This window comes from Commensalibacter communis (assembly GCF_947179015.1).
Classification (GTDB): Bacteria; Pseudomonadota; Alphaproteobacteria; order Acetobacterales; family Acetobacteraceae; genus Commensalibacter; species Commensalibacter communis.
On the sequence record NZ_CAMXCM010000007.1, the window covers coordinates 1 to 56307 of the forward strand.

General features: G+C 39.1%; 68 protein-coding genes and 1 tRNA gene (1 of these 69 only partly in view). 14 read left to right on the top strand and 55 right to left on the bottom strand.

All coding sequences use genetic code 11. The features are described 5' to 3' along the window. Positions 1-141: 141 nt before the first annotated feature. The 7 genes from PQG54_RS09895 to PQG54_RS09925 are packed head-to-tail and all read right to left on the bottom strand — an operon-like array spanning position 142 to position 5057. Positions 142-561: a hypothetical protein gene (locus PQG54_RS09895; RefSeq protein ID WP_271790474.1), complete on the bottom strand. Its 420-nt coding sequence runs from the start codon at positions 559-561 to the stop codon at positions 142-144. Between the two features lie 4 nt (positions 562-565). Continuing rightward, entirely contained in the window at positions 566-1024 is a 459-nt protein-coding gene (locus PQG54_RS09900) for a hypothetical protein (RefSeq protein WP_271790473.1), read from the bottom strand. 12 nt (positions 1025-1036) lie between these two features. Further along, entirely contained in the window at positions 1037-2374 is a 1338-nt protein-coding gene (locus PQG54_RS09905; protein WP_271790472.1) for a hypothetical protein, read from the bottom strand. A 13-nt stretch (positions 2375-2387) separates the two neighbouring features. Then, a complete protein-coding gene (locus PQG54_RS09910; RefSeq protein ID WP_271790471.1) occupies positions 2388-2933 on the bottom strand; it encodes a putative phage tail protein in 546 nt (181 codons plus the stop codon). Then, a complete protein-coding gene (locus PQG54_RS09915; protein ID WP_271790470.1) occupies positions 2930-4039 on the bottom strand; it encodes a baseplate J/gp47 family protein in 1110 nt (369 codons plus the stop codon). The genes PQG54_RS09910 and PQG54_RS09915 overlap by 4 nt, the downstream gene beginning before the upstream one ends. After that, positions 4039-4521 (bottom strand): phage GP46 family protein, encoded by a 483-nt coding sequence (locus PQG54_RS09920; protein WP_271790469.1) that lies wholly within the window; start codon positions 4519-4521, stop codon positions 4039-4041. The genes PQG54_RS09915 and PQG54_RS09920 overlap by 1 nt, the downstream gene beginning before the upstream one ends. After that, positions 4518-5057 (bottom strand): phage baseplate assembly protein V, encoded by a 540-nt coding sequence (locus tag PQG54_RS09925; protein ID WP_271790468.1) that lies wholly within the window; start codon positions 5055-5057, stop codon positions 4518-4520. The genes PQG54_RS09920 and PQG54_RS09925 overlap by 4 nt, the downstream gene beginning before the upstream one ends. 143 nt (positions 5058-5200) lie before the next feature. Between PQG54_RS09925 and PQG54_RS09930 the strand changes: the two genes are divergently transcribed. Together PQG54_RS09930 and PQG54_RS09935 are read left to right on the top strand one after the other, a co-directional pair. Further along, positions 5201-5464 (top strand): hypothetical protein, encoded by a 264-nt coding sequence (locus PQG54_RS09930; protein WP_271790467.1) that lies wholly within the window; start codon positions 5201-5203, stop codon positions 5462-5464. Positions 5465-5572: 108 nt separating this feature from the next. Then, positions 5573-5881 carry a hypothetical protein gene (locus tag PQG54_RS09935; RefSeq protein WP_271790466.1) on the top strand — a complete coding sequence of 103 codons (309 nt, stop codon included), beginning with the start codon at positions 5573-5575 and terminating at the stop codon, positions 5879-5881. Here PQG54_RS09935 and PQG54_RS09940 read toward each other — a convergent pair whose 3' ends face one another. The 18 genes from PQG54_RS09940 to PQG54_RS10025 form a co-directional block, all read right to left on the bottom strand. Continuing rightward, positions 5882-7024 carry a phage baseplate assembly protein gene (locus PQG54_RS09940; RefSeq protein WP_271790465.1) on the bottom strand — a complete coding sequence of 381 codons (1143 nt, stop codon included), beginning with the start codon at positions 7022-7024 and terminating at the stop codon, positions 5882-5884. Beyond that, positions 7021-7584 carry a hypothetical protein gene (locus PQG54_RS09945; protein ID WP_271790464.1) on the bottom strand — a complete coding sequence of 188 codons (564 nt, stop codon included), beginning with the start codon at positions 7582-7584 and terminating at the stop codon, positions 7021-7023. The genes PQG54_RS09940 and PQG54_RS09945 overlap by 4 nt, the downstream gene beginning before the upstream one ends. Next, positions 7584-8261 carry a DNA circularization N-terminal domain-containing protein gene (locus PQG54_RS09950; RefSeq protein ID WP_271790463.1) on the bottom strand — a complete coding sequence of 226 codons (678 nt, stop codon included), beginning with the start codon at positions 8259-8261 and terminating at the stop codon, positions 7584-7586. Before PQG54_RS09950 ends, PQG54_RS09945 begins: the two co-directional genes overlap by 1 nt. Continuing rightward, positions 8261-10930 carry a transglycosylase SLT domain-containing protein gene (locus PQG54_RS09955; RefSeq protein ID WP_271790462.1) on the bottom strand — a complete coding sequence of 890 codons (2670 nt, stop codon included), beginning with the start codon at positions 10928-10930 and terminating at the stop codon, positions 8261-8263. Before PQG54_RS09955 ends, PQG54_RS09950 begins: the two co-directional genes overlap by 1 nt. A 239-nt stretch (positions 10931-11169) precedes the next feature. Further along, positions 11170-11757, bottom strand: a complete 588-nt coding sequence (locus PQG54_RS09960) for a phage tail assembly protein (protein WP_271790461.1) — start codon at positions 11755-11757, stop codon at positions 11170-11172. Continuing rightward, positions 11757-12128 carry a phage tail tube protein gene (locus tag PQG54_RS09965; protein ID WP_271790460.1) on the bottom strand — a complete coding sequence of 124 codons (372 nt, stop codon included), beginning with the start codon at positions 12126-12128 and terminating at the stop codon, positions 11757-11759. The genes PQG54_RS09960 and PQG54_RS09965 overlap by 1 nt, the downstream gene beginning before the upstream one ends. Positions 12129-12134: 6 nt before the next feature. Then, the gene (locus PQG54_RS09970) at positions 12135-13613 is read right to left on the bottom strand and encodes a phage tail sheath subtilisin-like domain-containing protein (RefSeq protein WP_271790459.1); all 1479 of its coding nucleotides are present in this window, start codon (positions 13611-13613) and stop codon (positions 12135-12137) included. Beyond that, positions 13606-13809 (bottom strand): DUF2635 domain-containing protein, encoded by a 204-nt coding sequence (locus tag PQG54_RS09975; RefSeq protein WP_271790458.1) that lies wholly within the window; start codon positions 13807-13809, stop codon positions 13606-13608. Before PQG54_RS09975 ends, PQG54_RS09970 begins: the two co-directional genes overlap by 8 nt. 27 nt (positions 13810-13836) lie before the next feature. After that, complete coding sequence (locus PQG54_RS09980; protein ID WP_271790457.1) at positions 13837-14322, bottom strand: hypothetical protein; 486 nt, start codon at positions 14320-14322, stop codon at positions 13837-13839. Beyond that, positions 14323-14655, bottom strand: coding sequence for a head-tail joining protein (locus PQG54_RS09985; protein ID WP_271790456.1), 333 nt, complete (start codon positions 14653-14655; stop codon positions 14323-14325). Then, on the bottom strand, positions 14645-15046 hold the full coding sequence (locus PQG54_RS09990) for a hypothetical protein (protein WP_271790455.1): 402 nt from the start codon (positions 15044-15046) through the stop codon (positions 14645-14647). The genes PQG54_RS09985 and PQG54_RS09990 overlap by 11 nt, the downstream gene beginning before the upstream one ends. Beyond that, a complete protein-coding gene (locus PQG54_RS09995; RefSeq protein WP_271790454.1) occupies positions 15039-16112 on the bottom strand; it encodes a major capsid protein in 1074 nt (357 codons plus the stop codon). Before PQG54_RS09995 ends, PQG54_RS09990 begins: the two co-directional genes overlap by 8 nt. Positions 16113-16133: 21 nt before the next feature. Next, positions 16134-16547, bottom strand: coding sequence for a head decoration protein (locus PQG54_RS10000; RefSeq protein WP_271790453.1), 414 nt, complete (start codon positions 16545-16547; stop codon positions 16134-16136). Further along, a complete protein-coding gene (locus PQG54_RS10005) occupies positions 16547-17185 on the bottom strand; it encodes a hypothetical protein (protein ID WP_271790452.1) in 639 nt (212 codons plus the stop codon). Before PQG54_RS10005 ends, PQG54_RS10000 begins: the two co-directional genes overlap by 1 nt. Positions 17186-17188: 3 nt before the next feature. After that, complete coding sequence (locus PQG54_RS10010; protein ID WP_271790451.1) at positions 17189-17986, bottom strand: S49 family peptidase; 798 nt, start codon at positions 17984-17986, stop codon at positions 17189-17191. A gap of 9 nt (positions 17987-17995) precedes the next feature. Further along, positions 17996-19672, bottom strand: coding sequence for a phage portal protein (locus PQG54_RS10015; protein WP_271790450.1), 1677 nt, complete (start codon positions 19670-19672; stop codon positions 17996-17998). Further along, the gene (gene gpW, locus PQG54_RS10020) at positions 19669-19929 is read right to left on the bottom strand and encodes a gpW family head-tail joining protein (protein ID WP_271790449.1); all 261 of its coding nucleotides are present in this window, start codon (positions 19927-19929) and stop codon (positions 19669-19671) included. Before gpW ends, PQG54_RS10015 begins: the two co-directional genes overlap by 4 nt. A 4-nt stretch (positions 19930-19933) precedes the next feature. Further along, positions 19934-20608 carry a hypothetical protein gene (locus tag PQG54_RS10025; RefSeq protein WP_271790448.1) on the bottom strand — a complete coding sequence of 225 codons (675 nt, stop codon included), beginning with the start codon at positions 20606-20608 and terminating at the stop codon, positions 19934-19936. Between the two features lie 45 nt (positions 20609-20653). Between PQG54_RS10025 and PQG54_RS10030 the strand changes: the two genes are divergently transcribed. Further along, the gene (locus PQG54_RS10030; protein WP_271807722.1) at positions 20654-21091 is read left to right on the top strand and encodes a hypothetical protein; all 438 of its coding nucleotides are present in this window, start codon (positions 20654-20656) and stop codon (positions 21089-21091) included. A gap of 5 nt (positions 21092-21096) precedes the next feature. On the opposite strand, the gene PQG54_RS10035 is transcribed toward PQG54_RS10030, so the two are convergent. Next, positions 21097-23070: a phage terminase large subunit family protein gene (locus PQG54_RS10035; protein WP_271790447.1), complete on the bottom strand. Its 1974-nt coding sequence runs from the start codon at positions 23068-23070 to the stop codon at positions 21097-21099. After that, on the bottom strand, positions 22994-23554 hold the full coding sequence (locus tag PQG54_RS10040; RefSeq protein ID WP_271790446.1) for a hypothetical protein: 561 nt from the start codon (positions 23552-23554) through the stop codon (positions 22994-22996). Before PQG54_RS10040 ends, PQG54_RS10035 begins: the two co-directional genes overlap by 77 nt. Before the next feature lie 433 nt (positions 23555-23987). On the opposite strand from PQG54_RS10040, the gene PQG54_RS10045 reads away from it, so the two are divergent. Next, positions 23988-24161: a hypothetical protein gene (locus PQG54_RS10045; RefSeq protein WP_271790445.1), complete on the top strand. Its 174-nt coding sequence runs from the start codon at positions 23988-23990 to the stop codon at positions 24159-24161. A 66-nt stretch (positions 24162-24227) separates the two neighbouring features. Here the strand turns inward: PQG54_RS10045 and PQG54_RS10050 are convergent, their stop codons facing one another. From PQG54_RS10050 to PQG54_RS10080, 7 genes are all read right to left on the bottom strand, one after another. Then, complete coding sequence (locus tag PQG54_RS10050; RefSeq protein ID WP_271790444.1) at positions 24228-24758, bottom strand: hypothetical protein; 531 nt, start codon at positions 24756-24758, stop codon at positions 24228-24230. A 56-nt stretch (positions 24759-24814) separates the two neighbouring features. After that, positions 24815-25156, bottom strand: coding sequence for a single-stranded DNA-binding protein (ssb, locus tag PQG54_RS10055; RefSeq protein ID WP_271790443.1), 342 nt, complete (start codon positions 25154-25156; stop codon positions 24815-24817). Next, complete coding sequence (locus PQG54_RS10060; protein ID WP_271790442.1) at positions 25156-26112, bottom strand: hypothetical protein; 957 nt, start codon at positions 26110-26112, stop codon at positions 25156-25158. The genes ssb and PQG54_RS10060 overlap by 1 nt, the downstream gene beginning before the upstream one ends. After that, positions 26105-26488 (bottom strand): hypothetical protein, encoded by a 384-nt coding sequence (locus PQG54_RS10065; protein ID WP_271790441.1) that lies wholly within the window; start codon positions 26486-26488, stop codon positions 26105-26107. The genes PQG54_RS10060 and PQG54_RS10065 overlap by 8 nt, the downstream gene beginning before the upstream one ends. A gap of 150 nt (positions 26489-26638) precedes the next feature. Beyond that, complete coding sequence (locus tag PQG54_RS10070; protein WP_271790440.1) at positions 26639-26863, bottom strand: DUF2312 domain-containing protein; 225 nt, start codon at positions 26861-26863, stop codon at positions 26639-26641. A 6-nt stretch (positions 26864-26869) separates the two neighbouring features. Next, positions 26870-27088 carry a hypothetical protein gene (locus tag PQG54_RS10075; protein WP_271790439.1) on the bottom strand — a complete coding sequence of 73 codons (219 nt, stop codon included), beginning with the start codon at positions 27086-27088 and terminating at the stop codon, positions 26870-26872. Next, the gene (locus PQG54_RS10080) at positions 27070-27360 is read right to left on the bottom strand and encodes a hypothetical protein (RefSeq protein ID WP_271790438.1); all 291 of its coding nucleotides are present in this window, start codon (positions 27358-27360) and stop codon (positions 27070-27072) included. Before PQG54_RS10080 ends, PQG54_RS10075 begins: the two co-directional genes overlap by 19 nt. A 238-nt stretch (positions 27361-27598) precedes the next feature. On the opposite strand from PQG54_RS10080, the gene PQG54_RS10085 reads away from it, so the two are divergent. Continuing rightward, positions 27599-27901 (top strand): hypothetical protein, encoded by a 303-nt coding sequence (locus PQG54_RS10085; protein ID WP_271790437.1) that lies wholly within the window; start codon positions 27599-27601, stop codon positions 27899-27901. Here PQG54_RS10085 and PQG54_RS10090 read toward each other — a convergent pair. From PQG54_RS10090 to PQG54_RS10100, 3 genes are all read right to left on the bottom strand, one after another. Beyond that, complete coding sequence (locus tag PQG54_RS10090; RefSeq protein WP_271790436.1) at positions 27898-28218, bottom strand: hypothetical protein; 321 nt, start codon at positions 28216-28218, stop codon at positions 27898-27900. The two genes, PQG54_RS10085 and PQG54_RS10090, sit on opposite strands and share 4 nt — an antisense overlap. 71 nt (positions 28219-28289) lie before the next feature. Then, entirely contained in the window at positions 28290-28487 is a 198-nt protein-coding gene (locus PQG54_RS10095) for a hypothetical protein (protein WP_271790435.1), read from the bottom strand. Next, positions 28484-28768, bottom strand: a complete 285-nt coding sequence (locus PQG54_RS10100) for a hypothetical protein (protein ID WP_271790434.1) — start codon at positions 28766-28768, stop codon at positions 28484-28486. The genes PQG54_RS10095 and PQG54_RS10100 overlap by 4 nt, the downstream gene beginning before the upstream one ends. A 54-nt stretch (positions 28769-28822) precedes the next feature. Between PQG54_RS10100 and PQG54_RS10105 the strand changes: the two genes are divergently transcribed. From PQG54_RS10105 to PQG54_RS10130, 6 genes are all read left to right on the top strand, one after another. Further along, positions 28823-29566: a LexA family protein gene (locus PQG54_RS10105; protein WP_271790433.1), complete on the top strand. Its 744-nt coding sequence runs from the start codon at positions 28823-28825 to the stop codon at positions 29564-29566. 68 nt (positions 29567-29634) lie between these two features. Next, entirely contained in the window at positions 29635-30492 is an 858-nt protein-coding gene (locus PQG54_RS10110; RefSeq protein ID WP_271790432.1) for a hypothetical protein, read from the top strand. Between the two features lie 307 nt (positions 30493-30799). Further along, complete coding sequence (locus tag PQG54_RS10115) at positions 30800-31006, top strand: hypothetical protein (protein WP_271790431.1); 207 nt, start codon at positions 30800-30802, stop codon at positions 31004-31006. A 386-nt stretch (positions 31007-31392) separates the two neighbouring features. Continuing rightward, on the top strand, positions 31393-31725 hold the full coding sequence (locus PQG54_RS10120) for a hypothetical protein (RefSeq protein ID WP_271790430.1): 333 nt from the start codon (positions 31393-31395) through the stop codon (positions 31723-31725). A gap of 67 nt (positions 31726-31792) precedes the next feature. Beyond that, complete coding sequence (locus PQG54_RS10125) at positions 31793-32071, top strand: hypothetical protein (protein WP_271790429.1); 279 nt, start codon at positions 31793-31795, stop codon at positions 32069-32071. Positions 32072-32171: 100 nt separating this feature from the next. Continuing rightward, the gene (locus PQG54_RS10130) at positions 32172-32402 is read left to right on the top strand and encodes a hypothetical protein (RefSeq protein WP_271790428.1); all 231 of its coding nucleotides are present in this window, start codon (positions 32172-32174) and stop codon (positions 32400-32402) included. On the opposite strand, the gene PQG54_RS10135 is transcribed toward PQG54_RS10130, so the two are convergent. From PQG54_RS10135 to pstS, 8 genes are all read right to left on the bottom strand, one after another. Further along, positions 32399-33406, bottom strand: a complete 1008-nt coding sequence (locus PQG54_RS10135) for a site-specific integrase (protein ID WP_271790427.1) — start codon at positions 33404-33406, stop codon at positions 32399-32401. The two genes, PQG54_RS10130 and PQG54_RS10135, sit on opposite strands and share 4 nt — an antisense overlap. 199 nt (positions 33407-33605) lie before the next feature. Beyond that, a complete protein-coding gene (locus tag PQG54_RS10140; RefSeq protein WP_271790426.1) occupies positions 33606-34859 on the bottom strand; it encodes an ATP-binding protein in 1254 nt (417 codons plus the stop codon). Beyond that, positions 34849-35547 (bottom strand): response regulator, encoded by a 699-nt coding sequence (locus tag PQG54_RS10145; protein WP_271790478.1) that lies wholly within the window; start codon positions 35545-35547, stop codon positions 34849-34851. The genes PQG54_RS10140 and PQG54_RS10145 overlap by 11 nt, the downstream gene beginning before the upstream one ends. Then, the gene (phoU, locus tag PQG54_RS10150; protein WP_271790425.1) at positions 35547-36263 is read right to left on the bottom strand and encodes a phosphate signaling complex protein PhoU; all 717 of its coding nucleotides are present in this window, start codon (positions 36261-36263) and stop codon (positions 35547-35549) included. Before phoU ends, PQG54_RS10145 begins: the two co-directional genes overlap by 1 nt. A gap of 17 nt (positions 36264-36280) precedes the next feature. Next, positions 36281-37045 (bottom strand): phosphate ABC transporter ATP-binding protein PstB, encoded by a 765-nt coding sequence (gene pstB / locus PQG54_RS10155; RefSeq protein ID WP_271790424.1) that lies wholly within the window; start codon positions 37043-37045, stop codon positions 36281-36283. A 6-nt stretch (positions 37046-37051) separates the two neighbouring features. Beyond that, a complete protein-coding gene (gene pstA / locus PQG54_RS10160) occupies positions 37052-37924 on the bottom strand; it encodes a phosphate ABC transporter permease PstA (protein WP_271790423.1) in 873 nt (290 codons plus the stop codon). 12 nt (positions 37925-37936) lie between these two features. Continuing rightward, entirely contained in the window at positions 37937-38887 is a 951-nt protein-coding gene (gene pstC, locus PQG54_RS10165; RefSeq protein WP_271790422.1) for a phosphate ABC transporter permease subunit PstC, read from the bottom strand. After that, entirely contained in the window at positions 38887-39948 is a 1062-nt protein-coding gene (gene pstS, locus PQG54_RS10170) for a phosphate ABC transporter substrate-binding protein PstS (protein WP_271790421.1), read from the bottom strand. The genes pstC and pstS overlap by 1 nt, the downstream gene beginning before the upstream one ends. 208 nt (positions 39949-40156) lie before the next feature. On the opposite strand from pstS, the gene PQG54_RS10175 reads away from it, so the two are divergent. Further along, complete coding sequence (locus tag PQG54_RS10175; protein WP_271790420.1) at positions 40157-41866, top strand: porin; 1710 nt, start codon at positions 40157-40159, stop codon at positions 41864-41866. A 944-nt stretch (positions 41867-42810) separates the two neighbouring features. Here the strand turns inward: PQG54_RS10175 and PQG54_RS10180 are convergent. The 3 genes from PQG54_RS10180 to prmC all read right to left on the bottom strand — a co-directional run bounded on the left by PQG54_RS10180 (position 42811) and on the right by prmC (position 44598). Next, positions 42811-42885, bottom strand: a tRNA-Met gene (locus PQG54_RS10180). 83 nt (positions 42886-42968) lie between these two features. Next, on the bottom strand, positions 42969-43517 hold the full coding sequence (locus tag PQG54_RS10185; RefSeq protein ID WP_271790419.1) for a DUF4167 domain-containing protein: 549 nt from the start codon (positions 43515-43517) through the stop codon (positions 42969-42971). A gap of 229 nt (positions 43518-43746) precedes the next feature. After that, positions 43747-44598, bottom strand: coding sequence for a peptide chain release factor N(5)-glutamine methyltransferase (gene prmC / locus PQG54_RS10190; RefSeq protein WP_271790477.1), 852 nt, complete (start codon positions 44596-44598; stop codon positions 43747-43749). 109 nt (positions 44599-44707) lie between these two features. Here prmC and PQG54_RS10195 point away from each other — a divergent pair, with 109 nt between their 5' ends. Then, positions 44708-47113 carry a P-loop NTPase fold protein gene (locus PQG54_RS10195; protein WP_271790418.1) on the top strand — a complete coding sequence of 802 codons (2406 nt, stop codon included), beginning with the start codon at positions 44708-44710 and terminating at the stop codon, positions 47111-47113. A 52-nt stretch (positions 47114-47165) separates the two neighbouring features. Here the strand turns inward: PQG54_RS10195 and prfA are convergent, their stop codons facing one another. From prfA to PQG54_RS10225, 6 genes are all read right to left on the bottom strand, one after another. Then, positions 47166-48248: a peptide chain release factor 1 gene (gene prfA, locus PQG54_RS10200; protein ID WP_271790417.1), complete on the bottom strand. Its 1083-nt coding sequence runs from the start codon at positions 48246-48248 to the stop codon at positions 47166-47168. Between the two features lie 3 nt (positions 48249-48251). Continuing rightward, on the bottom strand, positions 48252-49502 hold the full coding sequence (gene hisS, locus PQG54_RS10205; RefSeq protein WP_271790416.1) for a histidine--tRNA ligase: 1251 nt from the start codon (positions 49500-49502) through the stop codon (positions 48252-48254). Positions 49503-49532: 30 nt separating this feature from the next. Further along, the gene (gene ispG, locus PQG54_RS10210; RefSeq protein WP_271790415.1) at positions 49533-50663 is read right to left on the bottom strand and encodes a flavodoxin-dependent (E)-4-hydroxy-3-methylbut-2-enyl-diphosphate synthase; all 1131 of its coding nucleotides are present in this window, start codon (positions 50661-50663) and stop codon (positions 49533-49535) included. A gap of 130 nt (positions 50664-50793) precedes the next feature. Further along, positions 50794-51888 carry a helix-turn-helix domain-containing protein gene (locus tag PQG54_RS10215; protein WP_271790414.1) on the bottom strand — a complete coding sequence of 365 codons (1095 nt, stop codon included), beginning with the start codon at positions 51886-51888 and terminating at the stop codon, positions 50794-50796. Between the two features lie 22 nt (positions 51889-51910). After that, a complete protein-coding gene (locus PQG54_RS10220; RefSeq protein WP_271790413.1) occupies positions 51911-52975 on the bottom strand; it encodes an NAD(P)H-dependent flavin oxidoreductase in 1065 nt (354 codons plus the stop codon). Next, positions 52975-54228 carry an aspartate kinase gene (locus PQG54_RS10225; protein WP_271790412.1) on the bottom strand — a complete coding sequence of 418 codons (1254 nt, stop codon included), beginning with the start codon at positions 54226-54228 and terminating at the stop codon, positions 52975-52977. Before PQG54_RS10225 ends, PQG54_RS10220 begins: the two co-directional genes overlap by 1 nt. A gap of 187 nt (positions 54229-54415) precedes the next feature. Between PQG54_RS10225 and ubiG the strand changes: the two genes are divergently transcribed. Next, a complete protein-coding gene (gene ubiG, locus PQG54_RS10230) occupies positions 54416-55165 on the top strand; it encodes a bifunctional 2-polyprenyl-6-hydroxyphenol methylase/3-demethylubiquinol 3-O-methyltransferase UbiG (RefSeq protein WP_271790411.1) in 750 nt (249 codons plus the stop codon). A 59-nt stretch (positions 55166-55224) separates the two neighbouring features. On the opposite strand, the gene PQG54_RS10235 is transcribed toward ubiG, so the two are convergent. Further along, positions 55225-56307 carry the 3' portion of an autotransporter strand-loop-strand O-heptosyltransferase gene (locus tag PQG54_RS10235; RefSeq protein WP_271790410.1) on the bottom strand. The gene runs 387 nt beyond the window's last position, so 1083 of the gene's 1470 nt are visible here — the last part of the coding sequence; its start codon lies beyond the right edge, outside the window; its stop codon occupies positions 55225-55227.

A 56307-nucleotide genomic window follows, 5' to 3' on the forward strand; every position in this document is an offset into this window, starting at 1 on the left:
CATCGAAAATTGATAAAATACAGACTCAGTCGGCGATTTACATTGTAAATCAATCTCCGTCGTTCCTAAACAACCAGACGGTAAAATAATAATCTTACCACCTTCAATCTTATTTACACTATTACAGGTCATTATTTTTCCTTAATTACAACTATTGTTATTAGAACCTTGCATCAATACACCCCCATTTAACCAAGGGCTGCCATCACCAGGATCAGACGTCGGTAATATCTTAAATGCCTCCGCCAATGATTTCTGCATCGCTGTGGGCGATAAAGAACCCAAAGACGACGGATCACCAGAGGCAAAAGTTAAACATCCATCTTTTATCCATAAACTTAGACCGTCTGCGGGATCGGTTCTGGGCAATATCTGCCCCAAAGCTTGCAAGGTTTGTGCCATGATTGATATACAAAAATCTTTTGCATGAATTGTTCGACTTTCATAAAATGTAACTTGTCCAAGCTCATTTTTGTTGGGACGCATAAGAATAAGTAAATCGTCACACATAACATTTTTGACCCTTAATGCAGGATCACTTATTGATTTGATCGTTTTCATATTATTATCCAAAGAAAAAAAAAGCCTCATCAGAAGAACTGAGAGGCTGGGTATTAGGAAATTGCACTAAATTAGGAACAATATCTGGCGGAACATCAGTGCGTTGGAATTGCCCTGCTTGTATAGATTGATTCAGATTAACTTGAAATGAACGTCTACCAACTGTTTGAACGTAACAATAGAGATTTCCAGCTTGTTCAGAACTGCCACCATGTAATTTGAATAATATACATTCACGGGCATAACTGATCCAAAGAAGTTCCATATTTTTTGCCACTGCGGAAATGGATTGAACCCGATCCGAACTATCTTGTAAAAAACTCGATATGTCTAAACTGTAATCCAGATATTCCATATCATAACGTGTTGGCAAAGTCAGATTATGTGTAAATTTAGAGTTGTTATTATAATAACTCCCTTTACTTTGTAGTTGAATACATCGTTTTTTTGATATGCTCCACATGGTTCTGCCCTTTTATAAAACAACTTTAACAAAGCATTCAACCAATCGAGTTTCCTCATTTAAATCGTCATAAAGAGGTCTTCCAATGATTATATCTGTATCTTCTTTTGAAACGATTGCTGTTCCTCGATGGGTTGGGGTAAGTTTATCTTTACGCATAATTGGGCCTTCTACTAAAACAGGAACCCGTCCAACCATTACAATTGGGACATACCATTGAGAATGTTTGTCCGAATTTTCTTTACCATTCATTAAATATGCAGGCTTTGTTGAAATCACTCCAAAAACTTGTTTTGGATTACTGCATAATTCAACTTCACTATCACCCCGTACAGAATACATCATGACTTGACCTGGACTATAATCCACACGATCTGCTTTATAATTTTCAGCTAAATCCTTACTCGTCCCTTCTGTTCCATTTCTAAAAATAGCTTTTCCTGTAAAGGTTGAAGCTCTAGCAACAAACAAATTCCTTGATAAAGATACATCTCCATAAATATAACCATCCATATATAAAGAGATAGCCCGTGTATGAATTGTAGCATCATTTTCGGAAAGATTAGGATCTGTTGTAATATATTTGGATCGATGCGCCCTTATTTGTATTAAATTTCTAGCACCACTATTCTGCTCAACAGCACCATCAGCTCCCGCATATATTAGATTAAATAAGGCTATACGAGAAAAATTGCCCGCCTCATCATTAAGTAACTGCGGGGAAAAACTCCATAAAGATTTGTCAGTACCAACACCATTCGTCCCGCCCAACCTCAAACTACCTGTTAAAACACTTCCAGCATTGAGTTCTTTAACTTTGAAATCTTGACTACTATTCCCGTTTAAATCCGCTTTTGCAGGTAATTCTTTATTAAAAACACGATTTATTGCATCGCCATAATTATCTAGACGGCTTGTATGGTTAATAATCGTGCCTTCAGCAGCGCTAAGGCGCTTGTTGATATCATCAAGATCACTTGGGCTTAAAATATAGGTTTTTTGATCTGTTCCATTTTCAGAAACAATGACATAGACCCCTTTTTCGTCCATACCAACTTCTTTAATATTTCCAAAACGTCCATTAAGTCCGTCAATTTGAAGAATGAACTCAGTGATAATTGATGCCAATTGCGCCCAATTATCTTTATCGGGTTTTAATCCTCCTGCTTTAATCGCATTCACGATTTCATCCATTAATGAATTATAATGGGCTGCCGTTAAAATTGTTGCTGGAATCCCTTGGGCAGGATCGCCATCGGTTGCATATTGTGGGGTGGGATCAATGACTTTCTTTGGGGCTCTATCAGCTTTCTCCAAAGGCACTGAATGATCTGAAATAATTAAATCCATTTTTTTCTTTCAATTATACTTCGTCCGCGAATGGGCCAAATAATATCCATGTATGTGCGGGGGCAATACGGCTAAAAATACAATGTAAAAACCCCAAATCTTGATTCGATCGAATACGCCATGTGTGTGACCATTCTTCATATCCAAAAGGTCTGCCAAACCTCGTGCCAAATCGAAAGGGCGCATATTGGTCAATGACGACATCAATGTTGAAATACTTTTTGGCGTATTCAATATAAAACTCCGTCGAACTTTCGATAGAAGAAACCAACCGATCCACAACCAATAATTGTCGAATAGCAATGTCTTCAACTGGCCCAACACATGGATCAGGAAGACCAACCGTATTTTCCCATTCTGTAATAAGCTCGGTTGCGGTCGCAGGAAAAGCAACTTTCAAAAGTTCGATGGCACGTTCACTATTTCTGGCATAGCTTTCACCAATAATCCCTGCCCAGATCCAAATCATCCCCCCTTTTTCTCTTGACCATATAGGTCCCATAGGCAATAAATTAAGCAAAGCATTGCGAAAATCTTGACTGGTATAATGAGGGATCATGATTGGAAAATCACCGTTCCTAAAATAGGCAAATGCCCTGGACTGGATGGAATGATTGTTTCCGTTGGACTGACAATATTATACTGATTAATGGCTGTAATCGAACCAACAGCGCGCTCCCAAGCACTTGAATGCAAGGATACGCCAGGTGCAGCCTCTCTTTGAAACATATCTTTTAAAGCTGCTATGATGGTTTCTTGATTAGCAAGTGTATTATTAATTCCTAAGTCAGAAATGACGAAATCAATAGGCATTGCAATCGGCGAACAAATAATAACTAATGCTGTCACAGGCTCTTTTTGCCATATATAATTCGCAACTTCTAATTGATCCCCAGTAGCAGGATTATAACGATATTCTGGGGTTGCAGAACCATCATCACCCACAGGAAACCCATGTGTTGCAAGATTGGCTTCATCACACATAATCCAAACGACGACTGTGCCAATCCCAAATCCATTGCGTCCCACCCATGCACGCGATACTTGAGGAACGGATTTAGCCCATAAAATATATTCTTGTTCCCTACCCACCGATCCAGAAATACGATATGCCTCGATCACGCGTGTGCGATAAGCTTCTTCGTCTTCTAAATCAGATCCTCCTGTAATTGGGGTTAACGCAGTCACTTTGGTATTTACCCCAGCCAAGGGATTGCCCAACGATAAACTGATCCCTTGACTGGCATTTCCATTTAAACCCACATCCACAGATTCAATTTGTGCTTTATTATCGATACTGTCGGCAAGGGTGACATAGCTCCATCCATCGGGACGCTTGATAATGGATCCTTTAGGCACAATCACTTTTTGATCAATAGTAGTGAATTGAACCGTTGCTGTGGCTTTGGTTGGGGCTTTTTGATAGACATTTTTTAACACCCCCCAACCCGCTAAATATTCTTCAGTCGCTGTCCAAGGTACTGCTTGGCGTGCAATATAATCCAAATAAGCAAAATGCTGCCATCCCAAGCCAGCTTGCACGGTTCCAATGGTGCCAATAACAGAATTTTGTAATGCCGTGTCAATTCCAGGAATGCCCGCATTAATAATATCTTGTTGCGTTTGTTCGTTCAGTTCTCTTAAAGTTGGTGTTGTAAAAACCATTATATGCCTTCCCATGCCCAAGAAAATAGAAAATTTTTTGGGCTATATTGTTTTGGTTCTTTAAGTTGAATGGAAAATTGTAATAAACCAGGACTTACCCAATTCACATCTGCACTCATACTATCCACTAAGCCACTTTCGACCATCCACGACAGTGCCTCGTAGATCATATCTTGTGCAGAGGCTGGAACTGAACTTCGATCAGCTTTTATCGCACGTTTTAATTGCCAAAGGCGCGAGCCAATCGGTTCATCACGCAACATATCACCCCACCAGCCCCGTCGATCCCCATCAACTTTGCCAATTGCTGCGTTTTTTTCATGTTGTGAAGGTTCCAATGGGGCAACACGATCAGAAAAAAGAGACACCATCACTGCACTGTAGATCGCATAATCTGTGGCAATATCTCCGTTTTCAACATGCCACTCGCCTTTGCCAGTTTCATTATACCAAACGATGCCAATATCTTTGATTTCTGTCATGAGGTTGGTGCACCTGTTGGACTGCCGTTATTCCCATTAGGATGTTGATGCGTTTTCAGGCTGATTGACCCTGCCTTAACATCGCCAGATGCCTTGATATTCTGAACATCAATATCCTCTGTAACCTTAATATTGCCATTCACTTGAATATCACTATTGATAGTCATCTTTTTGTTTTTAGGACTAATCTCTATAGATCCGTCTTGTTTTAAAGTGATAAATGAACCTGATTTATCATAAATTGCCACTTCGCCTGAATTGAGAGACTTAATGCGATATCGTTGATCGTTAGTCGCAATCACAACCCCTTTATTGCGATCTCCTGACTGAAAAATCGCAATCCCATCCGCTCCAGGCAGCGGAGAACTGGCAAAACCGTAATGTTGCATCAAAGTAAGATTATCCCGAGCCTCATCCCCCGCGAAAACAGCCTGAATAGTCGGTGTGTTTTTGTCTTGTGTCATACCATTTGTCACACGACATATTCCCATCGACATATGAATACGTGTAGATGTTTTACGTGCATTATCTGCCATAATTTTTCCCAATAAAAAAGCCACCGCAGTGGGTGACTTGTGTGTGTTATAATATCATTATATTGCTGTAATTTTGATTTAAAGTTGCCGTAATTTATTTACTAAATAATTTCAATAAAAAATACAAATAGACTGGTTAAAACATGAAATTAATTTGTTTCTTATCAATCTTATTATCTTTAGGCTTAACAAGCTGTACCGATATAGATTGGGCTAGTGTAGGCAAAACATCACTAGAAAGACTATCTGATGAGCAAAAATGGTACAGTAGCACTCCTCCAGAACGACAATATAAACTGGGAACAGGTGAATATCCAGATCCCCACTTATCAGATGTTATGAGGCAGGATTATGAAACACAAAAAAAACAAGAACAATGGTTTAAAGATGTAAACGCAAAAAAATAAATAGCAATTAATTAATCATCTCCCGCCACTGCCCGCACGACACCACAACAAATAACCCCTTGTCAACACCTCGCAACTCTCCTATCGTTACGAAAAAGGAGTGTTATTATGAAGAAATTATTACTCGCTAGTGTTCTAGCTTTGGCGTTGCCAAGTGTTGCTTTGGCTGCACCGCAGCAATCAAATACAACGATGACTGTGGATTACGAAAATGTGCAACAGCTGATTAAAAACCAATATGCTGCACGTGAAGGATGCCGTTCCATCAAAGAAACACCTGAAACAAGCATCATGTGCCAATATGCTGATGCAGCCAGTGCACAATTGACTAAGCTCGGTTATTGCTATGGAGATGAAAATCAATCTATGGCAGACAGTCTATGGAAAAAATGTTCAAAATCATCGAAAAAACAATAACTATTCCCCCGCCATCGCTTGCACAACACCGCTATTGGCTGCGTTAAGGACGATTGGTTGTGGCATAAAGGCCTCGGCGGGCATCAGGGTGATTTCAGCGTGTGTTCCATCATTACCCAACCTAAATACCGTTTCGCAAATCAGCAGCTTGTTATTAGTATTGACTTTCAATGTTGGAAAAGAAACTGGCGCTAAAGTATTTGGTGTCCATAGTTTTCTGCTTTGATCTCGCCAACTATCAGTAACGACTTGCACCGTCTGTGAACGCCCAAAACGCCGATTGACCTCCCATTGTGCGCGTTGTTGAGCAACTTGATAGCCCGCATCCCCCATCTCCGCAGAGATCAACAAGGGACGATATCGCTTAACCATTGGATCCACTGCTGGAGGAGCCACACTTAAATTTTTCATTTGCTGTGCTAAATTATGATCTTCACTGGGAAAAACTTGCAACGGTGCCATTGTTTGTAAAATCATATCAACCGAGCTAAAGCGCCCCGCCATCGACCGCCTTACTGAAACTTCTTCAACATTTTTTCCTTCAACAAAACCAGAGGCAGCCATCGTTGACCCAACTTTGCTAACAATAATATTCCCATCAGTATCGTCGTAAAATAATAATGCTGCAGTACGGGTCATACGTTCAATAATTTCATACCCTGTCTCTGTTAAAATGACTGCAAATTGTGGAATAACAATATTTTCAACATTCCCAACCGTTTTAACCCCAATACCATAAGGCTTACATATCTGTGTAATCAAATCAATCACAGGCACATTATTAAACTGATAGGTCGAGAACTTTGCCGAACATTCGCATAAATCCGTGGTTTTAGACGTTCCCTGCACAGATAAAATATGCTCATTTGCAGTCAACCTGCGTGTTACGGTTAAAATATATCCTGTAATCACAGGTTCCAAGCCAATACGAATAATACAGGATGCTCCTTCGGGTAACGCACTTGCTTGGTCTATTGATTCAGTGCATTCCAATTCAAAGGTTGAAGGCATGATCTCTATTCCTCTTCGAATAGATACCCTCGTCCAGCCTGACAAACGCTTACCATTCACATCAATCGTTACGTTGTTTATGTTGGCATTGCTGGCACCAAGCACATTGGATAATGTTGTTCCAATATTCATGAACTTAATACTTCTAAGGTCGTAGGCATAAAGGCTGGATGAATGGGGTTTGCACGTTTGATAAGCTCTGTAGCTCTATTCCCGTCTGCATAAAGTTGCTGTGATAATTGTAAAGCGGGCAATGAATTATTACGTGTAATGGTTCTTAAGTGAGGAAGATCGCCTGCAGCATCCAGCAGACCTTCTAATACTTTGACACGCAAAGCACGCAACGCATTGACCGTTGACATATTTTTATCTTCTGTTGCGAGCAAAATCTCATTATTTAACAAATTAGACACTTTGCGCCTTACCTCAACCACTTCATCCCAACTATCTGCTTGCCAGTTTGAAATTGCTTTACACAAAGATTTCATAGCTGCCCGGCGACATAATGCTGCCGTTGCTTTAATCAACCTATTTTCCGCTTGTCCCAAAGGAGCTATTGTCTCAACTACCTTGACTTGATATTCACATAAAGGGAATAACAACGCCATTTGTGTTTTAGGATCATTTGAAAATTGCAGTAATATTTCGGGAAGATCCGTAATTGCGTTGGCTAATTCTGCAGCTGTTGCCATTATTGATAAACCTTACTTGTCTCAAAATTTGGATCAATCACTTGAATAGCTTTGGAAAGATTTTCTCTGTTTGTTGCCAGATTAAGAAGCGCATCCCCCATTTGAGTGGTCAAAACATTCCCTAAAGCTGCAATCGGAATGGCTCCTGTCCCTTGTAAAAGAGCCTGTGCACCCCAATCACTAGCAATAGAAACAGCTTTATCCATCATGCCAAGCTTCAAAGGCTGTGCTGTATCTTTTAAAAAATCCCCAATGGCTGTGTCTGACAATGTATCAGAAAGCTCACCAATCACTGACCCTGTTAATTCCGTAATAAAACCAGCCACAGGGTTGCTATATTCAACGCAGTCAAAATTAAATTCGACTTTATTTTGAATATTATCAGGCTCGTTCCATGTAAGATTACCAGTAACAGAAACCTTTAACATTCCCAAAGTCGGATGAATTAAATTACCTGGACCTTCTTGTTCAACGGCATTCAGCATTAATTGTCGCTGTGTAACCACGTCACTGCCCAAAACAAATCCACGAATATGATAGCGTCTTTGAGCACGCCCCAAATCTTCTATCCACACTTGATCTTTATTAGGATATTCATGAATAGCAGTTTTTCGACCATTTTCCCCGCTATTACTATTGACCCAAAAAGAAACACCTCTAAATGATGCTTTACGCATTAAAACCCACTCGCTGATGCTATTGGATCCATTGCCCGTTCATAGTTCAATGATTCCACTGTTAAACTAGGACTACGACTTTTAGCTTTAATATCCATACCTGCTGGTTTTCCTTTGATGTCAATTTCCAACAAGAGTTTTTGGGGCGTTGAACCATCATTTGCAGCCTGAGGCAACGTAATTGGCGCAGAAGGAATACTGACCCCATTCCCACCATCCATTTGACCTAGACCAGAATTCGCCGTAATAGGTGCTACAGATGCAACATTAGACATATTCGGAACCCTCGGCATAGTTGCTTGAACAGTATTACTATTAGCAGCAATTCCTTGTGGAATGACCGAATTTGGTAATTGAAGCTGTCCGCCTTGTGCTTGACCAAGATGCTTTTGGAAATTCATCATGGCTTTTCTTCCTTCTGCAGAAAAGCCTGATAAGTCCTGCCCACCAGAAGCTAAAAATTGCTTAACCCCTTTACTATTACCACCATCATGATAGGCACCATAGGCAGCAACAGAGTTTCCTTGAACCTTTTTCAGCATTTGTTCGTAATATTTACGCCCACCCAATACATTTTGGTAAGGATCAAATTTATTAACGCCCATATCTTTTGCAGCAGCATTGGTTAATTGAGTATATCCATAAGCCGAAGTCGTTTTATTCCCAACCATGCGCCCACTACTTTCCGTCATAATCAAAGCCTTCATTTGAGCTTCAGATACAGAACTGCCCTGTGTTGCTTGTTGAATATAACCGTTCAGAGTATTATTAAAAGCAGGATTTGCTGCGACTTTGTTTGATACAGATTGAGCCTGTTGAACAACTGGCATTTGAATAACATTTGAAGCCACTTGCCCGTGATTGATTGCTTTCTGAGTAGACGCCGGAGCCGCAGGCGCAACTTGGGCTTCTGGTGCAACCTTATTCGTCCATGACGACATCCAAACACCAAATTGTCCCGTCATTCGATCAATTTTCTTTTCAGTATCAGATTTTGACTTTGACTTCCCTGTATCATCCCCAGAAAACCAACCATTAATGCCCCAAGACGTTCTTTGGCTAGATGGGTTATTGTCATTGGCAATATTTTGCGTGTATAACGCCGCAGATGGCGGTTGTATCTTCATAGTATTCGATACTTCTTCAGCTTGCTGCTTTGTCAGCCCTAAAGCATTTCCAACTTTATCAATCGCAGACGTGATCTTATTGATAATACCCCCGATATAATGAAAAGCACTATAAAAAGCCTTTTGAATCCCGTCCAACATTCCCCCAAAGAAATTTGTCAACGGTTCCCAATCCTTCTGAATAACGCCAACTAATCCCGTAAAAGGCGTTAATATGGTTTGAATACCCTTTACATATATATCAAATACGCTTTTGACCCCTGTCCATAATTTATCCCAATATGGTTTGAAACTATCCCAATGTTTATAAATATACGCAGCAGCCCCACCGATCACCACACCAGCAGCAGCAATCCCCAAGCCAACAGGGGTCATGACTGCTAATAACGATCCCAATATTGGCACGACCATTCTGCCAACTGTCATCCCAAGCGAGGCAAAAGGTGCAATCGTTGACATCACACCGCCAACCACTTTAACCGCCAATACCCCAGCCACAACTTCCATGACCGTTTTAAACCCACCAATTTTATCGATGTTTTCTTGGATGGTCTGGGTAAATTGTTTAATAGAATTCCATACTTGTTGCGCCCCTGTTGAGACTTGCTGCCAATTAATCGACTTTAGATAATTGGAAAATTGTTGCACATAGCCCGCAATATTTTGCGTGATCCAACCCCGATTAACGGCTATCCAATTGGCTGTCTGTTCGATAATTGGTGTTAATACAGGCTCGACAGACTGCGCCAATGAATAACCAAATCCTTCGACAGATAAAGTCATGCGGGCTTGTGCCAACCTTAATTGATTGGCAGCCTTTGCCCCCGCCTCGTTCATTACTCCATATTTAAGAGCTTCTTGACGATAGCGTGCCATTCCAGCCGAACCCTCTCGCAAGAAAGGCAACATTTCATTCCCTGCAGATCCAAAAGATGCCGTTGCAAGAGCTGCTTGAGCTGCTGGATCTTTGACTTTTGCAATGACATTGGAAACATCATTCATAATCGCTTCGGTAGAACGTGCAGATCCGTCAACATTATTCATTGCCACATGCATTGCATTCAAAGTTGCAATAAACTGTGGGTTACGCCCACCCCTGGCATTCCAAATATTCTCTTGCAAATTACCCATGGCAGCAGTCATGCTTTCTGCAGAAACACCCGCCAGACGTGCGCCATTTTGCCAACTATGCAACCCAGAAACCGACATACCTAATCGTTGCGAGGTCGTCTGCAAATTACTGCCAAAATTAGCCCAAGAGGTCGCAAGGCGCGTCATGCCCGCAATTGTTACTGCACTGGTAATGGTTCCCAATACAGGCGCAATTTGCCCCATAACATGAAACGCAGAGGTTGCTGATCCCCGCACTCGAGAAAACCCCTCGTTCAATCGGGTCATGCCTGAAAGCTGGGAAAAACGATCAAATGAACGTTGCAAGTTTTTAACGGGGGCTTGCATGCGTTCTATATTGGCATTCATGCGTTGAAAAATTTTCGTCGCACTATCAACGGCAGTAATCGATACTGAAATAGGGGTTACCATATTTTATCTCTGTGCTTTATTTTATCTCTGTGCTTTTTGCTCAGCCTCTATCCCCTCAATGGTTGCTATTTGAGCTTCTAGCAATTGTGACCATGTCATTTCATCAATCACTTGAGGTGACCATTTATATAAATAAATAAGTTGTCGGAATAGTTTTAGCCATTTTGGCCAGTCTTCAACATGATAATCAAACGAAGAATTTAAGCGATACTCTTTAAAAAACCGTTGTGCAAGATATTCTAGTTGGTGAATAAGCCGTTCCCAGTTTTGTTGATCTCGGGAAAAAAACGCATTAAATAAACAGTCGCTTTTGTAAACTGGCTGATTGGTAATTTTAAAATCGTTGGTAGTTTTTCACCCGTGACCTGAGTTAATAAAGAGACTTGAAATTCAAGACCACCGACGATGCCTTGCCCATATTGGTCGAACGCTTTCATGGCTTGTTTTCGTTGTTTAACTGTCGGTTCTTTTAAAGACAATGTCGTAATAACATCCCCATCAGCACCCGATAGTTGTAAAGGTGAATCAAGTTCCATATCCCATTGATCTGTTTTTACGCCATCATCAACATTTTGAAAAGCAGAAACATATTCAATAGCCTCATCTAAAATGCGGGTCGGCATCTCCTCTAAAACATCTATGGGTATTTCACAAGCAATAGATACCAACTTAATTTGTGCATCATAAGAAGAAGCAATCGATCCATTCATATCTTTAAATGAGGTAATCACTTCATTCACAATCGGCTCACGAAGATGGATTTCAGAATAAGTTGCGCTGCCCACTGTAACGGGTTGTTTTAAAGTAATTATTTTTGTGGGTTCCATTATGCGATATCCTTTACAATTGAAACACCTTCGAATTTAACATCAAAATTCCCTTCTTTAGTCTTTAATGCAGATAATTCAGTTAGCCACATTTCACTTGCTGTATAGACTTCTCCAGTATTCAAACGCAAAATAATAGTAGCACTCCTTTTATCCATCAATTCCTCCAATCGTTTATCAGTACGATTCATAACTTTTGCTGTAAAAGATGCTTGAAGAGGCATTTCCGTAAAACCAACAACTCCTGTTTGTGCTATAACAGTTTCACGTTTCACACCACCTGGGAACGGTTCAATATCGTCGGCATTCCAAACCTCCCCATCAATGGTCAATGTTCCAGCACCACCAATTAAACCTTGTGTTGAAGCCATTTGTTATCATCCTTTTATAAATTGGCAGTTGCCAGCAATAATAAAAAGCTGATCAGAGAAACGATAAGGCATTAGCAATTTAACCGTGCCATTCCCTGCATATTCAGCCTTGAGTTCTTTGGAAAATCCGTCTGTATCTTGCACCCATAGCCAACCTGCTTGGGTTCGGTACCGAGCAATACAAGTTTTCCCAATCAGTTCTGCCGTAGTCGCTTGCTGACCTGCTGATATTTTCGAGCCATCCCTTAACAATACACAGCGTGGGAATTGCGAGGCTAAATATTGTTTCATATCTTGGATAGACAACGCAGCCGTTAAAACCGTTTCAATATTACGATAGCTATTATCATCGTTCCCATAAGCATTGCGTTTATATGTTGTCACCAACCGTTCAATCGCTACATCATTATTATCGTTGACAATAAAGGTTGAAACACCATCATAAAGCAAAGAATTACGTTGCACTAAAGTAAAGCACCCCAAATCCGATGGTGGCATCACATTCAGAATCAGTCCCGTAATCGGCACAGCTGGGTTATTTCTCATACTGACCGCAACATGCGCACCAACTTGAGCCGCCCAAATCATCGGGTGGGTTGGACTGTCAGAGCTTGCCATCAAAGTCATGTGTTGATCGTTTAACCGATCCGCAAGTGCCGTGACTTGACCATAGGTTCCTGCCATAGCCGTAATCGAATGACCATACAGCATGTCCATTGTCTGCCAACGCCCTGATTGGTCATTCAATAAATCGGAAAAAATAGATAATGATTGTAGATCCGCATAAGGATGAATAAATAAATCAAATTGACGTTGTCCCAACCCTGCCAAGCTAGAGGATAACGTGGGTGGAACGCCAACCCCATTTTGCATCGGATTAATTGTAGCCGTTATTCCTGTGGGCAAAATTTGTCCAGCAATATCACCCAAAAGATTCAATTTCAACGCAATATCATTGCCACATTGTCCCGCATTTTTTGCTGTGATATTCACAAGGCTATCTTTGACAGAAGCCTGCACAGGAACGGTTGCAACCGCATTGATACGGTCTGAAATTGCTTTGGCAATAATCGCTGCACTATCCCCAGAACTAACAAATTGCTCAATTAACTGATCCCCAATATAAAAGGAAATCTTACCTGATTGCGTTGCCGTTCCACCAAGTTGTAATGAGCCTGTGGCCTTACTGGTTTTCGGATCAGATAACGGTAAAATCCAAAGTTCACCATTAGGGTCAATTTTACGATAAGCCTCAACCATAATTGCAATTTGGGATCCCATGCCGTAAATGCCTTGAGCAGACGTTACTCCCGCACATTCAACGGCTATATCTGGCTTGCCCAAAGCTGTATCAAGCATCTGGCCAATCACTAATACTCTGCGCCTGACTGTCGCGGTATTGGCTTTTGACGCATCGAGCGCAAAATAAAAGCCTGGCACCAGATTATCACTGGAATATCCAGGCACTGAAATTGTATCAGCCATCTTGATCCCCCTTTTTTACCACTGCTGTTGATGGTTTTTTGCCCTCAACAATGTCTTGTGCCATCAAAATGACATCGCCTGTTTGGATCGCCTGTTGCCAATAGAAATTATCAGGCACGTCCTCGCCCTGATCGGACAAAGCACGCATGGTGACTGGCCAGCGCACTTTTCGTCCAAGTGCTGGTTTTACAAACATGATTAAGTTTCTTTCTTAGATTTTAAATTAAATAATCTGACCTGAAATTTGAGTCAGTTCAGAACCTGTTGGATTAAATTCTTCGCGGTATTTACAAAGCATTACAAAACGAATCTCAGCAATTTGTTTTCCTGTATCCGCATTAAAAACGACATCTGTATCAAATGAAGGGATCAGTTCAATCATTGCCTGAAACTCATAATCGCACATAATAGCGTCTTCAAGTTGATAGCAAACATCGTCAAGTTGTTGCGCTGCATCTTCAACGTTCACAAAACTGCAAAAATATTGCACCACCAATGTGGCTGTACGCATAAAAACGGGTGTGCCATGGGTAATTGCCTCTGCGCGATCGGCTGGTGCTGAAACATAAATACACGGCAATCGATTTTCGGGAACACGAATGGGGAAATTAGGACAAACCTTTTCTTCCTCCACCAACTCGGTTTTTTGAAGCAACTCAACCAGCTTATCTCGTAATATTGATCTGTATAATTTGGTACTTTGCTGCATTTAAACCTCTGCATCATTGAGAATTAAATGCGCCCCACCTTGCCCATCTTTTTGAACTTCTTGCACATAATAGTCCAAATCATTTATCGTAACACGATCGCCCGTATCGGGTTCAAACGGCAAATCATTAAGACGAATACCGATCACCACACGAGACCCAACAATTCCACTATTTCCCGCATCCATTCCTAATATTGGATCATGAAAACGAGTCACATCATCAAATACAGCATTCAAATGGACAGATTGACCATTTTTATTGTGATATAAAATATTTCTGCCAAGCGCATCAATGCAGGGTTTTAACACAAGATCATCAAAATCAATCGACATCACTGCCTGCCTTGGGGGTATGTGTTTTTGGAACAATAATCCCCCCTTTTGGCAAAAGGCTTCCCGCCACAGCATAATGATGTTTAATTAAAAACTCTGCATCTTTGATCGGCAAGTCAAGCGTGGTGCCACCAGGATATTCGATCCCATTATGAATCAACGTCCGATTGCTCATCAACGTCACTGTTGTGGTTCCTGTGGATACAAAAAAAGCAGAAGGTGGATTACCGTTCTGCTCTTTTACATCGTCTTGTGATGCTTTATCTGATGGCGGTTTGCCGTTTTCTGGTGGTGGGTTGGAAAGCGTTTTATCTGATTCTGATTTATTATCTTCACCAGACGGATCTTGTTCTTTTTCAAGATCTTTAGAGTCTTTCATATCTTTAGCCATTGTCATATCCTTTTGCTACGTGGGCAACAAAACTTGCATTAATTCGGGTGGGAATAGTTAAAGGTGAGGATTGCATCATCAACACTAATTGTGCAGGATCCTCCTGAAACCACATTTTTGGTGCAAATGGTGTAGGAATATATCCTAATTGTGGATCCATAATTGCTCCATAAGCACGCGTTCCTTGCAATTGATCTGAAACACCCAAAATAATTCCATCAGGAATCATCGGGCGTTCTATATTATCGGCATCTACGTACCACTCATTATACAACCAAACACGAAAACTTCCCCAATATCCTTGCAGTCTTGCTCCAGCATTCATTGTTGGTCCAAGGGTCATCTTCACATCATCATTTGCTCTGATAGCTGAATTCAACATATTTTGTTGAATTTCTTTATTCTTGACTAACGCATAATAAGCAGAATTCGTAAAAATCAAATCTGTAAGTTGTGCTCCAGATGATTTCATCACCAAAGACATCCATTTATTTACATCATCAGTTGGATTTGCAGTGCTGTTTTCTGCATCCCACATATCTGTTCCAGAAAGAACAATATTTAAATTGGGATCACGACCAAAATCAATGATCGCAGTTTCATAGCCATCCCCTTGAATAACCAGACTTCCATTGGTCAAACTTTGCGTTGCCATCCATTCCATACGACGCTTTAACATATCTTGCTGATCAGCAAGCTCCATCGCAAGATTAGCATCCATACGTTGTTGAGCTGTCAGTTGGTTGCCACCAATACGTTCACCAATCATACGACGCACCGCACGCAGCAAGTCTGGTGCACGTTTATCTTTAACATAAGGAGGTTTAAATAGTTTGGTTTGAATACGACGACTTTCAACCAATTTCCCTTCAACTAAAGGGGAAACAAAAGGTGACATACGGCGTTTTCCGACATCAATATCAATGGCAACATTTCCATCATTTGAAACGACTTCTTGTGAAAAAAAACTATCCAAGAAAAACGTACTCGCAGTCTTTAAATTTTCAACAACACCAATCAATGTAGCCGTATCATATAGTGTCATTCCAGTTTGTGTATTCGACATTCTTATTATACTCTGTTTAAATTAAGTTGGATTATCAGCATTAACAACATCTTTGAAAAAGATCGTTAAAGGACGTGCAGCGTCTCTTAATTGATCTAATGTCCATGATTCATCCATGATGATCCGACTGGCATTGAATTCGCCTGTGAAATATGCACCTGCGCCAGAAACATCACCTAAGCTGGTATCATGTGTGTCTGCTAATACAACCAAAGATGTTGGGGAACTATCTTTTGCTGTAGCTTTGGCAATCACATACAACCCTGTTGCATCTTTTCCAAGGATAGTGCCCCGCTGTAAAACACCTTGATTACCTTTAAGAATAATTGATTGTGTTACAAGCTGCATATCCCCAGCAATTAAGTTGTCCTGACGATAACTGACATCAATATTTCCAACAATTTGGGCTGTTCCACCCATAATGACTGTACTCATTATTGAGGTTCCTTCTTCACCACGCCTGTTCCTTGGGCTGATTGTAATATTTTATTCGAAAGCATCGCTGATTGGCTAAGATTTTGATTTCGTTGTGGCGCACCTACGCTGACTGATTGTCGGTTAAGAGCCATTTGTCGGTCGTAAAGAGCGGTGCGTGAAGGTTTGTTGGATGAAGATGGTTTCGCAATACCTCCTGCCTTTAATAACCGTATTGCCTGACTGCGTGAGATATTTGTCCCAAAAGCCAATTCTGCTGCCAAGGCTAGGTTATTTGCAGCAGCTTTACACCCGAAAATAGCTGCACATCGTCCACGTTCCCTTGCCCTTGCTTGGGCTGTGGTATCATACTTTTCATCCTCGGCATCGGTTTCATCGTCGCCTTCATCTTCTGCATTATTACTAGGATCATCACCCTGTGCATCTGGATCATTGGGATCATCTTCTGCTTTCTTAGCTCTTTTTCCTTTGGCTCTGCCATTTTGATCTTTGGGATCTTCAGGGTCTGGATCACTATCTCCAGCATTATTATCTGGATCATTTTGATCTGTTGTCTGATTATCTGGATCCTGATCGGGTTCCTCGGCTCTTGCTCGTAAACCCATCAAATGCGCAAAACGACTCATAGTCTTACTCATTCTCTACTTTCCTTTATATTGTTGTATGTATAAAATTGCTTCATCAGCTGACATGACAAAATCAGCCAATCCTGCCTGAACACCATAAGGGCCAAGGAATGTTCCTGCCTCCATATCGCGTATTTTTTGGGCGGGTAGATCACGATTACGGGCAACTTGCTCGACGAATAGTTCACCCAAATAATCGACCTCAGCTTGAATACGACCCAATGCACCTTCGGTTAATGTGGTCGTGGGCGCGGTTTCTCCCTTAAAAGCACCAAAGGTAATCGTTGTAATTTTAATTCCTGCTTGATCTAGGGCCTTGGTCATATCAGTGTGCATTGTGATTACGCCAATACTGCCAACACCCCCATATCTTGGGACGATAACTATATTTGCAGCACTGGCAATCGCATATGCTGCCGAATAGGCACTGTCATCACAAATGGCAATAACGGGTTTAACTTTACGGATTTTGTAAATCACATCAGAAAGATCAAAACAACCTGATGCAACCCCACCTGGGCTGTCGATCAACAACACAATCTTGGTGATTTCTGAATCATTGACCGCTTTGGCTAATTCCTGACGAATATAATCATATCCACAAGCAAACCCCTCATAACAAAAGTTACCAGGAACTAGGATGCCTTTGATTGGAATGACCGCTATGTCGTCATAGATTTCACCGTCAGGGGAAGCACGCGCCCCCATATCAGACAACATGCGTCGATTACCCGCTCTTATTTCTTCGGCTAATAAGGACGCACGTCCGCATTCCAACGCCAAAGGTCGGTTCAAAAATTCTGTAATATTCATGATTTATCTTTATGGAGTTGGTTTTTGTGGAGGTTGGGCTGCTGAAGTAGTTTGACCATCTTGTTGTGGTCCTGTCCATGCGGGCAATGGGATACCTAATTCTTTGCAACGTTTGATTTCAATGGCACGTTGATCCAACATTTCTTCCCAATCACCACCAGCATTTTCGGCAGTTTCACTTTGTAATGTCGATAATCCTGCTTCCATACCTAAGACAGAACCCTGTTTTTCAGCAACAGGATCAATCCAACCACGCCCTGGCCCAAGCCACTGACAATTTGAAATAGGCGTTTTCAACACAGCAATATTGTTCATCAACCACTCATCATTCACCCCTTTTGGCCAAGGAAGATCATTAACCATACAGCACTCTTCTAACCATGCAGAACGAACGGGAGATGCAAAGCCTCTTGCAAAGCTGTCGCGCCTGCGCGTTAATGTTTTCCATCCTTCTAATGCTGCAGCTCTGGCGGAAGAATAATTCACATCCGACCAATCATTGCTGACTTGTTGAGCAGTCACCCCTGTGCCTGCAGCAATATGACGTAAAGCAGCTCCTAAAAAAGGTGCATATTGATTATGAGGATGAGGAGAGGCAATTGTTTTTAACTCTTCTCCTGGGTAGAATGTAGAAATTCTGACATTACCAATAGATAGATTTTTTCCTCTATGATACTCCGATCTATTAGTTTGATATGCCATTAATTCCTTATTAACCTCCATGTCATCCATAGCATCGACTGCAGCAGCATGGTCATGAGGGCTTTCTAAAGATAAACCAAATATCGAACTCATAATTGCAGCATCTAACTCCGTTTGATCATATTTGGTAATCATTTTTAATCGCTGAACGATTGGGGTTAAAATCCCCGCACCGCCTCGATGTTCAGAGGCACGATCCGATTCAAAATAATGCACAATATTGGGTCTGCCCCACTCTGTTTCTTTATCTACATATTCCCATTGGGCAGTCTTACCCAAAGCAAAATAATCCGAGATATGTGCCTCTCTGAAATAATACCCAACTGGCGCACCATATCGATCAATTTTCACACCACCTCGACAATACATCTCATCAATCCCTTGATTGGGATTGGACAAACGATCAGGATCAATCAATTGCACCGAAGTGGCGTATAAAGCCTGCTGGTTCAAGCGTTCAGGAATATAATTCACCATTGCAATCGCATCCCCATCGATCAGAGAATGGCACATGCCTGCATACATCATTTGGGTAAATGTCAGCCTGCGCCCTGTATCACAATAGCGTCCATCATCATTTGCCCAAGATCGCCAATGACTATCGACAATGCTGCTCCATTCCGAAGCCCACTGAGCATCAAAAGCAAATCCAGTCTTCACGGCCAAGGTTCGATAATCTGGTTTAGTAAGGGGTCGAAACACACTGCCAATGGCATTATCCAAAATCCGAGTAATAATGCCTGCAGCCCAACCATCATTACGAACCAAATCCCGAACACGACTGACGATCAAATCCCGCCAAGGGTTCAGCTCAACATCAGGTGACGTTAAATATGGAAACCAATTCCCTGTATGTGCGCCTGTATTATCTGCTGCATCATACGGAACCCGACCCCACCCACCATTCAATGCCATTGGTTTATTAGGTGGGGATTTAACCATTGGTTGTCCATATTGATCCACGATTGATGAAACTTTGCTCATCTGAACCTGACCCCAATGGCATATCTGCGGTTAATCCCTAATGTTCGTTGTAAATCCAAAATATAGCCTTGTAATAATTGCATATTGGCTTGGGTATAGGTTACTGATTTTGCCCCTGTTTCTTGGGAGTAAGAGACTGAAATCGGTTTATTTCCAAGCATTAAATCATTATAAGCCTGTTGCGCTTGGCTGAGATACCTTTGTAATGTTTCGCGTGATAAATTAGACCACATGGTTTTGGGTGCTAGATAAAGCATGGTCTTATTTTCCTTTGGTTAAAATACGATCTATGGCTTGAGTTAAATAATGATTAGCGTTCTTATTGATGAATTGTTCAACTTTTTGATGGAAACCCATTTTAGGTTTATAGCTGGCTTTGCTGACAAAACTGACCAATCGGGTCAGGCTGCGTTGTTGACGGTTATATAAGAAGAACCCACCAGGTTTGCCGTTCTTTCCTGTTATTTTGAGGATCGATTGGGCTTTGCCTTTACGTCCAGCAGCTTTGGCACGCTGTAAATCTTGTTGGGCTTTTTGAGCAAGGCTTTTAACGTATCCCTTTGGCAACCCACCAGAGGCATTCTTTTTGGCATTAGGTGCAGCCACCACCAAGCCCTTGGCACTGGGATTAGTAATATTATCGCTGGGCGTTCGTGTGCCACCATATTCTTCAAATTGTAAGTATTTGGCTTGTTGGTCTTTGATAAAAATTGTTGCAGTTTGATAATTCTTTGTCGCTGGCGTAAACGCAACCGCATTGCGCGTAAAGGCATTGGTATTGTGAAAGATACTCGGTAACTCTTGCTTAACCTGATCCCGTGCAGCCTTCGCCACCCCATTCAACCCAAGTGCTACTGCATATGGAATATCTTTGGACGCAATGCGTTGCAGTTCCATAGATGCTTGTTTTGTGTCGAGACGAATGGTGGTTTTCATGATATAAATGAAACGAATTTAACAAGTAAAATAAAGGGTTCTATTATGAACTTAATAAAAGCTAGAAAAATATTTTTTCAGGAAATTAATTATTTGGTATTAATAACTGCGCTATATTATGGCGCATTAAGAATACATGAAGCAGATAAAAATATAATATGGCACAAACTAGATACTCTCGCACTAATAGCAATGTTTATACTTCCTATCCCTTACATGGTTTACTTCTTAAAATTTGCTTGGTTTCTTACTAAATCAGAAAACTTTACTAAAACCTTTGAACTTATCAAAAAATGGATATCAAAGATAAAAATACTGTCACTACAAATGTTAGAAAAAACAAGACAAGCGACACTTTTAAAAACAATAATGTACCGTATATTTCTAACACTACTCGGTATATTCGTATTAATGTATATAGTGTACATATACATAACCTTAATATTATTATTTACCAATATAGCTAAACTACTACCCCATTAATCTTCCTACAAAAACCCCTTCACCAGCTCTGCCCTAGCCTTCACTGGATCTTTCTTTTCTGGCTCGGCGTGTTGTTCTTTGGGTAAGCCTGAGACCTCTACCGCTTGTTCGATCATTTTCATTGGCTCTTGATTTTGTTCCATACGGTCGGCCAGAACGTTCAATTTGACCCCTTGTTGCATCAATCCACAAAGGGCTGCGTAAGAATACACCGCCAAATCCAATGCTTCGTTTGCACGACCTGGAGTTTGTTCCCAGACACGCATATCTTTACCGCCAATACGTTTTCGAATAGACCGTTCAGAAACCAATTGAGCAAAGAAATTAACATCCCGATCTTGAGGATAATGCATATACCCTGGACAAGCCGTATCAGGTGGTGGCTGTTCTATTTTTAGTCTACTGCGAATAATGTCTTTGGCAGCATTCACACCGATGATGTACGGCCTGAACCCTTTGGTTTTACGGGTTGGACGTTTGGATGGCCACACTGGGGAACGTTGTCCGCCCTGTTCAGAACCACCTTTAACTGCCCAAATCCTGCGCCCCAAGCGTGCTTTACAAAACTCATAAACCCGTTGGGTATGATGTCCGCCTGAATCAATACAAGCGGACATAATCGTAAAGGCTTGACCATTGGCTTTGAACCATTGGCGTTTTAAAATATGATCCACCTCTTGCCACAAAGCTGGGCTATCTGGATCCCCATCAATCACCACATGCGCAATTGACCATCGCTCTTCATTGCGCCCCCAACCCACAATTTCCAGTTCTACTCGATCATCTTGAGTATCACCTGCTGCGGTTAATAACACCACACCATCAGGCACTTCACCCGCCCAAACTTCGGCACGTCGGGCAAGGGTCAGTTCGGATAATGCACCCTCACCTCGATCTTCAAAGGTCTCGCCAAGCGTTGTATTAATAAAGGTTTGTAATTCAATCGGATCAGATTTGACGCGCAAAAACTCTGCAACCAACAACGACCATCTGGCATTGGGCATCAACGAATAAAGCGAGTTAATATGAAAAGATGCATGCCCTTTAAACAGAGCATCGGCACGCCATTCACCATCTTTAATTAACTCTGGTTTGTCCTTTTCTTCTATGACACACCCGTTATGTTGACATACATAATGGGCTGTTTCGGGTAAGGCATTACCTTGTTCGTCCTTATCCCACTTGATCCCGTGGGTTACGTCCGTGCCACCCCATTCAAGCACTTGGAATTCTCCACAATGGGGGCAAGGCACATAAAAACGGCGTTGATCGCCTTCTTGATAGAGTTTTTCAATCCGTGACAATCCTTTGATCGTTGGTGTTGACCCAGCCACAATCTTGCGGTTCCAAAAAGTTTCAGACCGTTTGGTGCCAAGGGCAATTTGATCGCCCTCTGAGCCAGCCCCACCCACAGGATACCCATCAACCTCGTCAAACAACACAATCCGAACGGTAATTCTTCGAAACCCACCTGGCGAGTTCGCTCCAACCAACGCAATCGAAGCCCCATTCTTCATGGTCTTTTTCAACAATGTATTTTCACCTGACCTTGTTTTGGGATCAGGCGCAATCTCTGCCAATACTGCAGTATCGCGTAACATCGGAGCTATTTCAGATTTTGAATAATCCTCGGCATCTTCCACGCGCGGTTGCACCACTAAAATAGGACTTGGGTCTTGATGTAAATAATACCCAACAATATGATCCAATATCTTTGTATAGCCCACACGTGCAGACTTCATCACGGAGACTTTTTCCACTGTTGGATCCGTAATGGCGTTCATCATTCCAACTTGATAGGCATAGGCTTCAAACCGCCCTGTTTGTGCGCTAGTTTCTTTGGATAAATACGCATATTGCTCCGCCCATTGGCTGAGGCTCAAGACAGGAGGTGGGGAAAGGTTAAGCTGTTGTGCTTTCAGAAGTGTTTTCCAAAAAGCTATTTTCCCTTTCTTGTAAATGTTGGATCCATCGTTCATCCTCGGATAATTCTTCTAGTGCTCTAACCATCAATTGATGCATTTTACCTTGGGTTTCTGCGACTGTTTTACAGTTAAATATCTGAGGTGCCATTTCTGCAGGGATTGCAAGTAAACGTGTTCTGATCGCACTTAGTTGTGAAGAAAGGGCATCAACCACATCTTCAATCCTAACCACAGCACCCGACTTTAAATCATAGTCTAATTGTTTAAGACGAGCTTCGTAACTGGTTTTATAAAGCTCTGCATCTTGAAGGTTTTTAAAAACGGGTAAAGATGGATCATATGGAATTATCCCTGTTTGTGACAACTCAGTGTTTTGATCAATGTCTTGCTTACTAGCCAGCCATGTGTTGAATGATGCGAGATCAACTTTGTTTTTCCCAGCAGATTGTATCCGTCCAACTTTTAATTGCTTTTGAATGTTTGTGCGACTAACCCCAGCACGACGTGCAGCCTCACTTTGACTTATCGTTTCTGCCATACTGCAACAACCTAACTGCACCCCCTATCAATTTCAAGTGCAACGGGGTGCAGTTTAGTTGCACCTTCTAAAATGATATAAATGGCTATTTTCTGCGGATTTTTAAAAAATTTATTAAAAATAAACTGCACCCCAGGTTGCACCCAGTTTAACCAACGAAACTCTAAGCCTACAGCGATTTTACTGGGTGCAACTGCACCCCCTAAAAAACCCTTTAGCTAGACACGAAACGGGGTGCGAATTACCTGCGATGCAAAAGACGCTAGGAAGGACCCAAAGAAACCAAACTAGGATAACATAAGCTCTTAATATATTTTATAATCGAAATAAATAGATTGACCAATATTTAATTAGTAGTAACAATATAAGAAGATATCACATCGATATCTAAAATAGTGAATTAAGCCTGTAATATTATATAAAGGAATCTATTATGAATAATACAGTAAGTAATAAAGAAAACTCTCAAAATGCAAATACAATGAGAACACTAACCACCGCTGAAATACAAAATGTTGCTGGTGGTTTTGGTGCTTATATAAGCTGGAATAATAAAGATGGTTTTCATGCTGGTGCATTTCTTGGTAAAAAACCAGGCAAAGGCTGATAACCAAACAAAGCGCCCATTTTGTTATATATTAATACAGTTTTAATAAAAGTACAAGCCCTTACTTCATAAATCTTTTATTATTTCTTCAAGTATAATAAACGTCGACAGCACCTGACCCATTGTATAGGGAAGGTTCAGGTGCAGTTTTTGGGATATTTCCTTGGTGCTCATATTTCCCAGCACGATCATATTTAAAATATCACGGTGGTATCTTCCCATCTCTTTCCATATTTTAAATAACTTATCATAGGCATCAGATTGGGTAGTAGAAGGCTCCCAATTATTACGACTGGACGTGCTGAACAAATAATTAGCTCTGGCATATAAATCCCCACTACTACCAAAAGACTTTTCACAAATAATCGCATACTGTTCGGCGGCATCTCGTTGGTTTTGATTAATACTGCCCCGAGCCAGCATTTCATCGTAAACGCATTTACGGCGCAAACGCGTTATTTGTTGCTTTGGATCATCAAGATCATCCCCTTTCTCTATCACAAATTCATGTCGTCTATATTGTTGATCTAAAATAGAGTTTTTCTTAAGATTGCTTATCGCAACTTTTCTTACTTTCTTATTCCGTCTATTTGCCATTTTATATTCTTTCTATGCGTAAGGATGATTAGCAAAGATCATAAATACAACTATGTTCATTTCTTACCCCCCAACATCGTCAGACTTCCTGTAAAGGCAGGCACAATAACCTCGGTTGTGTAGCGGTCATTTCCTTTTTTATCTTGATATTGACGTGTTTTTAATTGCCCCTCAACAGCGACCAAGATTCCTTTGTGAACATACGATTTTATGATCTGTATAAGCCCCAGATTAATAACCACCACCTTATGCCATTCTGTATGATCCTGACCATTCCACCGCTCTTTGGTTGACAAAGAAAAACTGGCTACTTCTTTGCCTGCTTGGGTGGTGCGAATTTCTGGATCTTTGCCCACATAGCCAATCAACGTCACTCTGTTCATACTACCAATACTCATTACCCAGCCCCATTTACGGCGATAATGCCTTTGCTCACGAGATAGTTAAACGCAGAGGAGTGATGATTTTGAGTATGTTTTATAAGCCATGACGGTGGTTTTTCATTCTTTTCCAATGCCAAAACGGTCAATTGGTTATCACGAGATAACAACTGAAATACTGGATCGGTTGCATGTTTCCCACCGTCAATGTGCCACCGCTCTTTGACCGATGCACGCTGATGACCAGAAGCGATCACTTTGGCAATATAGGGAACGGGATAGGCTTTGCCCCATCCTGTTTCAATGGCTTTTAATACCCGTTCACCATCATGCTTTGCCTCTTCAAACCAAGCCTCGACCTGTTTTAATGCCTCAAACGCATCGATCTTGGCAATTTGTTGCAACCGTTCACAAGCTGTTTTGACGAAGGCTGGAAATGTTTGCTTACCCGTATCTGTTGATATTTTCTTTTTATTTAATTTTTCTTTAAATTCTATTTCTTTTCTCTTCTTAGAAGAAATCGCTGAAACCGTTGATTTTCCTTGATTGTCCTTACGATTTTCGTACGATTTTCGTGCAGATTTCGCACGATTATCGTCAAATTGTATGTTTTCTTGCAAGTTATCCACAGGCTTTGAAACAACTTTATCCTTATTTTGATTACCGATCGCTTGTTGTTCACGCACGATCCGACGACAATATATCGCGCCATTTTCATCAACCGAACAAACTCCATTCTCTTTTAAAATATTAATCAGTCGTTCAGCGCGGTCTTTACGCAGACCAAAACGCTTACCAATATCACCATCACTCATGGGCTTGCCATTAACTGTTAAATAGCCAATCTTTTCACAGCGATTCATCAAACAGACCATATTCATCCATAATCCCTGCGCAGCCATATCGCATTTTTGTAACGCAGGATCGTTCATCCATTTATCCCACCAAAACTTACCCCAAGGAAGATCACGCATGACATATCTCTCCCTCATTACGGGCAATCGCAACAGCAAGATGACAAGGGTCATTGACCGTTTCAAAGAAAAATGGTGCCGTCAACGCCCCGTCATCCAATTGATGCAACATCTTTTTTTCTAACAACAGATCAATATTGTGTTGTATCAGGGCTTTTCTTAAACCTGTCTGCGCGCGAATGGCTTTGTTTCTTTGAAAGTCATTTTCAAAGCTCAATTTACCAAAAGGACTGCCGTCCTTGGTATGAAACATGATCCTGACCAGCACCAATAAAAAAGTGCCTAATTCAATTTCACAGTCATTCTCTTTGAAATAACGCTTTATTTGTAAAGGTTCAGGCTTTACAAAATCATATTTTATAGCTAGCTTTGTCATTGCTCTTTCCTTTGGATTACAGAGCCATTGTGAGGAGCGTGGTCGGGAAACTTTGCATCCTCACAATGATTAAATTGATAATTTAGGTTATTCATGGTCTATCTATTTTGCTTAATGATTGCATGGCAATAACGTTAAAACTGTTCTGATTCACTTTTCATTATTTCCATTCATCATAATCTTTAAAAGCCAGCCACTAGGCGACCAGTTAATGCGTCGAATGACTGGCACATCAAATCCAGCTGATTTTGCCTCGGCGTAAATATCTTTGATATCATTGGTCAAGCCCTTGAGCTCTTCTTCCAAACGCTCGATCCGCTCAACGATGCTGCGTAATCGATCCGCTGCAATCCCGCCTACTTCTGGTTCACTCATGATTGACTAACCTTTCAGATAAAGACCGTGCTTATTCAAAACCTTTATCAACTGATCATTTAATTGATTCATCTGTTTAGCTCGTATTTGCAAATCCTTATGCTCTTGCCAAAGTGTTCCTTTAACCACCGCAAAACCGATAAAGCCCAAGCGTAATTCACTATATCCATCCCCTTTATCAAAACCAAAACCACGCCATGCAGCGGTCATAATTGCTGTAAACATTTTCTAGCCTCATTAATTCTGTCATTAAACTCTTGTTGTAACTCTGGGCAATCAGCCATCAAGACCATCAAATCATGCATACGAGGCGCATTCTTACCATACAGCCAGTTTCTAAAAGTAATAACCGCCCACCCATGTTTTCTAGAAACAACTTTTGCTGCGTTTCTCAGATTTCCATATCGTTTTTGTATATGTCTTTGCGTCATTTCAACGCATAATTCGTTATTAAACATGACAATATTTCGATAACTTTGTGATCTAAAACTTTTCATTGAATTCCTCCATATTAACAACATGTAACAGTTGCTAGTATGGAGGAAACGGAAAGTATGAACCCAATGGATCAAAGCAATGATACTATCCAAAAGATTCGTCTGGTTCATACTTTCCCCTTTCCCCTCAACATCTTGAAAAGAAAGGGCAGAGTATGGCGGGAAAGGAATTTGACTCCCTTTCCCATTTACCCCATGATAAAAGTTACGACACAATTACAATCATGAGGAAACTGGTATGAAAATTGATAAAAACTACGCATTTGAACTTCTACAGAAACTTGAAGAAATATACCCAGAAGCTCTTTATATTTACACCTTAAGTAAAATAGAAAACCCAGTAAAACCTACCCCCATAAAAAATCATAAAACAACGAAAATGCTAAAAAACGAAGCACATATTAAATATCTTTGTGGAGAGGATTTAGTAAAAACATTTGGAAATTCCGATCATGTTATTCTAACCAGCAAAGCAATAAATCTTTTAACGGATGGAATAGATATGGAAAGTTGGATTAAAAAGAAATTGAAACATAACTAACCACCTTGATCAAAAAAAAGCAGCCCAGAACATAGATGCTCTTTTTCATCAGGTGGCTTTAAACGATATTGATCTGCTTCATAAATATATTGTCCATCCACAAGAGCGGTATTTTTAAAATGAATATACAAAGGCTTACCAATAAAGACTTTAACCCAAAAATAGGGAAGTAATGGACAATACAAATCACGCATTTCATCGTCAAACCGATTAACACCATATCTTGGAAGACAAGATTTAATGGATAAGGTCGTTTTTCCATGTACTTCATTATAATCTAAGGATGTTTTATTAATACGAAACAACACTTTACTCATCCTTCTACCCTTTCTTTAACTGAAACCCATACCAAAACAACCAAAGACAATCTTGGAGAATTGCCAGAGTTCTAATGTTCTTCAGGAATAACGAATAAATGTTTATTATTCCATGCCCATGTAACAAAATCAGATGCAGAATGAATAAGATTCCCGTCAGTTGAAGCAACAACCTTTGCCAACTGTTCTCTTATTTTTTCTTCCGATGAAAGGATATGTTTTTTTGTTTCCCTACTTAATTCATCAGGTTCATTATCTATATAACTCATCCCTCTACCCTTTCCTTTGGTCGTTCAATATAATCTGGCCATTGTTGATCCTCTGGCCAATGATCTGAAAGCCATTCCACCGCATGTTCATAATTACGAACTGTGATGCTGCCACCATTCTGTAAACGTGAAAGCGTTGTGCCAGAGTTAAAAATAAGTGTCGATAATGTCGGAAAAACAATTTTCCGACTCTCGCAATATCCAGAACAAAGGGTTAATAACTTGTCGATCATATTCATAACAAAGATATTATACGGGATTAAACCCGCAGTCAATAACATTATATGGGTATAAACCCAAATGACAAAAAATAAAAATAAAGTATTATCCAAAATATGAGCGTTCCAGCATTAGTTTTGAAAATAGAAGAAATACTAAAACAAGAAGGTCTTAGCGAAAGAAAGGCCTGCTTGAATGCGGGTATAAGTATTGATTTTATTAGAGATATGCGCAGAAACGGAAATACACCCAAAACCGATAAACTTTTAAAGCTCGCCCAATCTTTAAACATAGATGTAAATATTTTCCTACATGCGCTTAATGAAAACATCTCCCCTGTCCCTTCCACGTTATATCCTGTTCAATTAAAAACAATTTATATACGCGGGCAAGTTCAAGCTGGGCAATGGACACAAGCCATAGAATGGCCACGTGAAGACTGGGTTCCTGTCCCTATGCCAGAAGACCCTAAATACAAAGACTTTCCGACCTTTGCATTAGCTGTCAAAGGTGATTCGATGAATTTAATGTATCCTGATGGGTCTATTGTCATTGCGGTTAATTTTTGTGATTTAGGACGCAATCCAGAAAATGGAGAATGCGTTGTAACGATTCGACGCGACCCATTAACCGATTGTTACGAAGCAACATTGAAAATCGTTCAAATCCGTGAAGATGGTTCTGTCCTATTATGGCCACGCAGCAATCACCCAGATTTTACCAAACCCATACAACTTCCTAAAATAACCACAAAATATCAAGGCAATGGTTTTGATGGGGATTGTTCGTCTGCCCCTGATATTATGATTCAAAGCCTGGTCATTTGGTCATTAAATAGTGTTCAAAAAGTACCTATCTGAATTTATCAACATGCAATTATTGCGATAGTAATTTATTTATTATACCGTTACCAAAAATGGAGAATATAATGAAAAAATTACTTTTAATGGGTGCCTTTGCTTTATCTTTGCCCACCGCCGTAAAAGCACAACAAACCGTATCTCAAACCACAATCAATCGAGCGATAAATGATGCCAAACAACACTTTTGTACAAATGGCATGAGTGGTTTTGCAAAACATATTAAAAACTGTTACCAAAAAAGTGGTGGTGTTGATAAATGTCTATTAGAAGACATTTCTTTATCTGTATTTGACCATCAATTTCGTGAAGCAATGAAACAACAAACTGGACAAGAAGTGCCTCCATCTGATGTATTTTTTTCACAACCTGTTTCAGAAGCACGTTACAAAAAATATTTCCTGCCCAAGTTTGGAAATAACAATAAGGGATATTCTTATTTAAAACCAGGAATTATCCAAGTTACCGACACAATGGGAAAATGCTTAGATAATACAGAGAAACAAGCAAAAACGACAACTACACGAGCAACCACGGTTTCAGAAGCAGTTGTTAGTGAAGCCGTAACAGACACAAAAGCTAGCTTTTGTAGTAATAGCAATAAAGGTAATCTGACTTTAAAAAGATTAGATTTCGCACAACATATCCTGGGTTGTTATTCTCACTCAGAACAATCACCAGATAAGCTACCCGTATGCATACTAGAAGACTTATCATTCTGGGTTTTCGACAAAAATTCAAGGGCTGCTTCGCCAATATACGACCAAAACTATCCAGGTGATAAACAATTTTTCTCTGCAGTAGATTTTAATGACAGATTACAAGAATATATCGCACCTCACTTTGGATATCTTCCAGATGCTTTAAATTACTTTGATCCTGGTATTAATAAAGTTACAGATACCATGTTGAGTTGTGTCAAATAAAATAAAATAAAATAATATTACCAACAGTAATTATAGTATAATTGGAATAAGAATACCCACCAAAATTCAGACCTCATCAAGAGGTCTTTTTTAAATATCAACTTTATTTTATATTTTTTACGGGATTTTAACCAAATAAATATTGACTACGGGTAATATCCCGTATATACCTGTTTCCATGACAAAACGTCATAAGGGCTTTTGATGTTGAATGATCCAGTTGCGTTTTGCCGGTCACTCCAAATCAATATCACCAAAAAAGCGTTTACTACCTTTTTCGCTGCCCCCTTTAATAAAGGATGATGATATGGATACAAAATATAAAATATGGTTGATTGGGATTTCTTTTTTCATAATTGTTTTGATTAAATTAAGCCTAGTGGGATATGCAATCTATTCAATTTATGCACTCTACCACCTTGCACAAACTACTGGGATTACTACCGCCGACTGGATTTGGTATGGAATAGCCATATTCCTTGGGTTGGGCGGATGCATCTTTAATAGCAAATAGCAAAACGAGAAAATTATGAACGATATTAAAGACGATCAACAAGATGATAGTTATGAGTGGAAATGTTATTTCGAGTACGATTACCATTCATTGCAGCCAGTGGATGTAATGTTAGATCAAAACAAAATTGTAACAAACGTTATTTTATTTGAAGATCGTATATACAATCCTGAATATGAAGTTAAAGAGACCGATAGAATATGCCATATAAAGCTCTACCGTATCTACGATCATTCATACTTCCATATAACTCATTATCGAAAAATAAACTAAATTCCAAGCAAACAAGACGCTAACATATCCACATAGTTTAAATTATCAAACAAAAAAAAGGGACAGGTCTCGAACACCCATCCCTTTCATCATAATTCAAAGGACACCACAAAATGCCTAAAAATCACAGCAACAACATATACCAAACCACCGTATTTAATCAATACCCACCAGAACAACGCGCAATCTTAATTGAAAAAAGAAAGCGTATTATCAACCACCGCATTCAATCCCAAAGCCACTTCAACTACCCTGAAACGGCGAATTATTTTTGGAAACAATCCGAAGTGGAAGCCAAAGAACTGACCCAATGGCTTAAAAACAATCCACCACCAGCATTGAACAGCCCGCCTTTCACTAACCCTTTCACAAAATGCAAACGGTGGCTGCAACAACTATCAATCAACCAATATCCTCAGAATTCAAACCCATGCTCATCGCAATAATACTGACCATACTCTCCAGCGTTTGGCTGGGATACGCAATCAATGATTTTATAAAAGGATGTGGGGAATGACCAAAACATTAATAGATTCATACATGGATTGCCATAGAGTATTCACTCTTCAAATAGGTGATGATACCATTTCTATAGAAGATGATGAAATTGATACTATAGGGAAACCATGGGATCGTACAGAATTAACAGATATATCCACCACCACTTTATATGATTTTGTTGTCAAACTTAATAAAGAAATCAATGACGATGAAAAAGTGGTGTTAGATAGAGAATGGTTACTTAATCAAATTGCCTCTCACTTAAGATCTTTAATTTATTCATATTACTAAATAAACAAGGCATAAAACAATGAAAAGAATTTGGTTAAATATCTTACTCGACAAGATCAAAATATTTAACAAAGATACAAATAAAGACCACAGGATATAGATGATGGAAACAGAAAACAAAATAGTTGGATATGAAGGGTTGGCTAAAATATTAGGATTGTCCGAGAAATATCTACCAATTTTAAGAAAGAAAAATCCAGAAAGATTACCACCGCCAACAAGAGCTTCAAAAACAAAATGGCACATTGATGTCGTCAATGACTGGCTTAAAGATGATAACAACAATAAACCAGCCAGAGGACGGAAAAGAAAAATGTATAACATCCTTTAATCAAGTTTCTTTGCTAATTTACTTGCATCTGGATTATAATAAGTACTTCGCAATTGGTTAATATCCTTATGTCCAGTTATTGCTGCAACCTCCAAAGGATTAAGTTTCTCAGCAAATTGTGTAGTGGCCTCTCGCCTTGCATCATGAAACCTTATATTTTCTAATCCTACAGCAATCTTGGCTTTTCTGAATGTAGAACTTAATACATCTGGGGTAACAGCAACGACCCTGACATTTTTTTGTTGAGGAATTAATAATTTTAACAAAGACTTCGCTTTGGTTGACAAAGGAACATTTCTTTCATCCCCGTTCTTGGTCATATCAAGATGAATATAAGATTCCTCAAGATACAAATCCCCCCAGGTGAATGAACATATTTCCCCTCTGCGCATTGCTGTTGCCAAAGCCAAGCAAAAAGCAAAAGCTACCCACTGACTTGTCGTTGTGGGTGGCGTTTTCATATCCCAGTCGAGCTGTTTAACAATCTTTAACTTATTTTCCTCTGATACTCGCTGATTTCTTGGCCTTGGGTTCTTAGGTTGCTGAATCATTTTTACTGGATTGTATGGTAAATTAACTCCCCATTCCTTAATTGCTGTGTTTAATATTGCTGAAATTAAAATTAACTCTCGTTTAACAGTTAATGGTTGAACTTGCGTCAATCTTTTATCACGCCAAACAGCCATAACCTTATTGGTTAACTTTTCGATAGGAAGTAAAAAAGCAGGATCTCGACAGAGCTTTTCGATTCGAATCCTTTCTTTAACGAACCCTCTTTTTTTAGGCGAAACCGTATTTTTATACTTTTCAAAAATATCAATAACGCTCAAATTCTCATCGATTATAATTTCTTGCTCAAGATTTTCATCATTCAAAATCATAGCTTCCATTTGATAAGCCCATATCTCAGCCTGAGCTTTCGTATCAAACGTTGCTGATAAACGTTTTCCTTTTCTGCTTATCTGCACCCGAAAGGAACCGCTTCTTTTAATAATTGTTGCCATAATATACTTTCAAATACGAGTCATTTTTATAGTATACCATGGTGTAATTTGGTGTAAAATAGATTAAAAAATATAGCAAAATAGGATGTTTTTGTTAAAAATTATGGGGTTTAACTCATTGAATTTAAAGAATACTTAATTAAATCAATAAGTTAATAACGCTCTCTAACAGCACCATCTTCCCTAATCTATTGAAAATTTATGTATAGTGCATGGGAAACCATATTGAAAAACAACTTCCCTTCCCTAATTGACTTTCAATAATCATACTGCCTTTATGGCGAGTAACCAGATGTTTCACAATAGCCAGTCCCAAGCCTGTTCCACCATTTTTATCATCCGCGCGATAGAAACGCTCGGTTAAGCGTGGAATATGATTTTTTTCAATTCCTGGTCCATTATCTTTAATTGAAACAACCCATCCTAAACCCGGCCACTTTATTCTGTCTTCAGAAAAAGCAATTTCACAAATTACTTTAGCATCCTGATTGTCACCTAATGGTGCATATCGCATGGCATTTTCTAATAAATTATGAAAAATCTGAAAAAGCTGATCTTTTTCTGCATCAATTTCTACGTCTTGTCCTTCAACAGAATCTTTATATTCTAAGTCAACCGTTTTATCTTTGATTTTGAACCTTGCTTCTTCTAGTATTTGTTTCAAGACTTCCTTTAAATTGACCTGTTCTTTAATTAGCCTATATTCGTCACGCTCTACCCTTGATAGTGCTAATAATCCATTGGTCAAACGAATCATACGCCCAACTTGCATTTGCATAATATCTAAGAACCTACGCTGCATTTCAGGCTCGGTGTTATCCATGGTTAACAAGGTTTGGACAAATCCATCCAAGGATGTCAAAGGCGTACGTAGCTCATGACTGGCATGGGCAATAAAATCAGTGCGCATTTGATTGAAAGAAATTAACTGACTTTGGTCAATAATAGTGATTAAAACGATATTCTCCAATGTTTCGGGCCGATCGAACGAATGGAAAACAAGTTTAAAATAATAAAATTTAGGCAGTTCAAACTGGATTTCGATCTCAACAACAGAGCCATTAGACTGAGATTCCAAAGTCTGTATAAATAATGGATGTCGTAAAATATCTAAGAATACGTCATTATAATGATTATAAGCATATATATTCAAATCATATGCGATATTATTGGTAAAATATTTAAAATGCTCTTTAAACTGATTTCTTAACGAGGCTGAAATGGGTGCTGTTTGATGAGATATCACTAAAATAGGTAGCGAAATATGGTCGATAATATTCTTAAGATCATCCAGAGCACCAAAGAATTCTTTCGTTGAATCTTGAATAAGAGATTGCTCTTTAACGGATGAAATATTTTTAGAAATTTTTTGGAAAATTAAACAGATACATAGACCAATAATAGTCCCCAACATAAAAACAAATAATACATCAAATTCAATATTATTGAACATCAAGCGCATATCCTGCAGATCGAATCGTACGAATAATATCCCGTTCCCCACCTGCATTCAGCTCTTTTCTTAATCGCAAAATATGAACATCAACGGTTCTAATTTCAACGTTCATATTCTCTCCCCAAACTGCATTTAGTAATTCTTCACGTGAAAACACTTTTTTAGGGTTTCGTAAAAAATATTCTAATATTTTATATTCTGTTGGACCCAAATTAAGTAAACGCTCACCACGATATACTCGGTGCTCTAACATATTAAAAGCAATGTCTTCGAACTGCAAAACCTCGTTTTTAACCTTTGAGGTAAAACTTGAGCGCCTTAACACCGCTTTTAATCTTAGTAATAATGTATCGATACTAAAAGGCTTGGTAATGAAATCGTCGACACCGACATCAAAGGCAGAAATTTCATCAAATTCCTCTCCGCGTGCCGTCAACATAATCACTGCTAAAGCAGAGATTCCCTCTTTCCCACGAATATAACGACAAATATCTAGCCCCGTGCCCCCTGGCAAATTCCAATCTAAAATTAACGCAGAATAGCTATTATTTTGAATATAAGTTAACGCATCCGCGTAGTTTCCAGCCACATCAACTTTATACCCTTTTTTCTCTAAATTATACTGCAATAATAAGGCTATCGACGTATCATCTTCAACAATCAAAATATTTGCCAAAGCATTCATCACGATTCTATCGTGTCCTCTATAACATCAACAGGACCTACACGTTGATAAGGAAGTGTATCACCTGTAAAAACATAATAATAACTCTCGATAATATTAGTAATATGATCCCCTATTCTTTCTAAATTTTTTACCATAAATAATAAATGAGAGCATACCCAAATATATTGTGAATCTTTTTCCATTAAATTGGTTAATTCTGTAAAAACAGATAAATATAAATCATCCACAATATCGTCTGCATTCCATAGATGTAACATCAATTTTTGGTCTTGCGTCGTAATTGCAATCACCACTTGACGCAGATTTTCTTGCACTTGTCGTCCCATTGTCAGTAAACCCGATAACGGAATATTCTCATTAATCGTTTTAATTTGCACGATACGACGACACATCCCCGCAATTAAATCACCAATACGCTCTAGATCTACACAGACTTTGAATGCTGAGACTATTTCACGTAAATCAATCGCCATCGGGGACCGCAATGCTAATATTTGAATAGAAAAGGCACTAACCATTTTCTCATAAGCGTCGATTTCGATATCATGCAAAGCGATTTCATAAGCAGTATCAATTTTACGATCACGCAATACAACCAATGTTTGTGTCAACTGATTTTCGACCATACCAAACATGCGTAAAATCATACTTCGTAGTTGTTCCAGCTCTTGCTCATAACGGCTGACTGTATGTTCTGGAAGTTTATCCACCATTTTATATCATTCCTTTATTATCCAAAACGTCCAGTAATATAATCATGCGTTTTGGCCTGAGCTGGCTTTGTAAATAATGTTGCGGCATCATTAACTTCAATTAGCCCACCAGAGTAAAAGAAAGCAACATTATCCGCACAACGTGCTGCTTGTTGTAAATTATGGGTCACTAATACAATCGTATATTTTTCTTTTAAAATATCCAACAACTCTTCTATTTTCGCGGTGGAAATCGGATCCAATGCTGATGTTGGTTCATCCAGCAACAGCACTTCTGGCTCCACCGCCAAAGCCCTGGCGATACATAATCGTTGTTGCTGTCCGCCTGATAGTCCCAAAGCTGAACGATGTAAACGATCTTTGACCTCATCCCATAATGCCACCTGACGAAGTGCTGTTTCAATTTTTTCCTGTATCCGTGCAGATGAAGGGCGCTCGTATAGTTTAATCCCAAACGCAATATTTTCGTAAATCGACATACTAAATGGCGTTGGCTTTTGAAAAACCATTCCAATACGTGATCTCAGAATATTTAAATCAATATCTTTGTCCAAGATATTCACATCATCAAACAGAATATTGCCCTTTGCATATTGATTTGGATATAAATCATACATCCTGTTTAACATTCGTAACAATGTTGACTTTCCACAACCTGAAGGACCAATCATTGCGGTAACTTTTTTTGCATTAATATCAAAGTTAATATTCCTGAGGGCATGATATGCACCGTAATAGAAATCAACCTTTTGAATTGAAATGGCAACCTGATTATCGGTCATATTAAGTTAATCCTTTTTCCGATGTCTATCTACATATATTCGAGCAATTAAATTTAAACATAAGACAAAAAAAGTGATTAATAAGGCTGCTGTCCATGCAAGTTTAATCCATGTGTCATCTGCAGAATCTGCATATTGATAAATTGTTAATGGCAGGCTTGCCATCGGTTTCAGAATATTCCAACTCCAATCCGAATTGCCCAAAGAGGTAAAGAGCAACGGTGCTGTTTCCCCAGCCATTCTTGATATAGAAAGCAATATACCTGTAATGATGCCACCTTTGGCAGCAGGTAAACAGATAAACAAAATGACTTTCCATTTAGGGGCACCAAGCGCAAAACCGGCTTCATGAATAGCAGATGGAACCATGTTCAATGCCTCTTCAGTAGTACGAGCAATCACTGGCAACGCCAATAATGCCAACGCCACCGAGCCTGCTAATGCTGAATATCCCATCGTCATTACCAACAAAATATAAACAAATAACCCAATTAAAATCGACGGCACTGACATCATAATATCTGCAATAAAACGGATGATCGTACTCAACTTTTTATTACTACATTCAGCCAGGAAGATACCTCCCAATATTCCTGTTGGAACAGCAATAATGATTGCAATACCGACCTGAATCATACTACCTAGTATAGGATTTAGTAACCCACCAGGCAATCCCTGAGGTGCCGTCATATGCGTCAATGTAAAAAAGGATAGGCCAGATAGGCCATTAATAAATAATGTAATTAAAACTGATATTAAAATACAAAGCATAACCAGAATAGTGCTAAAAGCAAAAACCGTCATCAAACGATTTTTTATAAATCGCCACGTGATTAGATGATTTGTACGCCCTTGTAATTTTTTAACGTCTTGTGCCATTTCTACTCTATCCTATCGAGACTTTAAGACTTGCTTTAATAAAAGCTGAGAACAAAACAATACAACAAAAGAAATAACCATCAATACCGCACCCAACGCCATCAAAGATGACATTTTTAAGCTGCCTGCGGCGCTTTCTGAAAACTCCAATGCAATCAAAGACGCAATTGTATTGCTTGGCATAAACAAAGACCAACTAGCATGATGGGCATTTCCAATGACAAAAGTAACCGCCATTGTCTCACCCAAAGCACGTCCCCATCCCAGAACGACCCCACCAACAACACCCTTTTGTACCCATGGAACAATCACTTGATGCATGACTTCCCACCGGGTTGCACCCAAGCTATAGGCACTTTCCTTAAGCATTACGGGAGTATTGGCAAAGGATTCTTGCATAATTGCGGTAATAAACGGCGTAATCATAATTGCCAGGATTAATCCAGCCGTTAAAATACCAATACCATAAGTTCCACCTGAAAAAAGAAGCTCTATATATGGTACATTACCAAAAATATTTTTTAAAAAAGGCTGAACATATTGAGACATTAATGGGACTAAAATGAAAAATCCCCACATTCCCAAAATAATAGAAGGAATAGCAGCCAATAATTGTATAGAGGCTGTAATATATTTCGAAAACCGTTGTGGCATCAGCTCATTTAAACAATACGCACATCCAAAGGACAAAGGAAGTGCCAAAACCACCCCGATACAAGAACTGACTAACGTTCCGACCAAAGCAGCCCCAGCACTAAATTGCTGTTCCCCAGGATTCCAATCCGTAGAAGTTATAAAATGAAAACCAAAGACAGAAAAAGCTTGTTTCCCTTGCCAGAACAGCTCGAAAATGAGCCCCAAGAAAATTAAAAAAATCAATGCACCACCACACCACATCAATGATGTAAATAAATAAGGTATGATTTTTTTATCTTTTCTATATCCTGCTTGCTTCAGCAACATTATTTTGCCTTTGCCTCTTTCCCAGCAACACCAGCATATTCCCAAGTTTTTTCGATTTTTTCTTTAACAACAACAGGCAAAGGAATGTAATGGAGCTGATTAGCAATCGCATCACCATGCTCAAATCCCCATCTGAAAAATTTTGTAACTTCTTGAGAGTTTTTATTTTGTGCTGGAACTAATACATAAGTTGTTGAAACAATCGGCCAAGAAGCCGCATCTTTTGTATCGATCAAATCAACATCATAATTTTTCGCATGAACCCAATCTGCAGCTTTTGCAGCAGCTTTAATTGAATCTTCATTAATAGAAACAAAATCACCTGCCACATTTTTTAACTGTGCTGTATTTAGATGATTCTGCAAAGCATAAGCATATTCAACATATCCAATTCCGCCTTGAATATTCTTAACCATAGAAGCAACTGCTCCATTGCCACGACCACCCATACCCACAGCCCAAGCAATGGACGTATTAGATCCATAAGCCTTTTTCCAATTTGCAGATTCTTTTGACAAGTAAGACGTAAAAACTTGCGTTGTTCCAGAACCATCAGCACGATAAACAGGCGCAATATCAATCGCTGGTAACGTAATTTCTTTATTAATTGCTACGATACGAGGATCGTTCCATTTGGTAACTTTACCTGCATAAATATCAGCAACAATATCCCCCGTCAAACGTAGGTGACCTTCTTTTAACCCAGGAACATTCACAACCACAGCGACACCACCAATAGCCGTTGGAAATTGGACTAAATCTTCTTTGGTTAATTGTTCAATAGGGGTCGCCATATCCAACGCACCAAAATTTACAGTTTTTGCAATAATTTGATTTTTACCTGCACTCGATCCCAAAGGTTGATAATTAACTTTGATGTTAATATCTTTTACAGCACTTGCTGCCCAATTTTGATACAAAGGTGCTGCAAAGCTGGAACCTACACCTGTAATGGTTACGACATCTTGAGCTTTAACATTTGGTAAAACCGCAGCAAAAAAAGCAAAAGAAAGCCCAACAACAGAAACAATACGAAGATTCTTATTTTGGAAAAAAGACATTAATATTTCCTTAGTTACATAAAATTATTCTGAACCAAACTTTACATAAAAAAGAACAAAATACGTGTGAATATTTTATGAAAAACAAGCCTTCAATTTCGAAATTTGTCATATAAGGTTCATAAAACTATTATGAAAATGAAACCCATATCAAAGAGAAATCATTTAATAAAACCATAAAATCATCTTAATGAATTAGGGTTTTCATATGGCTATCTATACTAAATTGCAGCGTACACTTTTACTGACGACTATTATCAGTACAACATTTGCTCCATTTGTTTCAGCACATGCCGATACAAGTCAGGAAGCAACGTTAAAAGCGTTGAACAAACAAATGATCGAAATGAATAAACAGATCATGGCACTTAAAAAAGAGGTTACAACCTTACGCTCTCAACAAAAAAACTTAAAAGCAAATCAAACTGCTAGCCGTAATACAAAAAGTAAAAAAATGGTTGCACAACGTGCACCTGATACAGAGCCTACTCCCCTAGTTTCTCATACGACCACATCATCTGGGCAACCAGATCCTAAGATGATAAACGTTGCAAGCCAAGCAGACGATGCACATCGTAATCAAAAATCAGTCATTGAACTTTTGCATAATGATGGTTTGCCCCCACCCGATCGTGGTGCTTCCTTTTGGTCACCAAACATGCCGTTATTTTCCTCAGCGACCAAACATGATGAAACCGTATATGTTGGTGGTATACGGATCGGATTTCCTGGTGGAAGACCAACCATTGCTACAGATGATGGTCGATATAGTTTCTCTATTGGTCTTGCATTGCAAGAAGATATTGGCAGTTATATTAACTCTGGTAACAGAAGAGGCGAAACTAAAGGTCGATTCTCTCAGTTTAGAGAGACTTTACGCCGTGCTCGTATTCCATTCACCTTCCGATACACAGATTTCGCAGTAAATATCACACCCGATTTTGGCGGCGGAAGTGCTGGTTTATACGAAGCCAATATGCAATATGGTGGTTTAAAAAATACGATCTTAACCTTTGGTTTTTTTGAACCTCGCGTAACCTTAGAAGGATCCGAAAGTTCAAACGAAGGCGCATTAATGGAACGTCCTGCTGCGGTAGAGCTTGCACGTGGTATTGCTGCTGGGGATTCTCGATTCAGTATTGGTGGTGTAACTTACGGAAAGCGTTGGTACGTTGGAAGTTATTTTACAGGACATACCTATAGTGCAACAAAAGATAATCCCGATATTATCAAAGACCAAACAGGTGGAATGCTGCGTGTTGCAGGACGCCCATATGCTAGCAAAGACATAGATTTACATCTAGGTCTATCAGCATCCAGCGCATTTAATGTTGCACAAACCAACAAGGGTAAACAATATAACTTTTCTGGCTCTCCTGGGTTCAGGTTAACGCAAGAAACATTAATAAGAACAGGTGCTTTGGATAATGTTAGTAATGTTTGGGAAGCAGGCCCAGAACTGGCTTTCCGTTGGAATCGATTCTTGGCTAAAGGTGAATATATTCAATATGGAATCAATCGTTCTGGCGGACAAAGAAGCCTGAATTTCGATGGATACTATACATCTTTGACATATACTATCTTAGGAAAACCAAGAAGCTACGATATTCGTTCTGCTGCATTCCGTTCGCCCGCAGTTGAATATGATTTTGATCCAAAACAAAATCATTGGGGTGCTGTGGAAATCAGTGGCCGATGGAGTGTCCTCGATTTAAATAGCCATAAAAACGCTTCTGATGGTGTGCAAGGTGGTAAACAAACCGTCTGGACTGGCGGTGTAAACTGGTATCCAAACCCACATTTCAGAGTCTCTTTGAATTATGATCATGTCATGACGAGCTCTACACCTAATAATCCTTTGAATATCAGAGGCAGAAATCTAGATGCTGTTGCCGCAAGATTCCAAGCTGCATTCTAACCCATCATAATATTGTTTATTCATTCATATCGAAAATTGAAACAAACTGATTGATATGAATGAATATAAACCAAAATGACGTTAAACGCTTATGATTAAAATAACTATAAGCAAGAATGATAAGATTTATTTATGTCTATTAAGGTTTGAAGAAGGCAGAACAATCTCCATTTGTTTTTTATCTAATTCAACATAATCTTTAGACATTCTCTTGTTTGAATTTGTTAAATATGTAGCAAATTCAAGTATAGTATAATCTTTAAATTGAGTATTTTCTTTTATAAAATGGCTAGCTCGTTTTTCAGCTTCCACAGAAGTAAAAAAAGCATATTATATTTGATTGATTGACCGAGTGCAAAAGAACGATCATTATTAAATTGTATTAATTTTGAAACCACCATGTCGGTAATCAAACATTTTTCTTATTCTGGGTTAGAGCTCTGATTTTCAAAATAACAATTATCGACTTCAGCAGCCAAACCTTTTACTCCTTCAGCGCAATATTTTGGAAAAAACTTTTTCTCTGTTGCTTGCATCATAGCTTCAGAAGCTTGTGTTGGCTTGTCTGCTGCTTATGCATTTAAAAGAAATACCAGAATAGGCAAGTAAGAATTTTTTTATTCATTTAACCATAAATAAAATATTTGTTACTTTCTTACTTAAATTAAGAGATTATTTTCTTCATAAGAAATAAATATGACCATTACTTACTTAATGTACGCAAATCAATCATAATTAATTACTAAAATTATTGAAAACTTTAGTATGAAATCTTAAAAGTTAAAGAAAATTGTTAGATTTTTAATATAGCGAAAATATATTTTAGATTTGCGCTGTAAAATATAAGAGATATTTATATGTAAATGTTCGTAAACGATTTACTTTACCTGATCACATTTTAAATGAAATATAATTTAATTTAAGCACCATATAATATAATTATATGGTAGCGACGGGCGGATTTGAACCACCGACCAAGGGATTATGATTCCCCTGCTCTACCACTGAGCTACGCCGCCTTGATATAATCTAAAGACGAGCTTTAATTACTCTTGTTTCATATAGAAAGTCAAGCCTTTTTCACTCGTCTTTAAAATTATTTTTAATTGCTCTCTTCTTGCAATTTCTTTTTCGCTGCAACAGAGCGTGCAGGTCTGCCACGACGAGCTGGGCGAACAGGTGCTGGCTCGGCACTTTCTTCAGCAACGGCGGGGGCTTCAACAGGTTGTTCTGCAATAACTTCAACTGTTTCAACTACCACTTCTTCTGGTTGTGGTTGTGATTGTTCTTCAGACGAAGAAACAGCAGGCGTATTCTCACCAGAGTTTTCGGAATATCCACCATTATTATGATGTTGAGGGCGTTGTTGCTGGCGCTGTTGAGCAGATTGATTCATCATAATTAAGATACGAGAATAATGCTCGGCGTATTGAAAAAAACTCTCTGCAGCGACGCGATCCCCAGAACTTAAAGCATCACGACCATGTTGAAGATATTTTTCATGAAGCTGTTGAGCTGTTCCACGGATACGTGTATCTGGCCCGTTACTGTCGAAAACATGATTTCGATTAAATGAGGTCTGTCCATTTTGATGACGAGAACCCCCATTACCAGGTCGATGGTAACGGCTTCGCATACGTTTTGTATTCATAAGGTGTCGCTGTGCTTTCCTATTCGCAATAGCTTTAAATTTCGGAACTAAGTTCTGAAAAGTCACTATTTAAATGTCATAATAAAAATATGAATCTTTCAGTATATTAATTGATTTTCATTTGCGATTTCATCACAAAAACAATTAATTCACTTAACTCTAATTAGGTAATATCCATTATAATTATTTTACCTAGCAATTTTATAATTGCCACATCCTTGTATAAGGTTTAACGAGATAAAACAAGAGCCCTGATACAACCATTTAGGTCTTGTTGTTTTTTCACAACAGATAACCCTTTTAATAAAGCAATATTAGAAACCTCTATATCTTGCTTTATACCAAGCTCTAAAACCAATATACCACTATTTGATAATAAATCAATTGCCTGATTACAAATATATCGATACGCGTCCAAACCATCAACTCCGCCATCCAAAGCGGACATGGGCTCATATTGCTGTACCTCTGGCATTAACTCTAACAGCTCTTTTTTACGAATATATGGCGGGTTAGACAAAACCACATCAAATTCACCTTGCACAGCATCTGCCCAATTCCCTATTACAAATGAAGCTCTATCTTGTAGTTTACAATATTGGGCATTTTTATGTGCCAACAAAGCAGCTTGGGGGATTTTCTCAACCCCTACACCAAAAGCATTAGGATACTCAGATAATGCAGCCAATAATAGACATCCCGTTCCTGTTCCCAAGTCCAAAAAACGATAAGAGTTTTGACGATCTGGCAATAACTCCAATAATACTTCGATTAAAGACTCACTATCAGCCCTAGGAATCAGTGTTGCTGGGGAGACCGCTAAATCTAAACTCCAAAATCCTTGTTCGTTGACAATATAAGCAAAAGGCTCTCGCTTGCCACGCCTTGAAAAATATTGGCGGATTAATACAGGATCTATCAGCGTATTTTTATCCATCATGAAAATTTCAGTCATGCTTTTTTGTAGAGCTGCGGCAATGAGTAATTGAGCCTCTCGCCTCGGATCTTCTATCTCTGCAGCTTTCAAAAGCTGCTCACCTTCTTGTATTAATAATCCCAAAGAGGTTTGTGCATTTTGCATCATCATAAACTTTTAATATTTTAAATAAATGAATGAAAAAACAATCAAGTTATTTCGGAGTTGTGATAAACTATTTTAATCATCCGTGAACCATAACATAGATTGCATCATGACAAAAACTTCTAATAATAATTCAGATCAAAATCAGCATATTACTGACTATTTAACCTATTATATCAATAAAGAAGAACCCGCTGATTCAGCTATTTTATTAACAGGGTCATGGGGATGTGGCAAAACATATTATATTGACCAGTTTATTGCAAAAATAAATGCAGAAGAAAAGCAAAAAGCAGAAAAGGAACAACAAAAATATATCTTTAAAATGAGTGTGTTTGGTTTAAAAACGATTGCTGACCTGGACGATCAAATCAGTCAAGAAATCTGTTATTCTTTAGAACCTGGATTGGGACAAAGCGCAAGAATACTTGGAAAAACATTAGCTGTGGCAGGAACAGTATGGAATTGCTTTGATGTTCCAATTAAAATAAAACAAGATAAACTACAAGAGGCATCAAAGAACTTATCTAAAAAACTAGAAAAACTCTTATTTAGTAAAAACAAAAGCAATATTATTTTTGTCTTTGATGACCTAGAACGCACCGATATTCCTCTTAAAGAACTATTAGGTCATATTAATGCATTCGTTGAAAGAGATCATATCAAAGTCATCTTAATTGCCAACGAAGACGAGCTTACCAAAGAATTTACAAGACAAGAGCAAAAGGAAGAAACATCAGAAACCAAACCCTATACCAGTGAAGACGATCTTAAAAATCGTGAAATATATATAAAATTTAAAGAAAAAGTTATTAGTAAAACTTTTGAAGTTCAAAGCGATTTTGATGATACTTTGTCATACTTTATCCAAAATAACCCCTATCAAAACTTATTATTAGAGCATGACTATATTTTAAAAGAAGTCTATAAGACTCAAACCTCTATCAATCTTAGGCAGTTAAAACAAGCATTAGATGATTTTACGTATTTACTTGATAATTTAGAGGAAAAGCACCAACAACACCCTCAATTTGTCAAAGAATTAATTCGCACGTTTATAGGGGTAAAATTAGCAATCTATAGAAATGATTTAACCAAACAAATATTTGAAACATTACTCCCATCTTCAGAACCCCAAGAGGAATCAAATCCGTATGAGTTTAAACGAATAACAGACTCTTTAAGAGAAGCCGTACGAACACACTTACGCGAAACAAATAAAATCGATAACAAATTCAAAGACACCAGTAAAAAATATCAAATACAAACATGGTTATACTCATTGAGTATTTGGTTTGATATTCTTTTTACCAATAAAATGGCTAATATTACACAAGCTACCAATCAACTCATTTATTTTATACCCAAACTACAACAACCATTATGGATGCAATCCTATCATTTTCCTGCTCTGAGTGAAGAGGATTTTCAAAGTTTGTCACAACGATTAGTAAAAAATTTTTTATCTTTTAAACAAGAGCCTTTCTATGACTTGCTTCATATCATTCAACTCATGATTTCATGGTCTAATAATGGCTTGATCGATATTCACATAGAAACAATCAAATCAACCGCTCAAAAATCTTTGAATGAATTCACTCCTTATTGGATCGGTGAATGGCAGAATATATATAAAGGAGAATCTCTTAACTTCGAGTTCAACAACCAAACAGGATATGGTTATTATCTTGACGAAGATTTTACTTTTCAAGAAATATGGTCTTTATTTCGTAATAAACGAAAAGAAATTATAAAACATATCAAGAAAGAACAAGAAGAGGAGCAAATTACTTCTGTCCTACAAGCACTACATGAGGATACACGTGAAAAATCAATCAATCTATTATTGAACCCTAATATAATATGGAAACCTATTTTTCATAAAATTGAAAAAGAAAAACTTATTGATATTTTATTTGGACTAGATAACAATCAATTATTCAATTTTAATCAAATATTAAAACAACGTTATTTGACGAATGATAGGCTTAACAAGCAAGTTACATGTTTTTATATGACACCAGAATTCTTATTTTGGCATTATATAAAAGTGGCTATTGAAACACATATCGACGCAACAAAAGAATATTCTCAACCTTTGCAAAAGTATAACCTCAAACAATTATTGGAAACTATTCATGATATTATTGAAACAACTCAACCGTTTTTCATTACAGAATCACTAGATAAGAACAACTATGCCGATTTAGAGGAATATTTATGTAATTCAAGTCAATATACTCAGCAAGCTATTTTTGATAAACAAATCAAAGAAAGCTTCATGAATAGTTCCTATAGGTATGAAAAACATCAGATTGATGAATTACATAAAATTCTTATCAAACGTTACGATAGCTTATCCACGATTAATATTATCAAAACGGAATTTTCATTTTGGCAAGACATTATAATTCCTTTAAAAGATGATGATTGGTCTCCAAACTATATGATAGATAAAATCCAAGTACTCATTCAACAACTTGAACAGATTATAAAGCAAAAAACCTCATACTAAGCCTATAAGCCCAATATGAGGTATCGTATCATCATATCAAAATCATCGAACCTTACATTGCTTCTTCAGCAGCCAGTAATCTTGATTGTTCTTCTTGCGCCAAGCTGTCGACAACTTCATCAAGCTCGCCCAGCATAATACGATCAATTTTATGCAAGGTTAAATTGATCCGATGATCGGTTACGCGACCTTGTGGAAAGTTATAAGTACGAATACGTTCAGAACGATCACCCGTTCCGACCTGAGAACGACGATCTGCTGCACGATCAGCATGTAGTGAAGCACGTTGTTGTTCATACAAACGCGCACGCAAGATTTTCATCGCTTTGGCTTTATTCTTATGCTGGCTTTTTTCTTCCTGCATCGCCACTACGACACCCGAAGGCATATGGGTAATACGCACCGCACTCTCGGTTTTATTAACGTGCTGACCACCCGCACCAGAGGCACGATAGACATCAATACGCAAATCTTTTTCATCAATATCAACATCGACCTCTTCTGCTTCAGGCAATACCGCCACCGTCACAGTTGACGTATGAATACGCCCTTGGCTTTCTGTCGCAGGGACACGTTGCACACGATGAACGCCTGACTCATATTTTAATCGTGCAAATACGTTATTTCCAGAAATCGAAGCCATCGCTCCTTTGATCCCACCAACGCCTGTATCGTCATATTCCATGACCTCGAAACGCCAGCCATTCATATCCGAATATCGTTGATAGGCACCAAATAACTCAGCTGCAAATATCCCAGCTTCGTCGCCACCCGCAGCAGGACGAATTTCCAAGATAGCATTCCCTTCATCAGCTTTGTCTTTGGGAAGCATCGCCAACCGAATATCATGTCTTAACTGTGGTATTTGTTCATTTAATGATTCCAATTCAGCTTCGGCAAGATCTTTCATCTCGGGATCTTGTAACATTTCCTCAGCGGCTTTGGTTTCTTGTTCAGCATTACGCAACGCATGAACCAACTCAACAATTCTATTTAAGTCAGCATACTCACGAGACGCTTCCATAAATTCGTCACCTGAAATCTCAGTGGATAAAATATGTTGCAGCTCTTCTGAACGAGCAACAATTTTATCCAAACGATCATTAAAACTTACAGAAAATTCTTCAGAAGACATCGATTATTTCGCCAATTTCATTTTACAATGCGTAACAAGATCCGTTATTGCAACTTCAGCTTGCTCGCCAGAGATTAAGTCTTTTACTTGCACCACTTGTTTTTGTGCTTCGTCGTCACCGATTAATAATGCTAAGGGTGCATTTTGTTTATTTGCACGTTCCATTTGTTTGCGCAAGTTCCCTTTATAGGCAATCTCGGCATAAATACCATCATAACGCAACACTTGTAATGCAGAGAATGCAACATCATGCACTTCATTGGAAAGTGGAATGATAACGACAGGTGCGGCAACTTTTGGGCTTTCTTCTAGCAATAACGCCAAACGTTCAACCCCAGCTGCCCAACCGATTGATGGCACTGATGGGCCGCCCATTTCTTCAACCAGACCTTCATAACGTCCACCGGCCAAGACAGTACCTTGTGCACCTAATTTGGTGGTTACAAACTCGAACACCGTATGACTATAATAATCCAAGCCACGAACAATATAAGGATTTTCTTTGAACGGAATTTTAAACTGATCCAACGCCACTCTCAATTGATCCCAAAATGTCTGCGCTTCAGGAGTCATATGATCCTTTAATGCAGGGGCATTTGCTAATAATGCCCGATCTTCAGGCGATTTGCTGTCCAAAATACGTAGCGGATTTTTTTCCAAACGATTACGACTATCTTCTGATAACTGAGATTGAAAAGCTTGGAAATAAGAAATCAAAGCCTCTCTCCACGCTTTACGGCTAGCAATATCGCCCAGTGTATTCAACTCTAACACCACATCATCGGCAATACCAAGCTCACGCAGAATATGATATCCCATCGCAATCATTTCCGCATCAGCAAAAGGTGTGGAAGTTCCTAATAACTCGGCACCAATTTGATGAAATTGGCGATACCGTCCTTTTTGAGGACGCTCGTAGCGAAACATCGGCCCAGTATAAAAAGCCTTTTGTGGTAAAGACTGTGTTAGTCCATTTGTAACCAACGCACGACAAATCCCAGCGGTTCCCTCTGGGCGCAATGTTAATGAATCCCCTCCACGATCTTCAAAACAATACATTTCCTTGGAAACAACATCCGATGTTTCCCCCAAAGAACGTGCAAACACAGCCGTTTCTTCAAAAACAGGAGTAATCCACTCTTCAAACCCATATAAAGAAGTTACTTTTTTTGCAACTTGTATAACATGTTGATGACGTCTTGAATCTTCACCAATTAAATCATGCGTTCCACGAACGGGCTTTACCACACTCACGCTTTTTATCCTGCCTTATAGTTTATAAAATTATTTAGTTGTTGCTTTAGCTTTGGCTGCGGCTTTTTCAGCTTCAATCTCTGCTGCTTTTTTCTCTACCAATTCAACAATATGGTCAATCATATCTTCTGCAGGCACCGTATGATCCTGTTTACCCGCCATATACACCATATGACGACCAGAACCACCCCCCGTAACCCCAACGTCTGTCATGGTTGCTTCACCAGGACCATTAACCACACAGCCAATCACAGAGAGAGAAAGCGGTGTCTCAATATGAGCCAAACGTTCTTCAAGCTTAGCAACCGTTGGAATAACTTGGAATCCTTGGCGCGCACAAGATGGGCAAGAGACCACATGAACCCCACGATGACGCAACCCAAGACTTTTTAAGATATCCCAACCAACAGCAACCTCTTCCTCTGGTTCTGCAGATAATGAAACACGCATCGTGTCCCCAATTCCTGCCCATAGCAAAGAACCTAAACCAATCGAAGACTTCACGGTTCCTGCACGTTTACCACCCGCTTCGGTAATCCCAATATGTAAAGGATAGTCACATGCTTCAGATAGTTGACGATAAGATTCAACAGCCAAGAAAACGTCAGAAGCTTTCACACTAATTTTAAATTCACGAAAATCATTATCTTCTAATATCTTTGCGTGCTCTAATGCACTTTCGACCAGCGCATCAGGGTTAGGCTCACCATATTTTTCCAACAAATGCTTTTCTAAAGATCCAGCATTCACCCCAATACGGATGGAGCAGTTATAATCTTTTGCAGCTTTAATCACATCACGTACGCGTTCTGCACTGCCAATATTACCAGGATTAATGCGCAAACATGCAGCCCCTGCTTTAGCAGCTTCAATTGCTCTTTTATAATGGAAATGAATATCGGCAACAATCGGCACATTTACATTTTGAACGATTTCTTTTAATGCTGCTGTGCTTGCTTCATCCGGGCAAGAAACACGAACAATATCCACACCCACTTTTTCTGCACGTTTAATTTGTGCAATGGTTGCTTTGGCATCACTGGTCAACGTGTTCGTCATTGTTTGTACGCTGATCGGTGCATCACCACCAACGGGTACAGATCCAACATGAATCTGACGAGTTTTATTGCGTTCGATATGCTGATATGGGCGTAAACTCATTTAACTCTAATCTCCAAAATGATCTTTAAATATATCAAATAATCCAAAAAATTCGCTATATAATCCTATTTACCAGTCTATTTATTATAAGTATTCCTTACCGAAACTACAATTCTTCTTCACGATATCCTCAACGATTAAGTTGCTTTGCGTTTAGATCATCTGCAGATACATCATGGTTAGAACGAGTAGCAGGTTTTGATACGACAGGCTTTTTATTTCTAGTTACCACGTTGTTAGATACGGGTTTATCCGCAATTTTCTCATCAGATGGGTGTAATAATTTGTCTATTTTGAATGAATCTAAAACAAATCGACGTAATGTTTTACCCTTTTTCCCCAAAGGCGATGATTGTATTTCACCTTTCTGTAAAACAACAACACCAGGATTTCCAATCGTCATAATGACTTCATCTTTGTCACTAGGGACCTGCCAAGTTTCATCTGTTTTCAAGACTTTTTGGTATAAAACATGCCCTTCTTTATCTTTGATTTGCAACCAACTTGGAGCAATTGCCTTAATCATCAAAGGCTGTTCTGGTTGTTTCGCTTCAGCCGCTGCTACATCTTTGTTATCAGGAGCAGACGGTGGTGATGATGTTGGCTCTGTTGGTTGCTGTGGCTGCTGCGGTAATGCAGTAGCGGGCTGTTGGTTTGTCACAGGCGCATTAGATGTGGTATTTGCTTCGACATGTTGATTATCCTGAGATAATGGAGCTGGATGATCCGTCGGCATAATAGAGGCTATTTGCGGAGAGATTTGTTGAGTTGTTCCGCTATTTTGCTCAGCTTGAGTTGGCGGTGATGGAATAACTTCTGGCGGGGCTTGATGATGGTCGGACATTTTATACCAACCAATATAAGCACCAACCATAATGATAAGACTAACAAATACAATAACAGCTGCTGGGACACCGCTCTGTGGAACGGGTGCTGGAAACATCAGCTGTTGTTTTTCAGAATTGCCCTTATTTTCTTGTCGGAATTGCTTTACTAGCACATCACTATCGAGATTCAACAATTCAGCATAAGCACGTAAGAAACCAGAAGCATAAGCAATTCCGGGCAATTGATCGATACGCCCATCCTCTAATGCTTTTAAAAACACCAAACGAATACGTAACCGTTGAGAAACTTCTTCAAGGCTTAATCCTTGCTCTTCTCTACGTGTTTTAAGTGTATCCCCAATATTTTTATCAGAATATAGCTGGTTCAAGTCGCTCATGCTTCTTTCAACCTAAGGTTAATTATGAATGTTTAATCCGTTGACGTCTGACCACCAAAGCGTCAACCGCTTGTTTTACGAGAGTATGAATAATTGTTTCTACTGGCAATATTTCTTTAACCATTCCAACTGATTGACCTGCCATCACGGAACCATTTTCGATATCTCCATCCTTAACTGCACGTCGCAAAGCACCCGCCCAAAAATGTTCAATGTCTAGTTGAGCTTCTTCCTTACTGACTTCTTGACGTTGATATTTTTGAATGATGGCTGCTTGATGTTTCATAAATTCTTTAGTGCCTTGATTGGCCAACGCACGAACAGGAATTACGGGAAAAGAATCATCAATTTGGACAGTCGTAATTGCATCACGAGCTGCGGCCCTAACAAAAGCCTTTTTAAAATTTTCGTGAGCTTGACTTTCAACAGACGCTGCAAAAACAGTACCTAATTGCGCTCCAGATGCTCCCATTTCAAGATAAGATAAAATCGCATCTCCACGTCCAAGCCCTCCAGCAATAAATACTGGCACCTCACGAATAACAGGCAATATCTCCTGAGCTAACACTGTCAAAGAAACGGGACCAACATGTCCACCAGCCTCAGCCCCTTCAATCACAATAGCATCTGCACCCATTTTAATTAACCGTTTTGCCAAAACCAAAGCAGGTGCAAAAGCAACGACTTGAGCACCACCATCTTTGATTTTTTTTATTGCAGCACCCGAGGGGACACCACCAGCTAAAACAATATGCTTGACGTGTAATTTCAAACAAACATCAATCAGCTCATTTAACTGAGGATGCATTGTAATTAAGTTAACGCCAAAAGGCTTGGTTGTCATGGCTTGTGTGCCAGCGATTTCTGCTTCTAACAATGTAGGATCCATTGCCCCACAAGCAATAACACCAAAACCACCAGCATTCGAAATGGCGGAAACAAGATTACGTTCGCTGACCCAAGACATTGCCCCGCCCAAAATAGCAACTTCACTGCCTAAAAACTCGGTTCCTCTGCTCCACAAAGAAGCAAGTTCGCTTTGTGCATCTTTATCTAAGTCCGTCACATCAACAGCATTATGTTGCATTATTGGGCATCCAATCCATAAGCAGTATGTAAAGCACGAACAGCAAGTTCTACATATTCAGCAGCAACCAACACAGACACTTTTATTTCACTGGTAGAAATCACTTGAACATTAATTGATCGCTCTGCCAATGTTTTAAACATTGTATTTGCAACCCCAGTATGGGAACGCATTCCAATACCAACAACGCTGATTTTTACAACATCATCATCGGTTAACATTTCTGCAAAACCAATCTTTTCTTTTTCACGCTCTAGAATTTGTTGAACATTTAACAAATCCGTCTTGGGAACTGTAAAAGTCATATCTGTTTTTTGATTACTACCACTGCTTTGAACAATCATATCAACATTTACATTTTCACGTGCCAAGGGGGCAAAGACAGATGCTGCAATGCCAGGATGATCGGGAATATCTTTAATAACAACTTTAGCTTCATTTAAAGAATATGCAATACCAGTAACTTGTTCTTTTTCCATAATTTCATCCTCACTTACAACCAAAGATCCAGGCAGCGAATTTTCCATTGGCGCTGGATTATCATCAAAACTTGATAACACCTGGACGCGAACCTGCTCTTTCATCGCCAATTCTACACTACGCGTTTGTAACACTTTTGCCCCAACGGAAGCTAACTCTAACATTTCCTCATAAGCAATCGCAGGAATGCGCTTTGCTTTTTTAACTATTCTTGGGTCTGTTGTGTAAATTCCATCAACATCTGTATAAATATCGCAACGTGTTGCCTGCATACTTGCTGCCAAAGCAACCGCTGATGTATCTGATCCGCCTCTACCTAGGGTTGCAACGCGTCCATTTTCATCAACCCCCTGAAATCCCGCAACCACTGGCACAACACCTGATTGCATACATTCAATGAGCTTAGACGAATCGATAGATTGAATTCTTGCCTTACTATGTGCATCATCGGTCAGGATCGGTATTTGCCATCCAGCCCACGAACGTGATTGAACACCAAGATTTTGCAACGCGATTGCCAATAATCCACTGGTTACTTGTTCACCCGTGGCAACAATTGAATCATACTCACAAGGGTCAAACAAAGGATTTAAAGACTCACAATAACCAACCAACTGGTTCGTGACACCAGACATCGCAGAAACTACAACCGTTACTTCACATCCGGCATCAACTTGTTTTTTTACCGTTTTTGCAACATTGCGAATTCGATCCAGATCGGCAACAGAGGTTCCACCAAACTTCATTACTATTCTAGGGGCACTAAGAGGCATAAAAAGCAAACTCCGCAATCATTATTTTCATTATTACTCTTTACATAATGAAAATATAAACTTTATGTATTGAAAATATCGTTAACTGAATACTTAACCTAGTTATAATTGATAATCAAACTATTGACTTCTTTTTTTGTTTATAATTTGATTAATTTTACTTGACGACCCTGTGAAAGGCCACATTATGTCCACCGTTACACCACATGATCCAGACAATCAAAAGAATTCTGTAAAAGAGGATGAAATTAATCGATTTAATGCCATTGCGAGTGAATGGTGGAATCGAACAGGCCCAATGAGCCCACTCCATGAAATGAATGCACTTCGGGTCGAGTGGATCCAACAATTTTTAAAATCATATCCCCTTGATCCTAACCGACCTATTCTCGATATTGGTTGTGGGGTTGGGATAGCCAGTGAGGGTCTTGCTTCTTTGGGATATAATATATTGGGTGTTGATGCAGGAAAAGAGGTGATCCAAGCTGCACAACATCATCTGGATACCATTCCCCTTCCACCTAAGAGTGGTCATATTACGTATCGTGTAGGAACCATCGAAGCGCTTGTGGAAGAAAAACAACAATATCAGGTCATTACCGCTTTGGAGCTACTCGAACACGTTAATGACCCAGAACAATTCGTGCAAAATATTTCTGCACTTTTAACCGACAATGGGATCGCGTTTCTATCAACAATTAACCGTAACATTCCCTCTTTTCTATTCGCCAAAGTCGGTGCAGAATATTTAACCCGCAAACTACCAATTGGAACACATAGTTGGAAGCAATTTATTACACCTGCTGAACTTGGAAAGATGGCGCATCATGCAGGATTACGCGTTGTCGACATGGCTGGTTTAGCAATGAGGCCTAATGGGTGGAAAATCTCACAAAATGTAAAGATTAACTATATGGTTTGCTTGTCTAAAATATAGAACTTAACAAAACTAAAAACATTCAAGTGTAATAACTTGAATGTTTTTTTAATCTATCTTTAGGCGTTATTAATTACTTCTGATCGACATCCTGGAATTTGCAAAATTGTTTTAATAACATGTTGATGTGAAATCCCTTTCGTACATTCAAACTGACGAGGTGTATTCTGATGTTTAGGACAATATAAATAGTTACTATGATCAAACTGATACCGAACGTCATTCCAACAGCTATTACAAACGTGAGTACTAAAGACACGATAAGGCGTATCAAACTCAGTCGATGGATGAGTAAAACCAGAAATGATCACGACAGGAATACCAGCCCCCCATGCCAACCATGCTAAACCAGAAGATAATCCAACGAAGAATTCCGCATGCTTTAACCAACGTGCTCTTTCTGCCAAAGAACGATTTCCTGTTTGATCCTCTGCACCATTAGGAATATAGTTCCAAACCAAATCACGGCCAAAAACGGCCTCTTTATCAATACAAATAACACGATACCCAACTGACTTTAGGAACTTAATTACATGATACCATCCAAAAGGATTGTTCCAATATTTGCATTGTGTTGAAGCTTGAGAAGCAATAACAACATATGGCTCTTCTATCGGCCTTGTATCATCACTATATGTAAGTTTTGGAGGCTCTTCTGTTGGATCCACTCCTAAAATATAACCTGCAGTACGATGTAATCCAACTTGTCTAAAGTCCTCAGGTTGCCAATGATTATCTTCGTCTTTAAAGAATAATCCTATGTAATAAGAGGCATAATAAGGATCTTTTGGCTCTTTTTTCGCATATTCTATAGCATCGACAAATTTAATTTCGGGATAAGATTTTTCAAATAGCTCAATCAACGGCAAAGCAATCGCAAGTGTCAAGTTACAGCGATGCTTTTTTCTAAATTTCTCAGCATAAGGCATCCATCCTAAGGAATCCCCTAGAGATCCTACTGGAAAAACAATTAGTACATCCTTATTTTCAGCATTATACTGGTGAGTAAAGACATCTTCGATTTTCCCATTTTTAAGAATCTTTGAAACTGTAATTCTTCCATTTAAAAAATGATGTTTTGCTGTGGCAGCATGCCCTACATCAAAACAGGGCTGATCTAATAGCGCAACCTCTGTATCCAG

What these genes read in the sequence shown, in the direction of transcription:
- PQG54_RS09895 (WP_271790474.1), bottom strand. Translation starts at nt 561, where the DNA reads ATGAAAACGATCAAATCAATAAGTGATCCTGCATTAAGGGTCAAAAAT.
- PQG54_RS09900 (WP_271790473.1), bottom strand. Translation starts at nt 1,024, where the DNA reads ATGTGGAGCATATCAAAAAAACGATGTATTCAACTACAAAGTAAAGGG.
- PQG54_RS09905 (WP_271790472.1), bottom strand. Translation starts at nt 2,374, where the DNA reads ATGGATTTAATTATTTCAGATCATTCAGTGCCTTTGGAGAAAGCTGAT.
- PQG54_RS09910 (WP_271790471.1), bottom strand. Translation starts at nt 2,933, where the DNA reads ATGATCCCTCATTATACCAGTCAAGATTTTCGCAATGCTTTGCTTAAT.
- PQG54_RS09915 (WP_271790470.1), bottom strand. Translation starts at nt 4,039, where the DNA reads ATGGTTTTTACAACACCAACTTTAAGAGAACTGAACGAACAAACGCAA.
- PQG54_RS09920 (WP_271790469.1), bottom strand. Translation starts at nt 4,521, where the DNA reads ATGACAGAAATCAAAGATATTGGCATCGTTTGGTATAATGAAACTGGC.
- PQG54_RS09925 (WP_271790468.1), bottom strand. Translation starts at nt 5,057, where the DNA reads ATGGCAGATAATGCACGTAAAACATCTACACGTATTCATATGTCGATG.
- PQG54_RS09930 (WP_271790467.1), top strand. Translation starts at nt 5,201, where the DNA reads ATGAAATTAATTTGTTTCTTATCAATCTTATTATCTTTAGGCTTAACA.
- PQG54_RS09935 (WP_271790466.1), top strand. Translation starts at nt 5,573, where the DNA reads ATGAAGAAATTATTACTCGCTAGTGTTCTAGCTTTGGCGTTGCCAAGT.
- PQG54_RS09940 (WP_271790465.1), bottom strand. Translation starts at nt 7,024, where the DNA reads ATGAATATTGGAACAACATTATCCAATGTGCTTGGTGCCAGCAATGCC.
- PQG54_RS09945 (WP_271790464.1), bottom strand. Translation starts at nt 7,584, where the DNA reads ATGGCAACAGCTGCAGAATTAGCCAACGCAATTACGGATCTTCCCGAA.
- PQG54_RS09950 (WP_271790463.1), bottom strand. Translation starts at nt 8,261, where the DNA reads ATGCGTAAAGCATCATTTAGAGGTGTTTCTTTTTGGGTCAATAGTAAT.
- PQG54_RS09955 (WP_271790462.1), bottom strand. Translation starts at nt 10,930, where the DNA reads ATGGTAACCCCTATTTCAGTATCGATTACTGCCGTTGATAGTGCGACG.
- PQG54_RS09960 (WP_271790461.1), bottom strand. Translation starts at nt 11,757, where the DNA reads ATGGAACCCACAAAAATAATTACTTTAAAACAACCCGTTACAGTGGGC.
- PQG54_RS09965 (WP_271790460.1), bottom strand. Translation starts at nt 12,128, where the DNA reads ATGGCTTCAACACAAGGTTTAATTGGTGGTGCTGGAACATTGACCATT.
- PQG54_RS09970 (WP_271790459.1), bottom strand. Translation starts at nt 13,613, where the DNA reads ATGGCTGATACAATTTCAGTGCCTGGATATTCCAGTGATAATCTGGTG.
- PQG54_RS09975 (WP_271790458.1), bottom strand. Translation starts at nt 13,809, where the DNA reads ATGTTTGTAAAACCAGCACTTGGACGAAAAGTGCGCTGGCCAGTCACC.
- PQG54_RS09980 (WP_271790457.1), bottom strand. Translation starts at nt 14,322, where the DNA reads ATGCAGCAAAGTACCAAATTATACAGATCAATATTACGAGATAAGCTG.
- PQG54_RS09985 (WP_271790456.1), bottom strand. Translation starts at nt 14,655, where the DNA reads ATGTCGATTGATTTTGATGATCTTGTGTTAAAACCCTGCATTGATGCG.
- PQG54_RS09990 (WP_271790455.1), bottom strand. Translation starts at nt 15,046, where the DNA reads ATGGCTAAAGATATGAAAGACTCTAAAGATCTTGAAAAAGAACAAGAT.
- PQG54_RS09995 (WP_271790454.1), bottom strand. Translation starts at nt 16,112, where the DNA reads ATGTCGAATACACAAACTGGAATGACACTATATGATACGGCTACATTG.
- PQG54_RS10000 (WP_271790453.1), bottom strand. Translation starts at nt 16,547, where the DNA reads ATGAGTACAGTCATTATGGGTGGAACAGCCCAAATTGTTGGAAATATT.
- PQG54_RS10005 (WP_271790452.1), bottom strand. Translation starts at nt 17,185, where the DNA reads ATGAGTAAGACTATGAGTCGTTTTGCGCATTTGATGGGTTTACGAGCA.
- PQG54_RS10010 (WP_271790451.1), bottom strand. Translation starts at nt 17,986, where the DNA reads ATGAATATTACAGAATTTTTGAACCGACCTTTGGCGTTGGAATGCGGA.
- PQG54_RS10015 (WP_271790450.1), bottom strand. Translation starts at nt 19,672, where the DNA reads ATGAGCAAAGTTTCATCAATCGTGGATCAATATGGACAACCAATGGTT.
- gpW (WP_271790449.1), bottom strand. Translation starts at nt 19,929, where the DNA reads ATGCTTTATCTAGCACCCAAAACCATGTGGTCTAATTTATCACGCGAA.
- PQG54_RS10025 (WP_271790448.1), bottom strand. Translation starts at nt 20,608, where the DNA reads ATGAAAACCACCATTCGTCTCGACACAAAACAAGCATCTATGGAACTG.
- PQG54_RS10030 (WP_271807722.1), top strand. Translation starts at nt 20,654, where the DNA reads ATGAACTTAATAAAAGCTAGAAAAATATTTTTTCAGGAAATTAATTAT.
- PQG54_RS10035 (WP_271790447.1), bottom strand. Translation starts at nt 23,070, where the DNA reads ATGAACGATGGATCCAACATTTACAAGAAAGGGAAAATAGCTTTTTGG.
- PQG54_RS10040 (WP_271790446.1), bottom strand. Translation starts at nt 23,554, where the DNA reads ATGGCAGAAACGATAAGTCAAAGTGAGGCTGCACGTCGTGCTGGGGTT.
- PQG54_RS10045 (WP_271790445.1), top strand. Translation starts at nt 23,988, where the DNA reads ATGAATAATACAGTAAGTAATAAAGAAAACTCTCAAAATGCAAATACA.
- PQG54_RS10050 (WP_271790444.1), bottom strand. Translation starts at nt 24,758, where the DNA reads ATGGCAAATAGACGGAATAAGAAAGTAAGAAAAGTTGCGATAAGCAAT.
- ssb (WP_271790443.1), bottom strand. Translation starts at nt 25,156, where the DNA reads ATGAGTATTGGTAGTATGAACAGAGTGACGTTGATTGGCTATGTGGGC.
- PQG54_RS10060 (WP_271790442.1), bottom strand. Translation starts at nt 26,112, where the DNA reads ATGCGTGATCTTCCTTGGGGTAAGTTTTGGTGGGATAAATGGATGAAC.
- PQG54_RS10065 (WP_271790441.1), bottom strand. Translation starts at nt 26,488, where the DNA reads ATGACAAAGCTAGCTATAAAATATGATTTTGTAAAGCCTGAACCTTTA.
- PQG54_RS10070 (WP_271790440.1), bottom strand. Translation starts at nt 26,863, where the DNA reads ATGAGTGAACCAGAAGTAGGCGGGATTGCAGCGGATCGATTACGCAGC.
- PQG54_RS10075 (WP_271790439.1), bottom strand. Translation starts at nt 27,088, where the DNA reads ATGTTTACAGCAATTATGACCGCTGCATGGCGTGGTTTTGGTTTTGAT.
- PQG54_RS10080 (WP_271790438.1), bottom strand. Translation starts at nt 27,360, where the DNA reads ATGAAAAGTTTTAGATCACAAAGTTATCGAAATATTGTCATGTTTAAT.
- PQG54_RS10085 (WP_271790437.1), top strand. Translation starts at nt 27,599, where the DNA reads ATGAAAATTGATAAAAACTACGCATTTGAACTTCTACAGAAACTTGAA.
- PQG54_RS10090 (WP_271790436.1), bottom strand. Translation starts at nt 28,218, where the DNA reads ATGAGTAAAGTGTTGTTTCGTATTAATAAAACATCCTTAGATTATAAT.
- PQG54_RS10095 (WP_271790435.1), bottom strand. Translation starts at nt 28,487, where the DNA reads ATGAGTTATATAGATAATGAACCTGATGAATTAAGTAGGGAAACAAAA.
- PQG54_RS10100 (WP_271790434.1), bottom strand. Translation starts at nt 28,768, where the DNA reads ATGTTATTGACTGCGGGTTTAATCCCGTATAATATCTTTGTTATGAAT.
- PQG54_RS10105 (WP_271790433.1), top strand. Translation starts at nt 28,823, where the DNA reads ATGAGCGTTCCAGCATTAGTTTTGAAAATAGAAGAAATACTAAAACAA.
- PQG54_RS10110 (WP_271790432.1), top strand. Translation starts at nt 29,635, where the DNA reads ATGAAAAAATTACTTTTAATGGGTGCCTTTGCTTTATCTTTGCCCACC.
- PQG54_RS10115 (WP_271790431.1), top strand. Translation starts at nt 30,800, where the DNA reads ATGGATACAAAATATAAAATATGGTTGATTGGGATTTCTTTTTTCATA.
- PQG54_RS10120 (WP_271790430.1), top strand. Translation starts at nt 31,393, where the DNA reads ATGCCTAAAAATCACAGCAACAACATATACCAAACCACCGTATTTAAT.
- PQG54_RS10125 (WP_271790429.1), top strand. Translation starts at nt 31,793, where the DNA reads ATGACCAAAACATTAATAGATTCATACATGGATTGCCATAGAGTATTC.
- PQG54_RS10130 (WP_271790428.1), top strand. Translation starts at nt 32,172, where the DNA reads ATGATGGAAACAGAAAACAAAATAGTTGGATATGAAGGGTTGGCTAAA.
- PQG54_RS10135 (WP_271790427.1), bottom strand. Translation starts at nt 33,406, where the DNA reads ATGGCAACAATTATTAAAAGAAGCGGTTCCTTTCGGGTGCAGATAAGC.
- PQG54_RS10140 (WP_271790426.1), bottom strand. Translation starts at nt 34,859, where the DNA reads ATGTTCAATAATATTGAATTTGATGTATTATTTGTTTTTATGTTGGGG.
- PQG54_RS10145 (WP_271790478.1), bottom strand. Translation starts at nt 35,547, where the DNA reads ATGAATGCTTTGGCAAATATTTTGATTGTTGAAGATGATACGTCGATA.
- phoU (WP_271790425.1), bottom strand. Translation starts at nt 36,263, where the DNA reads ATGGTGGATAAACTTCCAGAACATACAGTCAGCCGTTATGAGCAAGAG.
- pstB (WP_271790424.1), bottom strand. Translation starts at nt 37,045, where the DNA reads ATGACCGATAATCAGGTTGCCATTTCAATTCAAAAGGTTGATTTCTAT.
- pstA (WP_271790423.1), bottom strand. Translation starts at nt 37,924, where the DNA reads ATGGCACAAGACGTTAAAAAATTACAAGGGCGTACAAATCATCTAATC.
- pstC (WP_271790422.1), bottom strand. Translation starts at nt 38,887, where the DNA reads ATGTTGCTGAAGCAAGCAGGATATAGAAAAGATAAAAAAATCATACCT.
- pstS (WP_271790421.1), bottom strand. Translation starts at nt 39,948, where the DNA reads ATGTCTTTTTTCCAAAATAAGAATCTTCGTATTGTTTCTGTTGTTGGG.
- PQG54_RS10175 (WP_271790420.1), top strand. Translation starts at nt 40,157, where the DNA reads ATGGCTATCTATACTAAATTGCAGCGTACACTTTTACTGACGACTATT.
- PQG54_RS10185 (WP_271790419.1), bottom strand. Translation starts at nt 43,517, where the DNA reads ATGAATACAAAACGTATGCGAAGCCGTTACCATCGACCTGGTAATGGG.
- prmC (WP_271790477.1), bottom strand. Translation starts at nt 44,598, where the DNA reads ATGCAAAATGCACAAACCTCTTTGGGATTATTAATACAAGAAGGTGAG.
- PQG54_RS10195 (WP_271790418.1), top strand. Translation starts at nt 44,708, where the DNA reads ATGACAAAAACTTCTAATAATAATTCAGATCAAAATCAGCATATTACT.
- prfA (WP_271790417.1), bottom strand. Translation starts at nt 48,248, where the DNA reads ATGTCTTCTGAAGAATTTTCTGTAAGTTTTAATGATCGTTTGGATAAA.
- ispG (WP_271790415.1), bottom strand. Translation starts at nt 50,663, where the DNA reads ATGAGTTTACGCCCATATCAGCATATCGAACGCAATAAAACTCGTCAG.
- PQG54_RS10215 (WP_271790414.1), bottom strand. Translation starts at nt 51,888, where the DNA reads ATGAGCGACTTGAACCAGCTATATTCTGATAAAAATATTGGGGATACA.
- PQG54_RS10220 (WP_271790413.1), bottom strand. Translation starts at nt 52,975, where the DNA reads ATGCAACATAATGCTGTTGATGTGACGGACTTAGATAAAGATGCACAA.
- PQG54_RS10225 (WP_271790412.1), bottom strand. Translation starts at nt 54,228, where the DNA reads ATGCCTCTTAGTGCCCCTAGAATAGTAATGAAGTTTGGTGGAACCTCT.
- ubiG (WP_271790411.1), top strand. Translation starts at nt 54,416, where the DNA reads ATGTCCACCGTTACACCACATGATCCAGACAATCAAAAGAATTCTGTA.